The sequence below is a fragment of the Streptomyces sp. NPDC059166 genome (assembly GCF_042755185.1).
GTDB lineage: Bacteria > Actinomycetota > Actinomycetes > Streptomycetales > Streptomycetaceae > Streptomyces.
This window is the reverse complement of record NZ_JBHZCI010000028.1, coordinates 1-56589: the sequence shown is the minus strand read 5'-3', so window position 1 is coordinate 56589 and position 56589 is coordinate 1. Positions and strand designations below refer to the sequence as shown.

The following is a 56589-nucleotide window of genomic DNA, read 5'->3' as shown; positions in this document are numbered from 1 at the left end:
GAACTCCCCACTGAGAGAAGGAAACTGACGCGCTGCTCCTCGGACGGCCCACACCGTAGCCGGGGGTTCCGTGTTTATCCACACTCAGGACAAAGTTCGTTCGATTGCTGCCATACCTATTGGCGGGTCGCGAAAAGAGGTCTAGCTTCATGCGCTGTCGCAGTGACCACAGAGGTGCGATGACACGAGAAGTGACCGGAGAAGTGACGGAAGTGACCCAGAGGGGTGGGTGACCACATGCAGCGCACACCACATCACAGGTCCAGATCGCGCCGCGGGATCGCGGCGGCCATGGCGGTCGGGAGTCTGACCGCCTCCCTGCTCGCGGGCAAGGCTGCCACGGCGAGCCCTCATCCGGATCCCGGGCTGAAGGAGCGGGTGGCGACAACGTTGTCCCTGCCCTCACCTCCCGGTGGGGCCGACGTCAAGGTGCTGGTGTTCCACGCTTCGGCGGGCGAGGAGCCGCCGACCGTGGACGCGGGCATCGCCGCCATCGAGAAGATCGGGCTGAGCGGCCCCGCCGCCGGCCGGTTCAAGACGGTGGCCACCGACGACGCGAGTGTCTTCACCAAGGGCAGGCAGCTCGGCAAGTACAACGCGGTGGTCTTCCTGACCGGCGGCGGCGATGTCCTCGACCCGGAGCAGGAGGCGGGCCTGGAGGCCTACATGGAGGCCGGGGGCGGCTTTCTCGGCATCCACGACGCGGCGCGCACCGAACCGTACTCGGACTGGTTCACCGGCCTGGTAGGCGCCCGGCCGGCCTCGGGAAGCCCCACCTCGGTGCAGCGCGCCACGGTGGAGGTCGGCGACCGCCTCCACCCCGCGACGAAGAACCTCCCGCTGGAGTGGAAGCGGCCGGACAAGTGGCTGAACTGGAAGGACAACCCGTCCGGCGACGTGCACACCGTCGCCAGGGTCCGCGAGATCACCTACTCCCCCGGCGAGAGCGCCAACGGCTGGGACCACCCGGTCTCCTGGTGCCGTGACTACGACGGCGGACGCTCCTTCTACACCGCGATGGGCGGGACGGCCGAGAGCTTCGCGGAGACGGACTTCCGGGACCACCTGCGCGGAGCGCTGGCCTGGACGAGCCGGATCTCGCAGGCGGACTGCAAGGCCACGATCGACTCCAACTACACGGCCGAACGCCTCACCCAGCCCAACCAGCCCGGGCAGAACGACCAGATCGGCGAACCCCACGGGCTGGTCACCGCGAAGGACGGACGGGTCTTCTACATCGGCCGCGGCGGCGCGGACAGCAGTGTCCCGGTGGTGACCGACTGGAAGGACCCGGACGTCGGCAAGGGCGAGGGCGAGATCCACGTCTACGACCCGGCCACCAAGAAGGTCACCCTGGCCGGGGAGCTCAGCGTCTTCGGCAACAAGGGCGGCGGCGACGAGCTGGTCAAGGTGGAGGAGGGCCTCCTCGGCATCGAGCTGGACCCGGACTTCGCCACCAACGGCTGGGTGTACCTGCACTACACACCGCACGCGAAGATCGACCGCGACAAGCAGATGGCGGTGCGGCAGGTCTCCCGCTTCACGTTCGACCGGTCCACGAACAAGCTGGACATGGCGTCCGAGAAGGTCCTGCTGAGCTGGCCGGTCCAGATCCACAGCTGCTGCCACGCGGGCGGCGGCATGGCGTGGGACTCGAAGGAGAACCTGTACATCGCGACGGGTGACAACAACTCCTCCGGATTCAGCGACGGTTACTCGGGCAACAACCCGGAGCCGAACTACAAGGGCGTCTCCTTCGCCGATGCCCGGCGTACCGCGGGCAACACCAACAACCTCAACGGCAAGATCCTCAGGATCCACCCGGAGGACGACGGCACGTACACCCTGCCGGAGGGCAACCTCTTCACCGGCAAGGAGCCGGACGAGGGCGGCGGGAAGACCCGCGGCGAGATCTATGTGATGGGGGTGCGCAACCCCGCGCGCATCTCGGTCGACAAGTCGACGGACACCCTCTACGCGGGCTGGGTCGGCCCCGACGCCGGTGAGCCCAGCACGACCTGGGGTCCCGCGAAGTACGACACCTTCGCGGCGATCACCAAGGCCGGAAACCACGGCTGGCCCTACTGCATGGGCAACAAGCAGCCCTACCGGGACCGCAACCTGCCCGACCCGTCGAAGCCTCTCGGCTGGTACGACTGCGACGCCCCCCGCAACGAGTCGCCCAACAACGACGGTCTGGTGAAGCTTCCGCCGGTCACGTCGAACACCATCTGGTACTCCCCCCAGGGCGGCGGCGTCGACTACCCGCGTGACGCCGACGGCATCCCGAGCTACGAGGTGAAGGACCAGAAGGAGCTCCTGCCCTGGCTGAAGGGCGGCGGCCAGGCCACGATGAACGGCCCGGTCTACCGCTACGACGCGGCGAGCACGAGCGAGGCCAAGTGGCCGGCGTACTGGGACGGGAAGTGGTTCGTCGGGGACTTCTACGACGACACCCAGCCCCGTCACGCAGTGCTGACGGATCCGAGGACGGTCGGCAAGGGCGGCCTGCCCACCCACGCCGAGTCGCTGAAGAAGATCATCCCGGTCGGCGCCGACGGCATCCGCAACCTCATGGACTGGAAGTTCGCCCCGGACGGTTCGCTCTACGTCCTGGACTACGGACGCGGCTTCTTCACCTCCGACTCCAAGTCCGCGCTGTGGCGCGTGACCTACAAGGGCGGCGGGCCGACCCCGGCAGCCGCGGACCTGGCCAGGAAGGCGGCAGCGCAGTGAGACGTCCCTCCCCCCTCACCCGAGGACGGCACGGGCCCGCCCGGTGGTGGCTCGCCCTGCTCGGTTCGTTCCTGATGGTCCTCGGACTGACCTCGACCGCGGCGTACGGCCGCGAGGCGGGCCGCACCGCGGCAGCCGCCGACCAGGTCCTCAACTGGACCGCGGGCGATCCCATCGACCACTACCTGACGGCGCCGAAGACGGCTGTGGCCGGCGCGGCGACCATCGTGTTCGAGAACAGCGCCGCCACCGGCAACACCTCGGGCATGCCGCACACCCTGACCTTCAGCGTGTCCGACCCGGAGTTCAACAGCGATGTCGCGGTGAACATCCTGGCCAATCCGAGTGACAGCGAAGGCGGCAAGCACAGCGTCGAGGTCACGCTCACGCCCGGCCGGTACTTCTACCACTGCACGATTCCCGGCCACGGCTCGATGCAGGGCGTCCTGACGGTCACCGAGGACGGAGGCGGCGGCGAGGACACCACCGCTCCGGAGACGTCGGCGACGGTGGACGGCGACAAGAACGCCGACGGCGCGTACGTCGGCCAGGCGACCGTCACCGTGGCGGCCACCGACGAGGGTTCGGGTGTCGGCACCGTCGAGTACGCGCTCGGTGCCGACGGTGAATGGCAGCCCTACACCGCGCCGGTCGTGGTGGACCAGGTGGGAGAGCACACCGTCCGCTACCGCGCCACCGACAAGGCGGGCAACGCCGCTGCCGAGAAGTCCGTCGACTTCACGGTGGCCGCGCCGGACACGGACGACACGACGGCGCCCGAGACATCGGCGACCGTGTCGGGCGAGAAGGACGACGCCGGCGCGTACCTGGGCATGGCCACGGTCACCGTGACCGCCTCCGACACCGGATCCGGCGTCAACACCATCGAGTACGCGATCGGGCCGGACGGCGCCTGGCAGGCGTACACCGCCCCGGTGATGGTGCACGAGGTGGGAGAGCACACCGTCCGCTACCGCGCCACCGACAAGGCGGGCAACGCCGCCGCCGAGAAGTCCGTCGGCTTCACGGTGGCCGAGCCCCAGGCGCAGGACACCACACCGCCGGAGACGTCGGTCGTGGTCACCGGGGACAAGAACTCCGACGGTGCCTTCATCACCAGCGCGAAGGCCGAGGTGACCGCGACGGACGCGGACTCGGGCGTGGAGAAGGCCGAGTACTCCCTCGACGGCGGCCCGTACCTCGCGTACACCACCCCGGTCATCGTCGACCGCGTCGGCCGTCACACCTTCGCCCACCGGGCGACGGACAAGGCGGGCAACACCTCGGAGGCGAAGCAGTCCTCGTTCACCGTCGCCGAGAGCGGCGGCGTCCCGGCGCCGAACTGCCCGGAGTACGACGAGCGGCGCACCGTCATCGTGGGCACGGTCGACACGGGTGTTCCCAACCGCCTCACCGGCAACCGCTGCACCATCAACGAACTGATCGAGGACGAGAAGGACTGGTCCTCGCACGCCCTGTTCCTCAAGCACGTCGACAAGGTCCTGGACAAGCTGCTCTCCGACGGGGTCATCGACACCCGGGAGCACAGGAAGATCTACCGGGCCGCCAAGCAGTCGGGCATCGGGACGCCCGGTCAGGACGAGGGCTACCGCAAGCTCTTCGACGGAACCGCCGCGTCGCTGGCCAGGTGGGAACAGGTCGGCGGGGGCGCGTTCGGGCTGAACGCGGAGGAGGGGTCGATCACCAGCTCCACCACCGTGGACGGCATGGGAATGCTGTGGTTCCCGGCCCGGCAGTACGGGGACTTCTCGCTCAAGCTCCAGTGGCGGGACGACGCCCCGGGGACGGGCAACGCCAACGGCGGGGTCTTCGTCCGCTTCCCCGGCGTCCACGACCACCCGGAGGAGTCCAGCCCGGAGTGGGTCGCCATCAAGTACGGCCATGAGATCCAGGTCAACGACCGGCCCGACGGCGACATGTACAAGACCGGTTCCGTGTACGGCTTCGACCGGGTCGGCCTGGGCGGCGCCGGGGTCACCCCGAAGGGCACCTGGAACGACTACGAGATCCGGGTGGTGGACCAGCACTACGAGATCTACCGCAACGGTGTCCTGCTCAACGAGTTCGACAACACCGGTGGCCAGCTGTTCGAGCCCCCGCGGGACGACGACCCCGGTACGGACGGCCGGCGGTACGCCTCCGGGTACATCGGACTCCAGGTCCACAGCACCACGGACGTGATCTCCTACCGGGACATCCGCATCAAGGAGCTGTAGGGTCCGGCTCCGCCCGGGGGCCTTCGTCCGGATCATGCCGGCCCCCGTGAGCCCGGCAGGGTCCGGACGAACAACCCTATGAGGCCGTGGCCGCGTGCTCGGGCACGCGGTCGCGGCCTCCGGGGTGCCGGTGGCGCCACACCCAGAAGACCGTGCAGGACACCAGCGCCCAGGCCGCCAGCACGAGGTACGGGAACACGTACTGATGGCCCTGGTAGTAGACCGCGGTGTGCTGGGCGTTGACCGAGGCACCGGGAGGCAGCCAGCGCCCGATGTGTCCGAGGAGCGAGGGCAGCAGCGGCCAGGACACCGCGCCGCCCGAGGACGGGTTGCCGAGCAGCACCATGACGCCCCAGGTGGGGATCATCGCCCAGCGGCCCATCAGGGTGTTGAACATCGTGAAGACCATGCCCGAGGTGAACATGGTGAACGCGAGGATCATCCACGACTGCGCGAAGGGCAGGTCCAGCGCCCCGAGCCCCCAGTCCACGACGGCCGCGATGGCGAAGCCGCCGAGCAGGGCGTACGCGACGGTGAAGAGGATCCGTTCCAGCGGGAGCAGGGCGCGGGCGTGCACGCTGAGCTGGATCGCCCCGAGGAAGCCCATGATGACGGCGGCGAGCGAGATGTAGAAGAGCGCGAGGCCTCGCGGGTCCCCCTTCCCGAGGGGTTTGACGTCCTTGACGGCGAGGGGGATGTCCAGGGCACGCGCCACCTTCACCCCTGTCTCGGCGAGAAGTTGGGCGACGGAGGCTCCGGAGGCTCCGGCGACCTGCATGGCCACGCCCTCCCCCGCGCTCCGCAGGATCACGAAGACCCGCTGTTCCTCCAGGGCTTCCCGGGCGGCCGCGCCGTCCGGGTACCGGTGGAGTTCGAGCGACGCGCCGAGCGCCCCTTCCATGCCTTTGACGAAGGGGGCGGCCTGGGAGGTCCTGGGTCCTTCGACCACCGCGGCCGGGATCCTGTGCGGGGTCGGGTCGGCCATGGCGTAGGTGTACGAGCCGGCGAAGAGGCCGGCCGCCGCGGAGACGATCAGGACCAGGACGACCGCGGGAAGGTACGGCGACTTCTTGAAGGCCTCCCACGACTCCCTCCGGGTCGGCGGCCTTCCGTGTGCCCCGTGCTCGCCGCCGGCCCCCGGAGTCACGCCGGATCGCCGTCGTCGTGCCGGGCACGGCTGGGCTGGACGCGCTTGGGCTCGCCCGGCATCTTGGGGTACTCCGGCGGGTAGGGCAGGTCGCCCAGCTTGTGCTCGTGCTCGTCCCTGCGCGCGAGTTCGAGCAGTTGGTCGAGCCGGAAGGCATGGTCGTCCATGTCGGCGTGCAGGTCGCCCACCTCGGCGTACCGCACGGGCATCGTCCGCAGGTCGAAGTCGCGGGGCTCGGCGTCGTCGATCTCCTCCCAGCGCAGCGGGGCGGAGACCGGGGCGTGCGGGAACGGACGTACCGAGTAGGCGGAGGCGATGGTGCGGTCGCGGGCGGTCTGGTTGTAGTCGACGAAGATCCTCTCGCCGCGCTCCTCCTTCCACCAGGCGGTGGTGACCCGGTCCGGCATCCGGCGCTCCAGCTCCCGTCCCACCGCGATGGCGCACCGTCTGACCTGGGTGAACGTCCACTCCGGAGCGATCGGCACGAAGACGTGGATTCCGCGGCCGCCCGAGGTCTTGGGCCAGCCCCGCAGTCCGTTGTCGTCCAGCACCGCGCGCAGCTCGTGGGCTGCGCGGACCGCGTCGGCGTAGTCGGTGCCCGGCTGCGGGTCGAGGTCGATGCGCAGTTCGTCGGGGTGGTCGGTGTCCGCTCTGCGTACCGGCCAGGGGTGGAAGGTCAGGGTGCCCAGGTTGGCGGCCCACAGGACGGCGCCGATCTCGGTGGGGCACATCTCGTCGGCGTGGCGGCCGCTGGGGAACTCGATCCGCGCGGTGGGAGTCCAGTCGGGAAGGTTCTTGGGGGCCCGCTTCTGGTAGAAGAAGTCGCCCTCGACGCCGTCCACGAAGCGCTGAAGGGTGGTGGGCCGCTCGCGCAGTGCCCGCAGGATCCCGGGCCCGACGGCCTGGAAGTAGTCGGCCACGTCCTTCTTGGTGTAGCCCTTCTCCGGGAAGTACACCTTGCCCGGGTTGGACAGACGTACGGCCCGTCCGTCCGCGTCCAGCTCCACCGCTGTTCCTGCTGCCATGTCCGACACCGTAGGCTGGGCCCACATATGCCGCATATCGGAAGCGGCGGTCCGTGCGGTGGGTGAGAATCGGGCCATGGACCTGCCGGTGATGCCTCCCGTGAAGCCGATGCTCACCAAGTCCGTGAAGCGGATTCCGCCGGGCATGCAGTACGAGGCGAAGTGGGACGGCTTCCGGGCGATCGTGCACCGGGACGGTGACGAGGTGGTGATCGGCAGCCGGACCGGCAAGCCGCTCACCAGGTACTTCCCCGAGGTGGTCACCGCCGTCCTGGAGAATCTGCCGTCCCGGTGCGTGATCGACGGTGAGATCGTCCTCCCGCACGAGGGCCGGCTCGACTTCGACCGGCTGAGCCAGCGCATCCATCCGGCGGACTCCCGGGTGCGGATGCTCGCCGAGCGGACCCCGGCGAGTCTCGTCGCCTTCGACGTACTCGCGCTGGACGGCACCTCCCTGCTCGACGCCGCGCAGACCGAGCGGCGCCGGATCCTGGAGGGTGCCCTGGCCGCTGCCTCGGCGCCCGTGCACCTGGCCCCCGCGACCACCGACGCGGCCCTCGCGCGGGACTGGTTCGAGCGGTACGAGGGCGCGGGGCTCGACGGGGTGGTCGCCAAGCCGCTCGATCTGCCCTACCGGCCGGACACGCGGGCCATGTACAAGATCAAGCACGAGCGGACCGCGGACTGCGTGGTGGCCGGCTACCGCTTCCACAAGAGCGGCCCGGTCGTCGGTTCGCTGCTCCTCGGGCTGTACGACGGCGAGGGCTCGCTGCAGCACGTAGGGGTCTGCGCGGCCTTCCCCATGAAGCGTCGCGCCGAACTGGTGGAGGAGCTGGATCCGCTGCGTACCGACCCCGCCGGTCACCCCTGGGCCGCCTGGGCGGACGCGACGGCACACGAGGGTGCCCGGCTGCCCGGAGCGCCGAGCCGCTGGTCCGGCAAGAAGGACCTGTCGTGGGTGGCGCTCGCTCCCGAGCGGGTGTGCGAGGTGGCGTACGACCACATGGAGGGTGACCGTTTCCGCCACACGACCCAGTTCCGCAGGTGGCGGCCGGACCGCACCCCTGACGGCTGCACCTACGCGCAGCTGGAGGAAGTGGTGCGGTACGACCTGTCCGAGGTGCTGGGCACCGGCTGATCCGTCACGCGGAGGGGGTCGGGAGGGGACACGGGCCGTCGGAGGCGACTTCGCCCGTGGTGGCGGCCGGGTCGGGCTCCTGCGACGGAGTGGGACAGGCCGGGTCCGAGGTGCTGGGTTCCGGATCGGGAGTGGCGGTCGGGTCGGGCGACTCCGTCGGATCGGGTGTGGTGGGGTCGGAAGTGGCAGTCGGGTCGGGCGTGACGTCGTCGGTGGGTTCGGGGCTCGGCCCCGGGCCGGTGGGGTCGGGGCTCTCCCCGGGATCAGGGGTGGTGGTCGGGGACGGCGTGGCGGGTGAGGTGGAGGGCCGGGGTGTGCCGGTGGGCTGCGGGCCGACGACCAGGCCGCCGCCCTGGCCCGGAACGCCGGGGCTGCCGGGCCCGCCCACCGGGGTCTTCGGCGCGTGCGGGCCTCCCGCGCCCGGGCTCCTGGGGATCACGCCCTTGCCGTCGGCCACCGGATGGACGCCCTTCCGGTAGAACTCAAGCCAGGAGAGGACCGTACGCAGATAGGTGTCCGAGTGGTTGTAGCTGAGGACCGCCCTGTCCAGGTCCGCCTTCACCGACAGGTCGCGGGTGCCCGCGCAGAGGTAGTGGCCGGCGGCGAGGGCGGCGTCCGCGATGTTGTCCGGGTCGCTGCGCCCGTCGCCGTTGCCGTCCCGGCCCCAGCGTGCCCAGGTCGACGGGATGAACTGCATGGGGCCCACGGCACGGTCGTACGTGGTGTCGCCGTCGTACACCCCGCCGTCGGTGTCGGGGATGTTCGCGAAGCCCGCACCGTCGAGGACCGGTCCCAGGATGGGGGAGAGCGTGGTCCCGGATGCGTCGACCCGTCCCCCGCTCGCGTGGCCGGACTCGACCTTCCCGATGGCCGCGAGTAACTGCCAGGGGAGGCGGCAGCCGGGGTCGCTGCGGCCGAGGGAGCCCTCGGCCCTGCGGTAGGCGGCCAGGACGGTGGTGGGGATTCCGGCCTCGGCCCACGACTGCGCCACCGCCGGACCCGGTCCGCTCCCCCGGGCCGCCCTGCGCGGGGGCTGTGGGGACTCCAGGGGCGGCAGCTCGGTGTGATAGCTGTCGTCGTTGGGTACCTCGGTCCACACGACGTCCTCGGAGGCCACGTTCTTCGGGTCGTCCGCGACCACTCCCGGGATCCCGGGGCCCTGGGACGCGGTGAGCGCGGCCATCGCCGCGACCGCGGTGGCCGTCCCGGTGAGCCCGCGGCGCGTTTTCCCGTTGAACCTCATGTGTCCTGCCTCTCCTCGGTCATCGCGCGAACGTATCGATGGCCGCGATCCGCCAGGTGTCGCCGCGGCGAACGGCGTCCACGGCGAACATGGCCGCCGCGTACGTCGTCTCCTCCTTCTTGCCGGTGCGGGTGTTGCTCTGGTCCGCGAAGACCAGCACGCGTGCCCGGTCGCCCTCGATGAGTTCGACACCGCTCTCGGTGACGGTGGTGGTGAGCACGAGCTTCTGTTGCGGCGCCTGTGCCCTGACCTCGGCGAGCATGTCCTGGTGCTGCCGGACGGCCTTGCCGGTCAGATATCTGCCGACAGCCAGGTCCGACTTCCCGGGCGAGGCGTAGGTGTAGGAGAAGACCGCTTCCACCGCCTCGGTGACCTGACCCTTGACCTCGCTGGTCCGGCCGATGTCGGTCAGGGCGGTGTTCTGCCGGGTGGGATCGTCACGCAGTTCGGTGGCGGAGGCGAACGACCACGCGGCGAAGGCGCCGAGGAGGACGGTGGCCGCGCAGAGCACGGCGGGGAGAGGGATCCGCAGGTGCGGCAGCCGGCCTCGGAGTCCTCCGCCCCGGACCGGGCCTTCCTGCTCCGCGGCGTCCCCCTCGCGCGGGGGCCGGGGGGACTCGGCGGCCGCGGGACCGGCCGCGGGATCCGGCGGCAGAGCGTCCTTGGTGGTCCGCTCGTCTGCCACCGGTTCCCGGGCCGTGACCGCCCGCGGGGTGGCCGGGGGCGCGGCGGCGAGCCGGCGCCGGCGGTTGACGAGGTGGCGGGTGGTCGACATGTCGGTGGTCCTTTCGGGCGGGAGTTCGGGGTCAGCCGGCGGTGTTGCCGACGGGCGCCTGTCCGAGGGCGCTGAGCTTCCATCCCTCGGAGGTCCGGGTGAGCTGCCCCAGCATCCGGCTCTCCTTCGCCGTGGGCTTGCCCTCGGGCGCCGTCACGGTGACCCTGAGCGCCACCATCACCCCCGCCCTGCCCGCCCTGTCGTCGAGCTCCGTCACGGCGCCGGAGAGGATCTTCGCCGTGCTGACGGTCCTGGCGGATTCGATCTGCTTCACGAACGCGGCCCGGCCGTCGACGAGTTGCCTGTGCAGGTCTCCGGTGGTGGAGTCCTCCCAGCTGTCGAGTCCCTCCTCGACCCGCGCGTGGTCGAGGGTGTTCATGTTCTGTACGGCCTGCTCTCCCGCGGCCAGCGCCTCGTCGCGGGCCTGCGCGAAGGCAGCCGCGTCGTCGTGGGCCGCGTCGTACCACGACCACCCGCTCCATCCCGCCGCACCCGCCGCCACGACCGTCAGCGCGATCGCCGCCGCCACCAGCGGATTCCCCGTCGTCCGTACCCGTGCCATCGGTGCCTCTCCCCTTACCTGGAGGTGATGTCGACGATGATCCAGCGGCCGCCGCGCAGCTCCGCCGTCACCGAGAGCTGCGCCCCCGCGGTGGTGGGGACCTTTCCCTCGCGCTCGTACACCTGGTCGAGGAAGACGAGGAGATGGGCGCCGCGGTCGTCGAGCCGGGTGACCCCGGCGCGTACCGCCTGCGAGGTGAGCGTGAGCTTCTGGTCGGCCGACTGCTTCTCGACCTGGCCGTAGAGGGCGGCGTACTGCCGGAGCGCTTCGCCCCCGAGCAGCCGCTTCGCCGATTCCTTGGTGGCGGCGGTGGACCGTGGACCGTAGGAGAAGACCTTGCTCAGGGCGCTGCTCACGTCGCCGGCGACACGAGCGGTCTCCGCGGTGTCGGTGAGCGCGCGGTTCGAGGTGGCGGGGGTGTCACGCAACTGCCGTGCCTGGACGAGGAGTACGGCGCCGGTGGCGAGCATGGCCACGGCCAGTAACGCCGCCGCGCCGCGCCGCCGCGCCGCACCGCGGCCGGTGCCGGGCCCAGCTCCCGAACCCCCTTCCGCCTCCTCGGTCCCCGCGTCCGGGGGCACGTCCTCGATCGTGGTGCCTCCGGTCCGCCTCATCCGCCGCTCCCGACCGGTATCGCGTCCAGTGCCTTGACCTTCCAGCCGTCCCCGGTCCGGGCGAGCGTCGCCTCGAAGCGCTTGCGCTCGGTTCCGCCCTTGCCGGTGCGCGGGGTGACCGCGACGTCCACGGTGGCGATCAGCGCCGCCGTGCCCGCCCGATCGTCGAGTGCCGTGAGGGCGGCGTCGGTGACCTTGCCGCGCGCGGTCGCACCGGATCCGGTGAGTTCCGCCGCGTCCTTCTCGCGCGTCCGCTCCAGCCGGTCGTGCAGCGGGCCGGTGGACACGGACAGCCATGCGTCGAGGCCCTTTCCGACGGTGGTGGCGCTCCGGCCGTCCATGCTGTTCAACCGGGCGAGGTGGCTCCTCCCGTCGGCGATCGCGGCGTCGCGCGCACCGGCGTACGACAGTCCTTCGTCGGTACGGGCCTGCGCGTAGGACAGGATGCCGAACGCGCAGACCAGCGCCGCCGCGAGGAGGGCGGTCCAGCCGCCGAACCTCCTGGTGCGGGCGTTCACTCGCCGCCTCCCAGGCCCAGCAGACCGGCCATGCCGTCGGGGGTACGGCGGGCGTCCGCCCCGCTCGCGCCCGGTACGGCGGCCTTGCCTCCGGTGAGCAGCGCCCCGGGCTCGGCCGGTTCCGGCACACCGCCGCCCCCGGGGGCGTTGGCGCTGCCGCGGACGTTGATCCCGCTGCCGGGCGGGGAGGCGCAGCGCGCCCCGGTGTTGACGGCCGGGGCGGCCGAGAGATCCTTGCCGGGCCGGTAGGTGGTCGCGCCGTATCCCTCGGTGCAGGGCAGCGGCTCGAAGAAGGTGACGGCCATTCCGAAGCGGGCCCTGCCGTCCTCGTCGATGATGCTCGCTCCGGCGGCCGCGACCGCGGGTACCTTCACCAGGAGCTCCTCCAGGCCGCGTTGGCGGGTGACGGCGATCTCGGAGGTGGTGAGGAGGTTGGCGACGACGACTCCGAAGCCCGGTTCGACGTCCCGCAGGAGCCCGCTGATCTGGGCGGTCGCCGCGGGAGCGGCAGCGATCAGCCGCCGCAGGTCGGTGTCGGATCCCTTGAGTTCGGCGGCCAGCCGCTCGGCCCCGGACGCGAACCCCTTGAGCGCCCGGCCCTGTTCGGCCTGGGTGCGCAGGACCGTCTCGCCGTCCGCCATCAGCCTGGTCGTGGTGGGCAGGGCCTCGTCGGCGGCCTCCACGAACTCGGCTCCGGTGTCGAGCAGGACCTGGAGGTCGTCGCCACGCCCCTCGAACGCCGCGCCGAACTCCTCGACGACGGTGCGCAGGGCCTCGGTGTCGACGGAGGCGGTGAGGTCGTTGACGCTGGTGAGGACGTCGGTGACGGGTGCGGGGATGGTCGTGTCTGCCTGGTCGATGACGGAGCCGTTCCCGAGGAACGGGCCGTCGTCGCGGGTGGGCCGCAGGTCGACGTACTGCTCACCGACGGCGGAGAGGCCGGCGACGACGGCGTGCAGGCTGTCGGGGATGGGGGGTGCGTCGTTCTCGATGCGCAGTTCGGCCTCGACGCCGTCGTCGGTGAGCTCGATCGGACCGACGCGACCGACGGAGACACCGCGGTAGGTGACGTCGGAATGGGTGAACAGACCGCCGGTCTGCGGTAGTTGCACCTTGACGGTGTAGTAGCCGCGCAGTCCGACGTAGTGGCCGAGGTCGGCGTACCGGATGCCCAGGTAGCCGAGCACGAGCACCGCGACGACCAGGAAGGCGATGTTCTTGAGCCGGGTGGCGGGGGTGATCATCAGCGGGTGCCCTCCGTGCCGGACGCGGTGACCGGGGGAAGCGGCAGGGGCAGCGCCGAGCCGGACCTCCGGGTGCCGGCCGCCCCGGAGGTCTCCGGGGTGAGTGCGGGGATGATCTGCGTACCGGGCACGGCGGTCACGTCCAGGTAGACGTTGAGGTAGTCGCCCTTCACCCCGCGGAGCACCTCGTCGGTGAACGGATAGGTGAGCAGCACCTGCAGGGAGTCGGGCAGGTCCTTCCCGGAGTCGGCGAGTGCGGTGAGGGTGGGGGCGAGCGCCTTGAGGTCGGCGATCATGTCGGCCTTGCTCCTGTTGACCGTGTCGACGGCGACGGTGGAGAGCGTGTCGAGCGAGCGCAGCATGGTGAGCAGTGATCCGCGCTGCTTCTCCAGGACCTTCAGGCCGGGGCTGAGTCCGGTGAGCACGGTTCCCACGTCCTGCTTCCGGGTGGCGAGGGTGGCGGCGAGGCGGTTGACGCCGTCGAGCGCGTCGGTGATGTCCTCCTTGTGGGTGTCCAGGTCGGTGACCAGCGTGTCGACCCGGCTCAGCATCGAGCGGATCTGGGGTTCCCGTCCCGCCAGTGCCTTGTCGAGCTCGGTGGTGATGGTCTTCAGCTGGGCGACGCCGCCGCCGTTGAGGAGCATGGACAGCGCGCCGAAGACCTCCTCGACCTCGGGGTTGCGGTTGGTGCGGACGAGCGGGATGCGGTCGCCGTCGGAGAGCGAGCCCTGCGCGGTGCCGTCGGCGGGCGGTGAGAGCTGGACGTACTTCTCGCCGAGGAGGCTGGACTGTTCGAGGTGGGCGTAGGCGTTGGCCGGCATCCTGACCTTCCCGTTGACCCGCATCGTCACCCTGGCGGTCCAGCTGCCGGGGGTGAGGGAGATCTTGGTGACCCGGCCCACGGCGACGTCGTTGACCTTGACGGACGACTGGGGCGCGAGGCTGAGGACGTCCGCGAACTCGGCGGTGATCTCGTACGGGTGGTCACCGAGGTCGGCGCCGCCGGGCAGCGGGATCCGGTCGATGTCGGGCATCGACGGCAGGCCGGTGGCCGTGGCGACGACCGCGAGGCAGAAGCCGGCGGCGGCCAGGGCGCCGAGGCTCGTGACCACGCGGGTGCCGGTGGTGCTCAGGGCGGGGCTCATCGGTCCGCCTCCTTCTCACGGCCGGTCTTCCCCGGGGCGTCCGCGGGGGTGCCGTAGACGGTGCCGACGGCGGGCAGCGGCAGGACGGGCAGCGTCTTCCGCCGGGTGGCGTCCACCGGGGCCAACCCGCCCAGGCCGGCGGGCGCCCCGGGGTCGAGGACGGGTCCGCCCATGGACAGTTCGTTGAGGTTCGTACGCCCGTCGAGGGTCCGGTTCGCCGGGTCGTAGGCGTTGAGCACGTTGCCCGCCGCGAGCGGGAGCGTGTCGAGCGACTCGGCGAGCGAGGCCCGCTGGTCGACCAGGGTCTGGGTGAGCGGCACCAGGAGGTCCACGTTCTTCTTGAGCGAACCGCGGTTCTTCCGGATGAAGGTCTTGACCTGACCGAGCGCGGTGCCCAGTTCCCTCAGGGCGGCGCTGAGGTTCTCCTTGTCGTCGGCGAGGAAGCCGGTGACGGAGTTCAGCTGCTGCTCCGCGGCCCGTACGTCACCGTCCTTCTCCTTCAGCATGGTGGTGAAGGTCTGCAGGTAGGACAGCGTGCCGAAGAGGTTCTCGCTGCTCTTGTCGAGCGTCTTCGTCGCCTTGCCGAACTGTTCGACGGACTCCCCGATCGCCTTTCCGTTGCCCTTGAGGTTCCTGGACCCGGTCTCCAGGAGTTCGGAGAGGGCACCGTCGGCGTTGGCCCCGTCGGGACCCAGTGCGGTGGAGAGTTCCGTGATGGACTCGTAGAGCTGGTCCACCTCGACGGGGGTGGCGTTGTCCGCCGCGGGCAGTACGGCGCCGTCCTCCAGCCGGACTCCCCCGGTGTAGGCGGGGGCGAGCTGCACGTACCGGTCGGCGACGAGGCTGGGAGCGACGACGGCGGCGTGCGCGTCGGCGGGGACGTCGACGCCCTCGTCGAGGCGCAGGGTGACACGGACCTGCTCGCCCTTCGGTTCCACCGACTCGACGGTGCCCACCCGCACCCCGAGCACCCGCAGGTCCGATCCGGGGTACACACCGGTCACCCGGTCGAAGTAGGCGGTGATCGTGGTGGTGCCCTCCTGGTCCATGGCCGCCACTCCGGAGCCGACGGCCACGGCCACGACGGCGAGCCCGGCTCCGATGCCGATGATGCGGGTCCGTCTCATGTCAGCGGCCCCCTTGCTTGGGCGGCATGCAGTCGTTCGCCGGGGGCGTGCCCTTCGGCAGGTAGTCCTTGGGGACGACCCCGCAGACGTAGTTGTCGAACCAGCGTCCGTTGCCGAGGGTGTTGCCGACGAGCCGGTTGTAGGTGCCGGCCGTCGAGAGCACCTTGTCGAGGCTCTTGCGGTTCTTCACCAGGACCGTGGTGACCCGGCCGAGCGAGTCGAGGGTGGGTTTCAGCTGCTTGTCGTTGTCCGTGACGAGGCCGGTGAGCTGGGTTCCGAGGTCACGGGTGCCGGTCAGCAGCAGGTGGATGGAGTCGCGCCGCGCCTGGATCTCCCCGAGGAGCAGGTTGCCGTCCTCCAGGAGGGTCTCGAAGCTGCTCTTCTTCGAGGCGAGCGTCCTGGTCAGCTGTCTGCTGCCCTTGAGGAGGGTGGCGAGTTGCGCGTCGCGCTCGGAGACCGTCTTCGACAGTGCGGAGAGGCCTTCCGCCGCGGTGCGTACATCGGGTGGTGAGTCCTTGAAGGTGGCGGAGATGGTCTCGAAGCTCCGGGCGAGCTGCGCGGTGTCCAGCTCACCGATCGTCTCGCCGAGTCCGTCGAACGCCTGGGTGACGTCGTACGGTGAGGTGGTACGGCCCGACCCGATACGGGAGTCCGGGTCCTGCGGGGCGTCACCGAGCGGGTCCACGGCGAGGTACTTGTCGCCCAGGAGGGTCTTGACGGCGATTCCGACGGTGGAGGAGTTCCCGATCCATGCGTCCTCCACCTCGAAGTCGACCTTCACCTTGGCGCCGTCGAGCGAGACGCCGGTGACCTCTCCGACCTTCACACCGGCTATCCGGACCTCGTCGCCGGCGTCGAGGCCGGCGGACTCGGTGAAGTCGGCGCTGTAGGCGGTGCCGCCGCCGATGAACGGCAGGGCGTCCGCCCGGTAGGCGGCGAGGCCGATGAGTGCCAGGACGACGAGCCCGGCGGCTCCGACGGCGACGGGGTTCCGTTCGCGTGCGGGCTTGATCCTCATCCGGTGCACCTCGATCCGCCGATCGTGATGCCGGTGGGCGGGGCGCTTCCGTCCTCGGTCGTCACGCCGGCCACCTTCGCCTCGCAGAGATAGAGGTTCAGCCAGGACCCGTACGAGGTGAGGCGGGTGATCGCCTCCATCTTGGCGGGCGTCTTCCTCAGGAAGCTCTCGATCGTCGGCGCGTTCCTGTCGAGCTGCCCGCTGAGTCTGCCGAGCTGCGCGATGTCCTTCTTCAGGGGAGCCCTGCCGTCCTCCAGCAGGTCCGCGGTGACGGTGGTGAGCGCCCCCATCGCGGTGACCGCGTCGCCGAGCGGCTTGCGGTCGCCGGAGAAGCCCTTGACGAGCTTCTCCAGGGTGACGACGAGCTCGTCGAATCCCGCCTCGCGGTCGTTGACGGTCTTGAGGACCGTGTTGAGGTTCTTGATCACCTCGCCTATCACCTTGTCCTTGGCCGCGACGGTGCCGGTCAGCGATCCGACGTGGGAGAGGATGCTGTCGACCGTGCCGCCCTCGCCCTGGAGGACCTGCACGATGGAGCCGGCGAGCTGGTTGACGTCCGGCGGGGAGAGTCCTTCGAACAGGGGCTGGAAGCCGTTGAAGAGCTGGGTGAGGTCGAGCGCGGGGGTGGTGCGCGAGAGCGGGATCGTGGCCCCCGGCCGGAACTCCGTCCCCACCGGCCCGGCACCCTGGTCCAGGTCGATGTAGCGCTGGCCCACCATGTTGAGGTACTTGATCGAGGCGGTCACCGATGCGGGCAGCTCACGGCCCTTGCGCACGGCGAAGCCGACCTCCGCCTCCCGCCTGTCGGCGACCCCGATGGACTCGACCTGCCCGACCTCGACCCCGGCGATGCGGACGCTGTCGCCGACGACCAGTCCGGTGACGTCGGTGAACCGCGCCTTGTACGAGGTGGTGTCACCGACACCCGTGTCGGCGATCGACAGGGCGAGGACGGTGGTGGCCAGGGACGTCACCACGACGAAGACGAGGGACTTGACCACGGGTCCCGCGAGGGAGCGGCGCTTCACCTGAGCTTCACCTCCGCTCCGCGGAACGCCGGACCGATGAGCACGCTGCTCCAGTCGGGCAGGGACTGGGGCCGGACGTCGAGCGACGGGGCGACGAGTTCGTTGACGAGCAGGCTCTCCTGCGGAGAGTTGGGCATGCCGAGTGCGGCGTCGGGTGCCGGCCCTGCGGCCTCGCCCCCCGCACCGGAGTCCGGTGCGGCGGCGGGGGCCTTGCGCGCGTCCGCGGTCGGGACGGTCCCGCCGGTGTAGGGAACCGAGTAGCAGCGGGGGCCACCGGTGGCGCCGTAGACCGGGGTGTCCCGGCCCGCCACGTACTTGCCCTTGGACTCCACCGCCTTGACGGTGACGTGGAGCCCAGGTTCGTCGGTGCCCTTGCCCAGCGCCTTGTCCATGGCGGGCACGAACGCGGCCATGGTGCGCAGGGTGCAGGGGAAGGCGTCGCTGTACTCGGCGAGGAGTTCGAGGGTCGGCCGGCCGGCGGCGGAGAGACGGATCAGGTTGTCCTTGTTCCTCCGGAGGAAGGCGGTGACGTCGTTCGCGGAGGCGGTGGTGGATCCGTACAGTCCGGCGAGTTCCGCCTCCTGCCCGGCGATCGTGCCGCTGGTGGTGGTGAAGTCGGTGAGTGCGTCCAGGACATCGGGCGCGGCATCGGCGTACAGGTGGCTCACCTTGACGAGCTCCTTGATGTCCTCGTTGAGTGTGGGCAGTTGGGGGTTGAACTCCTTCAGATGCGCGTCGAGGGTGACCAGGGTGTCGCCGAGCTTGTCACCGCGTCCTTCGAGCGCCTGGGAGACGGCGCCCAGGGTGGCGGCGAGTTTCTCCGGCTTGACGGCGGTCAGCATCGGCAGGACGTTGTCGAGGACCTCCTCCAGCTCGACGGCGTTGCTGGAGCGGTCCTGCGGGATCACCGCCCCGGCCTTCAGGGGCTCCGCCGAGGGCACTTCCGGCGGTACGAGGGCGACGAACCGCTCCCCGAAGAGGGTGGTGGGCAGCATCTGCGCGGTGACGTCGGCCGGGATCCGCTCCAGACGGTCCGGCTCGATGGCGAGGGTGAGCCGGGCCCCGTCGCCGTCGGCCTCGATGTGGCGCACCTCGCCGATGACGACTCCGCGCAGCTTGACCTCGGCGTTGTCGTGCATCTCGTTGCCGACGCTTCCGGTGCGCACGGTCACGACGGCGTCGTCGGTGAAGTCCTTCTCGTACACCGAGACCGACACCCATACGAGTACGACGGGCACGAGCACGAAGGCCGCACCGGCGAGTCTGCGGCGTACCGTCCGCGCGGTGGAGTCGGTCATCAGCCGGCCACCTTCACCGTGGTCGTGGCGCCCCAGATGGCGAGGGAGAGGAAGAAGTCGGTGACGCTGATCAGCACGATGGCGTTGCGTACCGACCGCCCCACCGCGACCCCCACGCCGGCCGGGCCGCCGGTGGCGTGGAAGCCGTGGTAGCAGTGGGCGAGGATCACCAGCACGCTGAAGATCAGCACCTTGAACACCGACAGCAGGACGTCGTCCGGGGAGAGGAAGAGATTGAAGTAGTGGTCGTAGGTGCCGGCCGACTGCCCGTTGAACAGGACCGTGACGTAACGGGAGGCGAGGTAGGAGGAGAGCAGCCCGATCGCGTAGAGCGGGATGATGGCGACGACCCCGGCGATGATCCGCGTGGTCACGAGGTAGGGCATGGAGCGCACGCCCATCGCCTCGAGGGCGTCCACCTCCTCGTTGATCCGCATGGCGCCGAGCTGGGCGGTGAAGCCGGCGCCGACGGTCGCCGAGAGGGCGAGTCCGGCGACGAGCGGGGCGATCTCCCGGGTGTTGAAGTAGGCGGAGATGAATCCGGTGAGCGCGGAGGTGCCGATCTGGTCGAGGGCGGCGTACCCCTGGAGACCGACCACCGTGCCCGTGGCGAGGGTCATGGCGATCATCACGCCGATGGTTCCGCCGATGACACCGAGGCCGCCGCTGCCGAAGGCGACCTCGGCCAGGAGCCGTTGGACCTCCTTGAGGTAGCGGTGCAGGGTCCTCGGGATCCAGATCAGAGCGCGTACGTAGAAGGTGAGCTGTTCGCCGGAGCGGTCCAGCCAGCCGAGCATCGACATCGCTCAGCCCCCCTTCGGGGGGACGATCTGGAGGTAGATCGCCGTGAGGATCATGTTCACCGCGAAGAGGAGCAGGAAGGTGATGACGACGGACTGGTTGACCGCGTCACCCACCCCCTTCGGGCCGCCCCGGGGGTTCAGCCCTCGGTAGGCGGCGACGATTCCGGCGATGAAACCGAAGATCAGTGCCTTGAGTTCGCCGACGTAGAGGTCGGGCAGCTGGGCGAGGGCGGAGAAGCTCGCGAGGTAGGCGCCGGGTGTGCCGCCCTGCATGATCACGTTGAAGAAGTAGCCGCCGAGGGTGCCCACGACGGACACCAGGCCGTTGAGCAGGACGGCGACGGACATGGTGGCCAGCACGCGCGGGACGACGAGGCGCTGGACGGGCGAGACGCCCATGACCTCCATCGCGTCGAGCTCCTCGCGGATCTTGCGGGAGCCGAGGTCCGCGCAGATCGCGGAGCCCGCGGCTCCCGCGATCAGCAGCGCCACGATGAGCGGGCTGGCCTGCTGGATGACGGCGAGGACGCTGGCGCCGCCGGTGAAGGACTGGGCGCCGAGCTGCTGGGTGAGCGAGCCGACCTGGAGGGCGATGACGGCGCCGAAGGGGACCGAGACGAGGGCGGCGGGCAGGATGGTGACACTGGCGACGAACCAGAACTGCTCGATGAACTCCCGCACCTGGAAGGGCCTGCGGAAGACGGCCCGGGAGACTTCGAGGGCGAGCGCGAACAGCTGACCGGTCCGGCGCAGTGGGGCGGAGAGCCGTGCGGGCGGTCTCGGACCCGCCGTCTCCTGGGGAGTCTCCTCCTGGGCGGGCTCCCCCGGCGGGCGTACGGGCAGCGGTGCCGTCATCGGCGCCCACCGTCCAAGGCCGGCGTGTAGCTGTCCAGGATGGCCGTGCGGGCGGCCTCGGGCAGCCGGTCCATCATCGACATGACCCGCTCGCGACGGCGAATCGCCGCCTGCCGTACGGGCATCCCGGGCGACGGCTCCAGCTGCGGGACGACGGTGCGGGGCCCGGTGGCGTATCCGTGGCCGTTCGTCCGCTCGGCCGCGAGGGTGGCCGCGTCCTTCTCCTCGGACATCCCGATGGGGCCCTCACGGCGCCCGGCGAGGAACTGCGAGACGACGGGCATGTCGCTGGTGAGGAGGACCTCACGGGGGCCGAAGGTGACGAGGTTGCGGCAGAACAGCATGCCCATGTTGTCCGGGACCGTGGCCGCGATGTCGAGATTGTGGGTGACGATGAGCATCGTCGCGTCGATCTGCGCGTTGAGATCGATGAGGAGCTGAGAGAGGTAGGCGGTGCGCACCGGGTCGAGCCCTGAGTCGGGCTCGTCGCAGAGGATGATCTGCGGGTCCAGGACGAGGGCGCGGGCGAGGCCGGCCCGCTTGCGCATACCGCCGGATATCTCGCCCGGCAGCTTTCCCTCGGCGCCGAGCAGACCGACGACGTCGATGCGCTCCATGACGATCCGCCGGATCTCCGACTCGTTCTTGCGGGTGTGTTCGCGCAGCGGGAAGGCGATGTTGTCGAAGAGCGACATCGAGCCGAAGAGCGCCCCGTCCTGGAACATGAGACCGAACAGCTTCCGGGTCTCCATGATTTCCCTCTCGGGGCTGTTCACCATGTCGACGCCGTTGATCAGGACACGGCCCTTCTCCGGCTTCAGCAGCCCGATGACGGATTTCAGGAACACGGTCTTACCCGTACCGGAAGGGCCGAGCATGACGCTCACCTCACCGGCCGGAAGCGTGAGACTGACGTCCTGCCAGATGTTCTGCTTGCCGAAGGATTTCGTCAGGCCTTCGACGACTACTTCGATTCCCATCGGCCCTCCCTCGAAGTGGTGGTGAACGACGTCATCTGTCTGCGCTCCGGCTCCGGTACGTGCAACGGCGGCTTGTCACACATGCGCCGGCGGGCGCACGTTATGTCCGTCGAAACCGCCAGGACAAGCCGTTGAGCAGCGGAAATCGTCGGATGTCGATCTCGGCGTGGATCACTTGTCACCGATTGACAAAGTCGCTCGGCGGTTTTGTCGGAAACTGCGCAAGCTCTCCGGGAGTACCGGAATCCGATGGTCCGCAAGGGTTGCACCCCTGGGCCCCGGCCTTCTCCGACGGAAGGCCCACGGGTGGAGGGAATCCCTCCGGGAATCTCCGCCCAAGGATGATCGGCAATGACTCCCCGAGGGTCGGACAAGCAGGTACGGACGTTTTTCCGAGCGGCTCAAGCGGGACGCTACGGGCCGGTAACCTGAGTCCGCAATAGCACTTCGCGAACTTTCTCCGAGGTAATCGCACAACCCCGTTTTCTTGTACTCCGATGAGCAATCGGCTCGCGAAACCTGTTCAGAAGTGAGGGCTTCCGGGTGGCAACGGACGGCTCGGGAACGCCGCCCGGGAACACCGAAGCCCGCCCCGACCAGGGCGCACTCGGTCGGGACGGGCTCTTTGCGGGATCGAGGCCGGGGTGCGTCAGGTGACAAGGACGGGAGGTGCCGCCGGCTCCTCCTCAGCGGCTACTTCACCGCGGAGTGCCAGCTCTCGGCGAGCTCCTTGCCGGCGTCGGGCACGGACAGACCGGGGGCCGTGAGACCGGCGGTGTAGGTCCTGGCGTCGTTCAGGACGAGGTTGTTCGAGCCAGCGGCCGCGGGCAGGCCGACCTTGAGGTCGATGGCCCAGCTCAGGATCCCGCCGAGACCGCAGCCGCCGGCCTTCGGTGCGGAGAACTGGCTGTCCCCCTGGGCGGCGCCGGACAGGGCGATCTGGATCATCGATCCCTCGTCCGGGTTCTCCGTGCCGTCACCGTTGAACCTGAAGGCGTTGAAGCTCGGAGCGCTGAGGTTGCCGGGGCGCAGCAGCACGGGGTTGGCGCTGCTCCCGATGTAGCAGTTGGAGCCGAGCAGGGGGTTCTCCAGCCGGATCCGGACGGGGAGCTTGACGATCGGTCCGGAGGATATGCCCGCGACCAGGTTGAACTCGGTCGGGGTACCGGCCGACTCCACCGTGGCGGTCACCTTGTTCAGGGTGGCGTTGGTGATCTGTCCGCAGACGGCGGAGACCACGGGCACGTTGCTGGGGCACATGATGCCGAGGAGGCCACCGGGAATGGTGGTCTTGCCGCTGATGATGGACCCGGCCGCCGGCGGCACGACCGTGTACGTGCCCTCCGCCGGATGCTGGACGACTCCGAACTGCAGGTTCGTCGCACCGGTCGTCGCCGAGACGTTGCCCAGCTTGATCGTCCCGTTGGGCGAGGTGGACGTCACACACAGCGGCACGTCGACGTCTCCGTCGGTCGCGAGCATGGCGGGGGCGTCCACCGGACAGCGGTCGAAGGGGGCCCAGGAGCCGTTCAGCTGGGCGGCGGCCGTGGCCGCGCCCGCCGGGCTGGCGGTCAGGGGCATGACCAGCGCGGCGGAGGCGGTGACGGCGCCGGCGGCCTTGATCCAGGTCTTCGGGGCAGGTCTCATCGTTCCCTCAATTCGTCAGCGGCTCGGAGCGGGGCTTGGTTCGGTCCGTCGGGGTCTCTCGGGGGCCCGGCGGATCAGCGGATCGCCACGGGCACGTCGATCGGCTCGTACGCGTCCGTGCAGACGGAGTTCTCGGTGCCCGGCACGTGCTGCGCGGCTGCGCAGGGGGCTCCCTGCACCTGTTTGACGTATCCCGGCACACCCGATAGCGACGCGGTGAAGAGGCTGTCGAGGTCCTCGCCGGCACCGCACCCGCTGAAGGAGGGAAGCGTCACCGAGCCCTCGAGGACCCCGCCCGTCACCAGGGTGTAGCCCGTCGTCACACCGTCCTTCGCGGTCATCCTGCCCACCAGGGTCAGCGGGAAGGGCTTGCTGGTACGGCAGTTGTCACCGACGTCCAGGGGAACGCCGTTCACCTCGACGTCGCGGAGACGCAGCATGAGTTCGAGGTTGATGGTGGTCGTGCCCGTGTTCGAGAAGTCGGTCCAGTCGACCACCAGGTGCGACGACACGTTGTAGTCCGGAGTGCCGTCGGCGTCCACCCCGGCAGGGATCTGCGTCATCTCCAGGGTCGCGGTGGTCGGCATGAAACCGAAGGTCAGGAAGGTACTCGACACGGGCGGCAGCTGAGGCTTCCCCTCGTAGTCGAGCAGGGCGGTCGAATCCTGGTAGATGTGCGTGAACCCCGGCTCGGAGAGGTCGACACGGGTCGGCCCCTGCTCGATCTGCGTACAGGCGAGGGGAATCCTGGACGCCCCCTTCAGCTTCGTGACGTTGGCGTAGCCGGTCACATAGGCGTTCAGGTTGAGGTCGTTGCCCACGTCGCCGACGCACGGAGGGGCGTCGGGGCGGTCGGTCCGCTCGGCCCTGGTGCCGACCTCGGGCACGGACCCGTCGCGGGCCGGCCTCTTCCCGGACGACGGGGACGCGGGCGGTGCGGACGCGCCTTCCCCGTCGCCGTCGCCGTCGCCGATCTCCAGCTTCGCCAGCCCGGTCTCCTGATCCGGGTCGAGGGTGCAGCCCAGGGAGAGGCCCGGCGGTTCGGCCGGCATGCCGTCGGCGGTCTTCAGGGCGAGTTCCACCGAGAGGGCGCCGGCGTCGAAGGCCAGGTCCCCGGATGCCCCGGGCTTCACATAGGGCACCGTGCCCGTGGTGGTCAGCGGCAGACCGCCCTCGGCGGGAACGGGCACGGACCCGGAGGTCGTACCCACCCACTCGGCCCGGGCTCTCCTGCCCTCCTGGGACACGTCGATGCCGAGCCTCGTCTCCGCGCTCACGCTCGCCACCGGGGAACCGGTGGATGCGGGGATCGCGCCCTCGGGCAGCGTCGCCTCCAGAACCACGTCCTCGGGCTGTATCGCCTGCCCCGGTCGAGCCGACGCGGGCAGCTTCGCGGTGACACCGACCTTCACCGGCAGACCGCCCTCCGGCGGACCGCCCTCCGGCAGGTCGCCTTTCGGCGGGCCGCCTTCCGGCAGGTCGCACGTGTAGGCGAGCTCCAGGTCGACCTCCTGCAGACCGGACGAGGCCTGCGCACCGGGGATCATCCCTCCGAGCAGCACGGCGGTGGCCACTGCGGCACCGCGCGCCGTGCGCCTGCGTGCTCCTGACATACGGCTGCCTCCCACTGACGACGTCCCCTTCGGACGGGCCGGGACGGGCCCGGCACGGGGACACGGGCCCGTGACCCGCGTCTGCTGCTCGCGGTGCGAGGGATCGCGCGGCGGGCGGCCCCACCGCGCGATCCCGGTTCACCCCGGCCGGCGTGTGGCCGGATCAGGGGGTGTAGACGATGGTCGGCTTGGTGGTGCCGCCGATCGGCGTGACGGCGTTGTAGTTGGCGGTGTAGGTCGGGTTGTTGCCCACGGCCGCGATACCCGCGCATCCCGAGGTGACGGTGGCGACGGTCAGCTTGTAGGTGGCGTTGTTGCTGACCGCCAGCACCCCGGTGGAGTTGGTGTACTTGGCGGCGACGTTGCCGGTCACGGTGAAGGTGCAGGTGAGGACCTTCAGCGTGGCCTTCACCCCGGAGATGTACCCGTTGGTGACGCCGGCGCTGTAGGTGTTGGCGTTCAGCTTCCACGCGGTGGAGGTGTCGGCCGTCGGGGTCACCGGGCCGAAGGGGCTGGTGCAACCGCTCCAGGTCAGCGGCGCGATGGTGCCGACCTGCACGTTCGTCGTGCCGGAGGCGCTGGCCAGGTTGCCGGACGCCGCGGAGGACGTACACGTCATCGGGACGCCGTTGAGGACGAGGGTGACGGTGCCGGCGGTGGCCGAGAAGGTCTCGGGCGAGCTGGGACCGACCGTCCATGTCGGCGCTGCCACGCCCGCGGTGGCGGTGGTGGCTCCGAGGGTGACGGCGGCCGCGGCGGCACCGGCCGTGAGTGCGATCTTTCTGAGGGTGTTGCGCACAGTGAGTTCCTCCGATTCGGCAGTGCGGGCGCACTGTTGCGGGGACAGCACCCGAATTCCTGCAAAGACGCAGGGAGTGCCGCGGTGAATCGTGTTCCGTGGGGGTCCGTGCTGCGCATTCAGCCACGTTCGTTCTGTGACAGGGCGTGACGTTACTTGCGGGAAACTTGGAGCACAATCCTGTACGCCAGGATTGGTCCGGCAAGTTTTTTTCCTCGTCCGCGCGTCACTAATTCGGCTCGTTCACTTGTCACTTGGTGCGCAATTACCCGCGGGAATTCCGAGCGGCGCGGGGCCCACCCGCGACCGGGGGACGGCCCGATGGCACGCGGAGCACCGGGCGGCCTCACCCGGCGGCGGACACCGGCGGTCCGGGAGGCGAACGACGGGTACGGCCTTCCCACCAGCGGGACTCCAGGCCGAAAACATTGTCCGGAAGTGAGCACTTACCGCCTCACCTGCACAGGAACGCCACAACGGAGCCATGTTGTGGACCTCCCGCGGTTCGATCTTGTCCAGACGGTGTGAACCCCGCCCGGCTTGGTCTATCTTCGGCGCCGTTGTTGGTATACACCTGCCGGCCCGTGGGAGCGCTTTCCCGTCACCCGCTCCACCGGTGCGGGGCCCAGGAAAGCAAGGGGACGGTCATGCCGAGACTCATCCAGCCGCTGGACACCGGAGACCCGCTGGGGCCCCTGCCTCAGGAGTTCGCCGCGATCATGCGCCCCGAACTGCCGAGTCTGATCAAAGAGATCGGCATGGAAGTGACCCGCGCCTATCCGGAATACGCGCGACTGCTGAACGGGCCCAACGGCACCTCCATCCGCATGGGTGTCGAGCAGAGCCTCTCCTCCTTCGTCGACCTGGTCGCCGAACCCTCGTCACCCACCGTCCTGCGCGACGACATGTGCCGGAGATTCGGCCGCTTCGAGGCCTACGAGGGCCGCTCGATGGACGCACTGCAGGGCGCCTACCGGCTCGGGGCGCGGGTCGCGTTACGGCGCGCGAAGAAGGTCGGCCGTAGCTACAACTTCTCCCCCGCGCTCATGCTCAGCTTCGCGGACGCGCTCTTCGCCTACGTGGACGAACTGGAGGCGCTGTCCCGTGAGGGCTACCTGGAGGTGCAGGCCCAGTCCGACCAGCGGAGCGAGGCGGTACGCCGGCGGCTGCTGCACCTGATCCTCGCGGGCAGGCCCGTACCACGCAGCGCCATCGCCGAGTTGTGCGAGCAGACCGGATGGGTACTGCCCGAGCAGGTCACCCTGGTGGCCGTGCGGGCGTCGGCCGGGCTGGACCGGATCAGCGCCGACACCGACGTGCTGATCGACCCCTCCGACCCCCAGCCGCACCTGCTGATCCCGGGCCCTGTCGACGACGCGCGTAGACAGATGCTCGGGCGGGTCCTTCCCTCCGGTGGGGCCGCGATCGGACTGACCGTGCCCACGGCTCTCGCCGCCGACTCGATCCGCTGGGCCCGGCGGGTCCTCGAACTGGCCGACACGGGTGTCGTCGACGACGCCCCCCTGCTGCTGTGCGAGGACCACCTCACCACGCTGTGGCTGCTGTCCGACCCGCCCCTGCTCGATCAGCTCGCCACCCGTGAGCTCGCACCGGTGTCCGGCATCAGCTCGACCCGGCGGGCGCGGCTGATCGAGACGCTGCGGATCTGGCTCGACACCCGGGGCACGGCGGCCCAGATGGGCGAGTTGCTGGATGTGCACCCCCAGACGGTCCGCTACCGGATGCGCAGCCTGGAGTCGATCTTCGGGGACCAGCTGACCGAACCCGAGAGCCGCTTCGCCACGGAAGCCGTCCTCCGGGCGCTGAAGTTACGCGGCCGCAGTCCGCACCCGCTCCCCTGACGCACCATCACACACCCGCGGCCGAGTCAACTTACCCCCGGGTAAGGGGAAATAGACGGTCAGTCCCAAACGGTTGCGACACGGAGACGTTCTCGGGGAGAAAACAGGACCTGCGTCCCGTTACATAAGGAGGCGCGACGGCACACCGCCCGCCCCAGAGCACCACCTCCTGGCCGACCATCCGAGAGGGAACCCCCCATGACCGCCCCGCACGTCCTCGTCCCTGTGCCGATCCCCGACCGGGTCGCGGCGCTGATCGGCGCCTGCACCCCGGAACACATCCTGCAGGCGGAGCTCGACGCCGACTGCGCGGCCCGGGAGGTGCTCAGGTTCCGGGGGCCGAGGCTGGACGCCGAGGACCAGGCCGACCGCGAGCAGGCCCTGTCCGAGCTCGCCCGGGCCAACAAGGTGCTGTCCGCACACCACCCGCACTTCGTGGTGCGCCCGTACGGATCGTGGTGACGCCGCCTGCTTGCTAAGCGGCCGTCGCCGCCTTACCTTACCCAGAAGTAAGTTTACTCTGGAGTAAGGATTTGGCGTGGCCGACAACAGCAGCGGCAACCTCACCGACGAACTGTCCGGGCTCGACTTCGCCGCGGTCTCCCCTGAGGAGTTCGCGCGGATCGTCAAGGGCCTCTCCGCCAAGCAGCTCGGCGAGGTCATGCAGGGTGACCTGCGCACCAGGGTGCTGAGCGAGGTGTTCGGCCGCATGCGGCAGCAGTTCCGCCCCGAGGCGGCCGGGCCGCTGAAGGCGCTGATCCGCTGGAAGATCACCGGTGAGACCGACGAGGTGTACGAGACCGCCATAGCCGACGGCGCCTGCACGGTGAGCGCGGGCCGCTCCGAGGCGGAGCCCCGTACCACTCTGGTGATGGCCGACGCGGAGTTCCTCAAGCTGGTGTCCGGCAACGGCAACCCCGTGACGATGTTCATGATGCGCAAGCTGAAGGTCGCCGGGGACGTCGGCCTTGCCTCGGGGCTGACCCGCTACTTCGACATCCCGAAGGCCTGAGCCCATGAGCTACTTCTCCCTCGCCCTGACCGAGGAGCAGCGGGACCTGCGGGACTGGGTCCACGGCTTCGCCGCCGATGTGGTCCGCCCGGCCGCGGCCGAGTGGGACGCCCGCGAGGAGACTCCGTGGCCCGTCATCCAGGAGGCGGCCAGGATCGGCCTCTACGGTTTCGAATCGCTCGCCGACATGTACGGGGACCCCAGCGGGCTCTCCCTGCAGATCGCCAACGAGGAGCTGTTCTGGGGGGACGCCGGCATCGGGATGGCGCTCTTCGGTACCTCCCTCGCGGTCGCCGGGATCTTCGCCTCCGGCACCCCCGACCAGCTGGCCGAGTGGGTTCCGCAGTGCTACGGCGACGAGGACGACCCCAAGGTCGCGGCCTTCTGCGTGTCCGAGCCGCAGGCCGGCTCCGACGTCTCCGCGATGACCACCCGGGCGCGCTACGACGAGGCCAGGGACGAATGGGTGCTCTCCGGCCAGAAGGCGTGGATCACCAACGGCGGGATCGCCGAGGTACACGTGGTGGTCGCCTCGGTGGAGCCCTCGCTCGGCGCCCGTGGTCAGGCCGCCTTCATCGTGCCCCCGGGCACGAAGGGGCTGGAGGCCGGCCGCACCGTCAAGAAGCTGGGTCTGCGCGCCTCGCACACCGCGGATCTCTTCCTCGACGACGTACGGGTACCTGGGAGCTGCCTGCTCGGCGGCAAGGAGAAGCTGGACGCCCGGCTGGCCCGTGCCCGCGAGGGCGGCACCGCCAAGGGCCAGGCGGCCATGGCGACCTTCGAGGTGAGCCGCCCGACGGTCGGCGCGCAGGCGCTGGGCATCGCACGGGCGGCGTACGAGTACGCCCTGGAGTACGCGGGTCAGCGCGAGGCGTTCGGACGCCCCGTCATCGAGAACCAGTCGATCGCCTTCGCCCTCGCCGACATCCGCACCGAGATCGAAGCCGTCCGGCTGCTGATCTGGCAGGCGGCGTGGATGGCACGCAACGACCGCACCTTCGACGCCGGCCAGGGCTCCATGTCCAAGCTCCGCGCCGGCGAACTCGCCGTGACGGCGACGGAGAAGGCCGTTCAGATCCTCGGCGGCGCCGGGTACAGCAGGGAGCACCCGGTGGAGCGGATGTACCGGGACGCCAAGATCTACACGATCTTCGAGGGCACCAGCGAGATCCAGCGCCTGGTCATCGCCCGCGCCATCTCGGGTCGCCAGATCCGCTGACGCCCCGGAGGGCGGAGGCCGGTGCGGCGGACCGCCGCACCGGCCTCCTGTCAGCCGCCCACCGGTGTGAAGCGCACCGCCACCGAGGCCGGCCCGCGCGTGAAGACGCCTTCCTCGACCGGGGTGAAGCCCTCGGCGAACCGCACGTCCGGCATCGCGTCCAGCAACTGGCCGACCCCCGTCTCGACCTCCGCCCTGGCCAGCAGCGCACCCACGCAGAAGTGCCGCCCCAGCGCGAACGCCAGGTGGTCCGCGGCCGCGGAGAAGGCGGTGGTGCTGGTCAGATCGTCTCGGAAGATGTCGAAGCGGTCCGGGTCCGCGTAGCGGGCCTCGTCCCTGTTGGCCGACCCGATCAGACAGGTGACCGTGGCTCCGGCGGGGACGGTGCCGCCGGAGAGCTTCACCTCGTCCGCGGTCTGGCGCATGATCATGTGGACCGGCGGGGTGTGGCGAAGGGTCTCCGCGAAGGCCCGGTCGATCAGCGACCGGTCCTGCCGCACGGCCTCCAGCTGATCCGGATGGGCCAGCAGATTGGCGAAGACCGAGGCGATGGCCTTGTCCGTGGTCTCCCCTCCGGCGGCGAGCAGCAGACTGCAGAACGCCTTGATGTCCTCGTCGCTCATCCGCACCCCGTCGACCTCCGCGGCGCAGAGCGCGGAGAGCAGGTCGTCGCCCGGCTCCTCCCTGCGGCGGCGGATCACGGGGATCATGTACTCGGCGAACTCCTGGCGGGTGCGCTCACCGGCGGCAGTGACCGCCGGGTCGCCGGCCAGGTTACCGAGGAAGGCGATGACATCCGTGTACCAGCCGTGGAACCGCCGGTGGTCCGCACGGTCCAGGCCGAGCATGTCCGCGATGACCAGGACCGGGAAGCGGGTGGCGAAGGCCTCCACGAGGTCGGCCTCCCCGGTGTGCCGGAAGGCGTCGATGAGCTCGCGGGCGTTGCGCTCGATGACCGGCAGGAACTTCTCCTGGAGGTCGGCACCCCGGAAGGCGGGGGCGACCAGAGCCCTGCGTACGGCATGCTCCCTGCCGCTGAGCTGGAGGATCGTCCTGCCGTGGACGGGCTCCAGCTGCCAGTCGTAGTTCTGCGTGGTGAACTCCTGGGCCCGGTCCTTGAAGACGCGCTCGACGTCCTCGTACCGGGAGACGAGGTAGCTCCCCGTCGCCTCGTGGTGGATGAGCGGGGCGCTCTCGCGCATGATCCGGTAGGCCCCGTAGGGATCGGCGGCGAAGGCGGGCGAGAGAATGTCGGGCGGTGACGACGCCTGGGACACGTTGACTCCTGTGGGGCAGAGATCAGGTGGCTTCACGGCAGTGAACGGACAGTGCCCTCAAGGCTATTGACCGACTGCCGCATACCGAACCCCCTGGGAGTATCCCTTGATCGCCGAGACCGACGCCCGCCGCCCCTCCGTCCTCTTCGTGACGGATCTCGCCTACGAGGCCCGCGGCAGGCGCTACTGCGACGAGGACATCTTCCTGACGTCCCGGCTCCGCGAGGACTTCGACATCGCTCTCTGTCACCCGGGGGACGCGGCGGCGCTGCTGGACGGCTTCGACGCGGTCGTCGTGCGCAACAGCGGGCCGGTCCTGCATCACCAGGAGGCGTACGACGCGTTCCGGGCCCGCGCACGCGCGGCCGGCACCCGGGTCTACAACTCGCTCGACGGCCGTGGGGACATGGCCGGCAAGCAGTATCTGGTCGACCTGAGCAGGGCGGGCTTCCCGGTCATCCCGACCGTGGACCGTGCGGCGGACCTCGGCCTGCTCCCCAGGTCCGCCGGATACGTCGTCAAGCCCAAGCTGGGCGCGGACTCGGTGGGGCTGCGGTACACCGAGGAGCCGGAGCTTCCGGACGGTGCGGACGGCACGCTGCTCGTGCAGCCCAGGATCGACTTCCGCTACGAGGTGTCCTTCTACTTCGTCGGGCACGACTTCCGGTACGCCCTGCACGCACCGCACCCGGACCGGCGCTGGGTGCTGGAACCGTACGCGGCGACCGACGAAGACCTGGCCTTCGCGCGTCGCTTCGTCGAGTGGAACACCCTCTCCCACGGCATCCAGCGGGTGGACGCCTGCCGGACTCCCGAGGGCGGGCTGCTCCTCGTCGAACTGGAGGACCTCAACCCCTACCTGTCGCTCGACCGGGTCCCCGAGGATGTCAGGGACGCGTTCGTGGCCCGGATGGCCGCGTCACTGCGGGACCTGGTGGCCTGACACGTCCGGCCCCTCACCGCATGCAGCGCCGCGGGGCCGGTGTGAGGGTGCAAGGGTGACCACTGCCAGCGAGACATCCCCCGCCCCGCAGAGTGCCACCGCGCCACCGGTCCTCGACCCACGGCGGCGCAACATCGTCTTCGCGACGATCGTGCTGGGGATCCTGCTGGCCGCTCTCGACCAGACGATCGTGGGAACGGCGCTCCCCACGATCGTCTCGGACCTCGGCGGGGCCGAGCACATGTCGTGGGTGGTGACCGCCTATCTGCTCGCGGAGACCGTGGCGACGGTGCTGGTCGGGAAGTTCGGTGACCTCTTCGGCAGGAAGCTGATCTTCCAGATCTCCGCGATCGTCTTCATCACGGGTTCGTTCCTCTGCGGCCTCGCCTCGAACATGCTGCTTCTCATCATCTGGCGCGGTGTGCAGGGCATCGGCGCGGGCGGCCTGATGGTGACGTCCATGGCACTGATCGCCGATGTAATCCCCCTGCGCGACCGGGGCAAGTACCAGGGGGCGATCGGTGCGGTCTTCGGCGTCGCGACGGTCGTCGGCCCGCTGCTGGGAGGGCTGTTCACCGACCATCTGACCTGGCGCTGGGCCTTCTACGTCAATGTGCCCATCGCGATCGTGGTGGTCATCGCCGCCGCCCGGAACATCCCCTCCGTGCGGGCGGCGGGGCGCCCGGTCATCGACTACCTGGGCATCGCCCTGGTGGCGGCCGGTGCGAGCGCGCTGATCCTCGCCACGAGCTGGGGCGGCAACGAGTACGCATGGGGCTCACCGGTCATCCTCGGGCTGTTCGCCGGAGGGCTCGTCGCACTCGCGCTGTTCTGCGTGGTGGAGACCCGGGCCAGGGAGCCGATGCTGCCGATGCGGCTCTTCCGCAACCCGGTGTTCGCGGTCTGCTCCGTCCTGAGCTTCATCGTCGGCTTCGCCATGCTCGGCGCGATGATCTACCTGCCCACCTATCTCCAGTACGTCGACGGGGACTCGGCCACGCTCTCCGGCGTGCGCACGCTGCCCCTGGTGATCGGCCTGCTGGCCGCGTCCGTCTTCAGCGGCAACGTGGTCAGCAAGACCGGGCAGTACCGCTACTTCCCCGTCGTCGGCTCACTCGTGATGGCGGCCGGTCTCTTCCTGCTGTCCCGGATGGGCCCCGACAGCGGGGTGTGGCTGGAGTCGCTGTACATGCTGGTGCTGGGGATCGGCATCGGCCTGTCGATGCAGGTGCTCACGATCGCCGTGCAGAACACGGTCGACTACGCGGACCTGGGTACCGCGACCTCCGGGGTGACGTTCTTCCGTACGCTCGGCAGTTCCTTCGGGACGGCGGTCTTCGGCACCATCTACGCCAACGCGCTGCGGCCGAATCTGCGCCAGGGGGTCGAGGAGGCCGCGCGGGCGGGCGGCGATCCGGCGACCCTGCCGCAGGTGGTCCAGAGCCCGCAGGCGGTGCACGCCCTCCCGTCGGAGCAGACGGCACCCATCGCGCAGGCGTACGCCGACACCCTGCACACCGTCTTCCTCTGGACCGTGCCGGTGGCGCTGCTGGGCTTCGTCGTGGCCCTGTTCCTGAAGCAGGTGAAGCTGCGCGACAGCGCCCGGGCGAGCTCGACCGACATGGGTGAGGGATTCGCCCAGCCGAAGACCGGGGACGCGGCGGAGGTCCTCGAATCGGCCGTCGCCAGAATCCTGCACCGGACCGGTCCCGACACCGCCCGCCGGATCGTGGCGGAGTCCGACACCCGGCTGGACATGGCGGGGGCCTGGGCCGTGATGCAGGTGGACCTCTTCACCCGGATGGTCGGCCACGCGGGGCTCGGACTGATCGCGGCGCGGCACCGGATCCCGCCGGAGGTCCTGGTTCCGGTCTTCGACCGGATGATCGAGGAGGGCTTCCTCACCGGTGACGGGAGGCTCTTCACCCATACGGCTGCGGGGAGTCGCGAGGCCGCGACCATCTCCGCCGCCTGGGGGCGCTGGCTCAACGAGAGGCTCGCCGAGGACGGCGCCCGGCCCGACGACCGGGAGCTGCGGGCCGCGGTCGACCGGATCGCGAAACGGCTGCTCGCCGAGGACCTCGAACATCAGCTCGCCCCGCCCGAGCGTTCGGCGGCAGCGGTCTGATCCCGCTCCCCTACGCGGTGGACTCGGCCGTCTCGTAGACCCAGGCGCCCTCGTGGCGCACGAAGCGGCTCTTCTCGTACAGCGAACCGGGGCCGTCCCCGTCGGTCCAGTGGGCGCGGAAGGTGACCGTCCCCGTGGTGTGGAAGGCCGTGCCCTCGGTGGTGGCCAGGATCTCCAGCCGGTCCCAGCGCGTCAGCGGGTCGAGGTCGAGGACCGCGGGACGGGTGGCCGGGTGCCAGGTGCGCAGCAGGTAGCCGGCGTCGCGGACCGCGAAGGCCGTGTACCGGGAGCGCATCAGCGCCTCGCACGTCGGGGCGGCGGCTCCCGTGTGATACCTGGCGCAGCACTCTCCGTAAGCGGCCGGCAGACCGCACGGGCACGGTGTCCGCGGGGTGATCCGGGGGTTCGCCGTCCGTGGGGCGGAGGGGCGGCCGGGGCGTGAGGTGCGTCGTGACATGCCCTCATTGTGACCTGCGGCGAGAGCACCCCGCCGCGGGCACTCCCCACGTGCGGGATCCGGTGCGCGTCCGTGCCGCCTGCGGACGACGCCCGTGCGGCCGGGGCCCGGTCTCCGACGGAGGACTGCCTGGAGACGCCGGGTGACCGGGTCAGGTGTCAGGTGTCAGGTGAGCAGGAAGTCCGCCTGGCCGGCCTTGGCGCCCTGGATGAACGCGGCGATCTCACCGTTGGAGTAGATCAGGGCGGGGCCGTCCGGGTCCGCCGACTGGCGGACGGCCACCCTGCCGTCGGCCAGCTTCATGGCCTCGATGCAGTTGCCGCCGTTACCACCGCTCCACGGCTTGTACCAGCCTTCGGTGCCGAGGTCGGCGGCCGGCATGCCGTTGTATATGTGGTTCATGACAGCTCCTTGCGGAAGTCCCGGAGGATCTCCTTCGTGCGTTGTGCAGTCGCGGCCTGGGCCGCCATGCGGTCCATGACCTCGAGGTAGGAAGCGACCTCGGGGCGCGCGTCGAAGTAGACCGCGCCGGTCAGGTACTCGCTGTAGACCATGTCGGGGAGTTCGGGCACCGCGAAACGGAAGAGGACGAACGGTCCGTACGTACCGGGGTGGTGCCCCGTCGCGAACTCGGCGATCTGCAGGGTCACGTTGGGCAGATCGGTGGCTTCGAGCAGGCGGTCGATCTGGGCGCGCATCGTGCCGGGACCGCCGACGGGACGGCGCAGCACCGTCTCGTCCATCACCACCCACAGCTTCGGTGCCTCGTCCTTGATGAGCAGCGCCTGCCGTTCCATCCGCAGCGCCACGTGGCGCTCGATGTCTGCGGGCCTGGTCTGTCCCACGGCACCGGTGAGCATGACGGAGCGGGCGTAGTCCTCGGTCTGCAGCAGGCCGGGGACGAAGTGCGGTTCGTAGGTGCGCAGCAGGCTCGCGGCGCCCTCCAGGCTGACGTACATGCTGAACCAGTCGGGCAGCACGTCGTGGAAACGCTGCCACCAGCCGGGCTTGTTGGCCTCTTCGGCCAGCTGGACGAAGGCCTCGGTCTCGTCGTCGGAGATCCCGTAGGCCTTGAGGAGCACCTGGACGTAGGGGATCTTCAGCGCGACCTCGGCCGTCTCCATCCTGCGTATGGTCCCGGCGGCGACGTGGAGCACCTTCGCCGCCTGGTCGCGACTCAGGCCGACGCGCTCCCGCAGATCCTGCAGACGCTTGCCGAGAACGACCTGACCCACGGTCGGGGCGGACCGCGGTTCGCTCACTTCAGACCTCCCGATGCGCTGTGTTCCAGAAGTGTGCCATGCGCCCGGCTCAAGGGACACAGTCACTCTGGAATTTTCAGAGTGCCCCTTGCCAAGTGTTCTTGTCAGGGGGAGAGTTGGAGACCGAACCAAGTTCGCGCGATCGTGCCCGCACTCCCAGGAGCGGTGCGAGGCGTGACGCAGCCCCCACTGTGAGGAATCGGTCGTGGCACCTGGCAGTGCGCTCATCCCCCGGCTCGCGGATCTCTGTACGGGGACGGAAGCGCTCCGTGACTGCTTCGCGCTTCCCGCGCACCCCGAGTCCGTGGCGGGTGCCAGGCGCCTCACCCGGGCCCGGCTGGCACAGTGGCGGCTGACCGGTGACACCCACGACGCGGCGGTGCTGATCGTCTCCGAACTGGTCACCAACGCGGTGGTGCACACGATGAGCACCCGGGTCGTGTGCGAACTGCGCTGCGATGCCGCCAGATTGCGCATAGCCGTCCAGGACCAGGGGCGCCAGCCCGGCGGCCCGCGGCTCACGTCGGACGCCGACGGGGAGCACGGGCGTGGGCTGCTGCTCGTGGACTCCATGAGCGCGGCATGGGGCTCGTACGACGCGGGGAACCACTCGGGGCGGATCGTCTGGGCGGAACTGGCGTACGGCCCGGAGCGGACATGCTGAGGAACGCGCTGTCCCACCTGCTCGGCGCGCGGCGGTGCCGCGCCGGGGAGGAGGAAGGGCTCCCCGGCCGGGTCCGGCTGGCGCTGCCGCCCGCGCTGTCGGCGAGCCTCGGCTGTGACGCGGTGGGGGTGCCGGCCCAGTACGGCTTCCGGCTGATGTCCCATCTGCCGCGTGCGGGCTGTGTGTTCGCCGACGCGGACCGGTGGTGGTGGATCGTCCCGTCGGGCTCCGACCTCGACCTGGACTGGCCGGAACAGGCTTCGTACGCCACCGACGCCTATGTGCCGGCGCTGCGCCCGCGGCTGATCCACACACCGGACAGCCGTACGCCCTACACACCGCCCATCCCGCTGTTCCTGATGGTGTGCCAGGTGACCGGTGTCGCGCCCTCCTGGGGTCCCCCGGGGCGGCCGAAGCCGGTGGCGGCGCCCTGATCGCGGGCCTCTCGTCCGGATCAGGCCGGGATCGCGCGCCCCGGTGCCGCCCCTCGCGGCGTCGTCGGTCCCCGACGCCCCTTCCCCCGGCTCTCGGCTCCGTCCGAGCGGGAGAGACCCCGTCCGGCTCCCCCCTCCGCCTTGCGATGCACGGCACCGGGCCCCGCTCCGGGTCGGGGCGCCGGGACCTTCACGGCTGGTCGAGATAGGCGAGTGACGGGTGGACCCGGAGGTAGCCGTCCACGAGTCGGCGTGCCACGGAGACGGAGTCCACCAGGGGGTGCAGGGCGAAGGCGCGGACCGCGGCCGCGCGGGAACCTGTCTCCGCCGCCTCGAGCACCGCCCGTTCCACGGCCTTGACGGCCGTGACCAGCCCGACCGCGTGGTAGGGCAGCGGGTCGACGGACACCGGGTGCGCGCCGTTGGCGTCGACCAGGCAGGGCACCTCGATGACGGCGTCCTCGTCGAGGACCGGGAGGGTTCCCCGGTTGCGTACGTCGAGGATCAGTGAGGTGCGTTCGTCGCGGGCCACGGCCCGCATGAGGGCCAGGGCGACCTGCTCGTACCCCCCGGACTCCAGGTCGCTCTCCTCGCGCTCCCCGGCTCCGGCCACGTCCCGGTTCTCGGACATGTACGTCGCCTCGCGTTCGGCGCGCGTCCGGTCCCAGGTGGCCAGGGCAGGAGCGGCGGGGTCCTTCATCCGGGCGTAGAAGCCCTGCTGCTGGTCGCGGAGGAACGCACCCCTGGTCCGCTCGGCCTGCTGGTAGGCGTGGACCGCCTCACGGTTGAAGTAGTAGTAGTGCAGGTACTCGTTGGGGACCGAGCCCAGGGAACGCAGCCACTCGGGGCCGAAGAGCCTGCCCTCCTCGAAGGATGCGAGCAGTTCCGGATCCGCGAGCAGACGGGGAAGGTGGTCCACTCCCCCGTGACGCAGACCCCGGACCCAGCCCAGGTGGTTCAGCCCGACGTAGTCGATCCAGGCCCGGTCGGGATCCACCCCCAGCACCCGGGCCATGCGGCGGCCCAGGCCCACCGGGGAGTCGCAGATCCCGATCACCCGGTCGCCGAGGTGCCGGGCCATGGCCTCGGTGACCAGTCCCGCGGGATTGGTGAAGTTGATGACCCACGCGTCGGGGGCCAGGCGGGCGATCCGCCGGGCGAGGTCCGTCGCCACGGGCACGGTGCGCAGGCCGTAGGCGATCCCGCCGGCTCCGACCGTCTCCTGGCCGAGGACACCTTCGTCGAGGGCGACGCGCTCGTCGGCGGCTCGGCCCTCCAGGCCGCCCACCCTGATCGCGGAGAAGACGAAGTCCGCGCCGCGCAGGGCATCGTCCAGATCGCCGGTGGCGATCACCTGGGGTGCGTCGCCGGTGCCCTCGGCCTGCTCGGCCAGCACCCGCGCCACGGCGGCGAGCCGGTCCGCGTCGGTGTCGTACAGGGTCACACGGGTGACGCGGCCTTCGGCGTGATCACGCAGCAGCGCCCCGTACACGAGCGGTACCCGGAATCCGCCGCCGCCAAGAATTGTCAGCTTCACGCTGCTCGATGGTACGGGTCGGGCGGCCCGGTGCCTCCGACCAGTCGGGCCGGGCCCCCGGCGCGGCGGGCGCCGCGGGCCGCTCGTCCGGATGGTGCCGGTTCGCTGGTTCCGGCCTGATCCGGGCGAGCGGCCCCTGGATCAGCTGCCGCTCCACCAGCGCTTGACGGCGTGCCAGATCCTGGCCGGGGCGCTTCGCTGGGCGGGGATGGCGGTGCTGGGGAGCGGGTGCGGCTCCCCGGGGCGTGCCGGTGCCGGGATGTGTGCCGCGGGCATCGGTCCTGAGGCCCGGTTGGCGGCCGAGGACACCTCCCAGTCGCTCTGCTGTCGGGACCGGGCCACCGCCGGAAGCGGCTCCGCGTCGATCTCCTGCTGCGAGGTGGGGGCGAAGACGGCGGGGAGGTCCACCAGATGCCGCGCCATGAAGTTGCCCTCGCGGGTCAGCTTGCTCTCGTCGACGCCCAGCTCCAGGTCGGGCAGCCGCATCAGCAGGGCGTCCACGCCCACGTCGGCGATGGCGCGGCCGATGTCCTGCCCGGGGCATTCGTGCGGTCCGCTGCTGAAGGCCATGTGGGCGCGGTTGCCCTCCATGTTGACGGTGAGGTCCGGTCGCACCGCGGGGTCGGTGTTGGCCGACGCGATCCCGACGATCAGCGCGTCACCGGCCTTGATCTGCTGCCCGCCGAGTTCCGTGTCCCCGACCGCCCAGCGGCCCAGCACGGAGGTGAAGGGCGGCTCGTCCCAGAGCGTCTGCTCGACCGCCTCGGGCACGGTCATGTGGCCCCCGCTGAGCCGGGCGCGGAACCGGGGGTCGGTGAGCACCATGCGCAGGACGTTGGCGATCAGGTTGGTGGTGGTCTCGTACGCGACGATCAGGACCACCCGGAGGTGCTCGCTGACCTCCTTGTCGGTGAGGCCGGCGGGGTGCTCGGTCAGCCAGCTCGCGAAGTCCTCGGCGGGCGCGACGCGGCGTCGCTGCACGAGGCGGTCCAGCACGCCGATGACGTAGGCGTTGCTCGCGACGGCGGTCTCCGAGCCCCGGGTCATGTCGCGGGCCGCCTGCACCAGCCGGTCGTCGTACTCCTCGGGCATCCCGAGGATCGCGCACATCACCATCATCGGCAGCCGTTCGGCGAACTGGCTGACGAGTTCGACCCGGCCTTCGCGGCAGAAGTCGTTCACGAGCCGGTTGCTGTACCGGTTGATGTGGCGGCGGACACCGCGGGTGTCGATGCGGGCCATGGAGTCGGTGACGGCTCCGCGCAGCCTCTCGTGCTCGGCGCCGTCGGCGAAGGAGCACACGGGCTGCCAGGTGAAGAGCGGCGCGAGCGGGTGGTCGGGGGCCACGGTGCCGTCCTGCAGTCCTCGCCAGCGCCGGGAGTCGCGGGAGAACTGAGAGGGGGTCCGGGTCATGTGGAGGTTCTCGCTGTGCCCCAGGACCAGCCAGGCGGGGACGTCCTCGTGCAGGAGGACGGGGGCGACGGTGCCGTGTTCGGCGCGCAGCTTCTCGTAGAGGCCCGCGGGGTCGGCCTCGGCCTCGGGGCCGTACAGCCTGCGCAGCCCGCCGGGTCCGATACCGGTGCCGTGGGCGGGGCACTGCGGGGGTGGCACCGGGCCGCTGAACGATCCGGGTTCGTGCTGGAAGGGGGTAGTCACTGTGGCTCCAGGAATAGGACGTTCCGAGAGGCGGGCGTGTGGGGAGGTGCCCGCTCGAAGGCAGGGTGGGCCGTCGTCAGGTGAGCGGCACGGCAAGGCTGTGCAGGTAACGCATCAGGGTCATCAGCACATCGCGGCTGGAGGTCCGCAGCCGGGCGTCGCAGTCGATCATCGGGACCTCGTCGGGCAGGTCCAGCGCACTGCGCAGGGCTTCCACGGGGTGGTGGGGCGCGTCGGGGAAGGTGTTGACGGCGACGACGAACGGCACACCGCGCTCCTCCAGCCTCCCGATGACGTCGAAACTGACCTGGAGCCGCCGGGTGTCGATCAGGACGACGGCCCCGAGCGCTCCTTCGAACAGGCCGTTCCACAGGAACCAGAAGCGTTCCTGGCCGGGTGTGCCGAACAGATAGAGGATCAGTTCCTCGCTGAGGCTGATCCTGCCGAAGTCCATGGCGACGGTGGTGGCGGTCTTGGTCTCCACACCCACGTTGTCGTCCACGCCGACACCGGCCTGGGTCATGGTCTCTTCGGTCGTCAGGGGCCGGATCTCGCTGACCGACCCGACCATGGTCGTCTTGCCGACCCCGAACCCGCCGACGACGACGACCTTCACCGCGGCCGTGGCCGTGCTGGGAAGGACGTCCTCGCGGCGAGGACCCGTGATCGTGTCAGAGCTTCTGAAGTCCATGCATCACCGCTTCGAGGAGGGACCGGTCCGGGAGCGCGGCGCGGACGACGGGCGCGCGCGATTCGATCAGTTCGGTCGACAGGAGTTCCGTGAGGAGCGAGGTGACCACGCTGAAGGGAAGGCTCAGGTACGCCGAGATCTCGGCGACCGACAGGGGCGACTTGCAGAGCCGCAGGATCGCGGCCTGTTCGGGCTGGACCATGGGCGACGGTTCGGCCTGCGCCACCACCATGGTGACGAGGTCGAGTGCCGCTCGTTCGCCGTCGGGAGCGCCGGTGATCACGTACAGCCGCTCCGGGTCGCTCAACGCCGGTTCGGTTGTGCGGCGTTCACGTCGGGGAGGGCTCATACGGTCTGCCCGTCGTGGCGGGGAGGACTCGTCAGGTGCGCGCCGATGCGCGCGACCATGTCGCGCATCCGCGCTCCCACGAGTCCGGCGTCGACGGTCTCGCCCGCGAGGACCGCCAGATAGGCGCCGGCGCCCGCGGCCATCAGGTAGAAGAACCCGCCCGTGACCTCGATGACGACGAGCTTCATCAGGCCGTCGCTGTAGGGGATCTCGGTGGCGACGGCGGCGGCCAGGCTCTGCAGGCCGGCGCACGCCGCGGCGAGACGGTCGGCGGCGTCGGGGTCACCGCCGTGACGGGCGATACGCAGTCCGTCGGCGGACAGGACCACGATCTGGTGGATGCTCGGAACGTCGTCGGCCAGTTCCTTGAGCATCCAGTCCATGTTGCCCCGTTGCTGGATCACTTCTCGTCTCCCTTGTCCCACGCGTCGTCAGAGTCCGTACCGTCGTGCTGCTCCTTGGGCACACCGTTGACGGCCTGGGTGAAGGCCTCCAGCCACAGGCCGGGCGGAGGCGTGGTGCCGCCGCCGTTCCCGTTGTGGCCGCCCCGCCCGGCGGGTTCCGCGGCCGGTGCCGACTGCTGCGGGAGATTGTGCGATCCGAGGGGTGCGCGCCCCCGGCTGCGCCGCTGTGGCAGTCCGCCCTCCGTCCACTCGGTGACGACGACCTCGTCGTCGCCCATGGAGGCCGCTGCCGCCGCCGGCCGTGCGGCGGCCGACGCGGCCGGTGCGGGCGCGGGTGCCGGGGAGGACGCGAGCGAGGGCACGGGGCCGGTCGCGGCGGGGCGCGACTTGTGTTTGCCGCGGGCCGGCACGACGTGCCGCATCTGCGACATGTCGAGGGAGCTCTGCGGCCGCGAGGTGGCGCCGATGCCGTGGGCGATGCCGGGCGCGGGACCCGTGGTGATCATGTCGCGAGGCACGATGAGGACGGCGCGGACCCCTCCGTACGCCGACTGCCGCAGCGACACCTGGAGCTGGTACATCCGGGCCAGCCGGCCGACCACGGCCATGCCGAGGCGCGGCGACTCCCCGAGGTCGTTCATGTTGATGCCGGCCTGGGCCTGGGCGAGCATGTTCTCGGCCCTCACCCGGGCCTCCTCGCTGAGGCTCACGCCCCCGTCCTCGATCTCGATGGCGATGCCGGTCTGCACCTCGACCGCGGTGACGTGGACCCGGGTCTGGGGCGGGGAGTAGCGCGTCGCGTTGTCGAGCAGTTCGGCGCAGGCGTGGATGAGCGGTTCGACCGCGGTGCCGACGATGGCGACCTTGGCGATCGAGTGCAGGTCGACGCGCTGGTACTCGAGGATCCGGGACATGGCGCCGCGCAGCACGCTGAACAGGGGTACGGCCTTGGGCCACTGGCGGCTGGGCCGGGCGCCGCCGAGCACGGCGATGGAGTCGGCGAGCCGGCCGATGAGCGCGGTGCCGTGGTCGATGCGGAGCAGGTCGTCGAAGACGTCGGGGTTGCGGCCGTGGTGGTCCTCCATCTCCCGGAGCTCACTGGCCTGACGGTGGACGATGGCCTGGACACGGCGGGCGACACTGACGAAGGCGCGCTGCGCGGAGTCGCGCATCGCCTCCTCGTTGTCGATGATGTCGAGGACCTGGAGGACCAGCGCGCGCTGCGCGGGGGGGAGGTTGCGGTACGACTCGTCCGCGTCGACGACGTCGCGCATCACCTCCTGCGGGGAGTTGCTGGCGCGCAGCCGGCGGATCGCGGCGGGCAGCAGCTCCTTGCTGAGCCGCTCGGTCTCCTGGTCGTACGAGGCGATGTGGTGTTCCAGCCGCGCGATGCGCTGCTCGTACGCGGCGCGCTGGACGCGCATCGCGCGGCGTCGGCGGTTCAGGACCACGGCGAGCGTGGCGACCACGACGGTGGCGATCGCTCCGCACCACACGACTGCCGCCCTCGTCGCCCCGGTCACCGGTACGGCGCCCGCGGTGGTGGCGCCGGCCATCAGCGCGACGGGCAGGAGAGCGGCGCGCGCGACGGGGACATCTCTGTTGGTCGGCGGTGATTCAACACGGACCATCTAAACCCTCTGGCGGTTGATTCGGGAGGTATACGCACATGCACGGTCAGGTGTGCACAAGTGCGCTGATTCATCTCAACTCGACTTCACTGCGCGTGAGCCTAACCAGATCAGAACAGTGCCTCGGCATATTCGCCCAACCGCCTGCGGGAGCCGGCCGGCGGTAATAAACTCGCCAGTTTTCGCACTCACCGCCCTCGCGCGTGCGCGGGGAGTGACGGGATACGTGAAACCGGGAAACCCTAGGCTTGTGTCCCGCAGAGCGGGACGAGGCGCGCGTCCGATCTCAGGCCAGCAGGTCCGCGTGCTGGCAAAACCCCGATCTGTGGGCACATTTGACCGAACCCGGTCCGCGAGTACGAAGATTCACGTTCCGCAGGGAGGGACAGGGGCACATGTGATCGAATCGGATCGAAAGGAGCAGAATCCTGAGCGACGGACGGGCGTGCGAGGCTTCAGCCCTGTCGCGCGGGGGCGCCGGACCGGCGCCCCGGCCGGTCCGGGACCCCGTCGCACCCTCTTCGCGACACCATCACGCTCCGTAAAACCCGGGACCAGAGGTGGGCCGGATACACCGATCCGGCACCGCACCCCGGACGGCGGGGGCGCGGCCTCTCAGAGGCGCCCGCCGAGCCTGCCCTCCAGTTGCACCAGCAGCTCCCCGAGCCGGCCGCTGAGCTCGCCGCGGGCCTCCCCGTCCAGACCGGAGAGCACCGACCGCTCGTAGGCGAGCTGTTCGGGCAGCAGGCGGTCGACGAGTTCGCGCCCCTCGTCGGTCAGGCCGACGTGGGCTACCCTGCGGTCCCTGGCGTCGCTGCGCCGGGCGATGAGGCCCGACTCCTGCAGCGCGCGCAGCCGCTTGGTGACGGCCGCACCGGACGAGAAGGTCTCGCGGGCCAGGTCCCCGGGGGTGAGCTCGCGCCCGGTGCGCCGCATCGCGCCGAGCAGATCGAATTCCGCGCGGGTCAGCCCGGCGGCCCGCAGGGGCGCGTCCTCGGCCTGCTGGAGGAGGGCCGCACAGCGGTTGATCCGGCCGATGAGTTCCATCGGCCCGGTGTCCAGCCCCGGGTGGACGGCCTGCCACTGCCGTACCACCGAGGCGACGATGTCGTCGGTCACGCCGCTCCGTTCACCGCGGGCAGGGTGATCAGCCCCTGCCGTCGTGCTGTCGCCGCGAGCGTACGGTGTCCCGCCTGCTCGGCCTCCACCAGCTCTTCCTCCGGCAGGGCGCGCTGCCACCACTCCCCCGAGGCCACGTCACCGGCGTCGCGCAGTTCCACCAGGGCAGCGGTCAGTTCGCGGCGTGCCGCGGCCAGCGCCGGCGCGCCGGCGGCCGGGTCGGCGATCACCCCGTCGGCCCGGCCCCTGGCCTCCCCGACGGCCGCGAGGGCCCGCTCGACGCGGCCGGAGGCCGGGCGGTTGGTGACCGCGATCACGGCGAGGAAGCCCACCGCGACCCCCACGAGGGTGTCCAGCGCACGGTCCGTGACGAGTTCGCCCGCGGGCTGGGTCCCGCCGAACTCCAGGATCAGGAGTGCCATCGGGGTGACGGCGACCGATCCGAGCCAGTAGTTCCGGGTGATCAGCGCCTCCGCGGCGAAGTTGAGGGTGAGGACGCACAGCACGAGTGCGAGTGACCCGATCCGGGTGAGCGGGAGTACGGCCGCGAAGACCAGGACCCCGAGCAGGTTCCCCACGGTGCGCTGCAATCCCCTGCTCCAGGAGAGGCTGAGGTTCGGCTGGTAGACGGAGGCCGCGGTGACGACGGCCCAGTACGGGTGACCGACGCCGAGCGCCGAGGACGCGTAGCCGGCGAGGGCGCAGCCCACGAGCGTGCGGATTCCGACCGGCAGCACCGGCGATCCGGGGCCGAGCGCGCGCAGCAGTCCGCGCCGCGCCTCCCGGCGTCCCCTGCGTATCCGCCGCCCGGCACGCTCGGCGTCGACACCGAAGAGCTGGTCGACGGTGCCGGGTGCCGGGGGCGGGGCGGGGACTGGCCCCCGGGCGCGGGTCCTCGCCGCCCATCCGCGCAGCACCTGGGGATGCGTCCGCCCGTCCGCGTCGTCGTGGCCGGCGGTGGCCAGGGCCCGCTCGGCGTGGACGACCAGCCTCTCCAGTGCGCGGCGGTCGGGGGTGGAACGGCCGGCTGCCAGCAGTGCCTGCCAGGCGGCCTGGATCGCCGCCGCCGCGGTGTGACGGGTGCGGGGCCCGGGAGCCTCCGCGTACGCGGAGGCCGCGTCGAGCGCGCGTGCGGTCGCGAGGCGCTCGGGCCCCTCCCTGCGCCACAGGGCCGGTCCGGCGGTCACCAGCCACGAGAACGCACCCGCCGCCAGCATCAGCGCCATGTGGCCGGGCACCTGCCCCAGCTCCTGCGGGGCGAAGAGGGCGGCCGAGGTGACGAACGCGAAGATGACATTGCCCGGGGGGCCGATGCGGCTCGCGTCGCAGAAGACCTTCTGCACGGCCGCGAGCAGCGCGCCGACCGCGATGAGGACGGGCGTCGAGTCGGTGAGCGATCCCACGACCAGGGAGACGGCGAGTCCCGCCGCCATCCCGAGGATCACCCGCAGCACGGTGTGCGCCCTGCGGGCGTACGGCAGGTTGTGGCCGTACAGGGCGCAGAGCGATCCCGCCATCGTGTACATCACGAGGTCCAGGCGGCCGAAGGAGTGGAGCAGCAGGTTCGGGACCCCCGAGGCCACGACGACGCTGAGCGCGGGCTTGTACCAGATCTCCGCAGGACTCCTCAGAGCCAGGACACCCCTGACGGTCAGGGCGCGCACGGCGGGCTTGCGGGGGCGTACGGCTGTATCACTCACGCAAATAGATTAACAGGTGTTACACACGTAAAATACTTTCGACGACGGGGCCCCGGACAGCCGCATGCCCGCCGCCTGCCGTACACCGCCCGCGCGCGCCGCACACCGCGCCGGGCCCGGTCGGCCGCGGGCCCGCCACCAGTCATCCCGCGGGGCCTCCCGGGGGCCCGGTCGGGCCTCCACGCCGGGCTTCCGCGCCCCCGGACGGAGGGCCGTCACCCGTCCGCGGGCCGCCCGCCGCCCGCGTCGGTCACGCGAAGCGCCTCGGCCGCGTCCGCGACCCTGCGCATCAGCCCGAAGAGCGCCTGCCGCTCCTCCTCGGACAGCGGGCCGAGGAAGACCTGGTTCATCCGCGCCGTACGAAGGGCGAGGGCCTTGTGGGTGCGGATCCCCTCCTCGGTGAGGCGGAGCAGCGAACGCCGCCCGTCCCGTGGGTCGCGCACCTTGTCCAGCAGTGCGCGCCGCAGCAGCCGGGTGACGACCTCCGCCACGGTCGACCGGTCGAGCCCGACGCGCTCCCCCACCGTCCGCTGGTCGAGGCCGGGTTCGGCGGTCAGCGCGTTGAGGACGGCGAACTGGGGCGAAGTGGTCTCCTCGGACACCATCGCGTTCCAGAGCAGGTGGTGCGCCTGCTGGAGGCGTCTGGCCAGGTGGCCGGGGTGGGTACTCAGATCGACCGCCTGCACGCGGCACCGTCCTCTCGTCGTCGGCCGCCGGCCCCGCACCGTAGGTGGGGATCCTGGAGATACGCAGTGTACTGAGGGTCTTGACCGAGGAAACGAGCCATGGATAGCTTCAGGGCCATCGAGATTTAGTCAGTGTACTGAGCATTTTCATCCATGCCCGGAGCCGTGACATGACCGCACATCGCCCTTCCCCGCATCCGCTGCCCGACGGGATGACCCAGGCGGAGATCGACGCCGAGGTGGCCCGGGTCCAGGCCGCGGCCGAACCCGGCGCGCACCACCCCCCACGTGACTACCCGCCCTACCGCAGCAGCCACTTCCGTCACCCGCACCGCCCGCTCGTCCCGGTGCGCGACCCCGAGGCGGTCGAACTCTCCGGGCCCGCCTTCGGCGTGACGGATGTGACCGCCCTCGACCGCGATCTGACCGCGCAGCACCTCGGCGAGCCGCTCGGTGAGCGCATCACCGTCTCCGGACGGGTGGTGGACAGGGCCGGCCGCCCGGTGCGGGGACAGCTCGTCGAGGTGTGGCAGGCCAACGCGTCGGGGCGCTACGCCCACCAGCTCGACCGGCATCCGGCGCCGCTGGACCCGAACTTCACCGGCTTCGGGCGCTGCCTGACCGACGACGACGGCGGCTACTCGTTCACCACCGTCAAGCCCGGCGCCTATCCCTGGCGCAACCACACCAACGCGTGGCGGCCCGCGCACATCCACTTCTCGCTGTTCGGCACGTCGTTCAGCCAGCGGCTCGTGACCCAGATGTACTTTCCCGGTGATCCGCTCCTGCCCTACGACCCGGTCATCCGCTCCGTCACCGACCAGGCCGCCCGCGACCGGCTGACGGCGGTGTACGACCACGGCCTGTCCGTGCCCGAGTGGTCGCTCGGCTACCGCTGGGACATAGTCCTGGACGGACCGTGCGCCACCTGGACCGAGGAAGAAGGCGACGCCTGATGTCACACGCCCCGACCCCCTCCCAGACCGTCGGCCCCTTCTACGGTTACGCGCTGCCCTTCCCAGGCGGCGGCGACGTGGCTCCGGCCGGGCACCCCGGGACCGTCACGGTCCACGGCTTCGTCCTCGACGGCCGCGGGGAACCGGTGCCCGACGCCATCGTGGAGACCTGGCAGCCGGCACCCGACGGCTCGCGCACCGGCCTGCCTGGGTCGCTGCGCCACGATCCCGCCACGGGGGTGGTGATCGGACGCAACGGCGTGGACTTCACCGGTTTCGGGCGGGCGCCGACGGACGCGGACGGACGGTGGGTGGTGCGAACGCTGCTGCCCGGCGGAGCCCCGTACCTCTCGGTGGCGGTCTTCGCCCGCGGTCTCGTCCACCACCTCTGCACCCGTGTCTACTTCCCCGATCTCCTGGCCGGGCCGGACGGCGGTGCCGCGACGGACGATCCGCTGCTGGGCTCGCTCGACGACGAGCGGCGCGCCACCCTGGTCGCGGCGCGCACGGATCCCCGTACCTACCGCTTCGACATCCGTCTCCAAGGCGAACGCGAGACGGTCTTCCTGGAGTTCGGCTGATGCACGAGAGCGACGCCGGGCTTCTCGCCCCGGGACGGGCGGGTTCGCCGGCCGAGTCCGCCACCGGTGACCACGCCTTCCTGCAGGCGCTCCTGGACGCCGAAGCGGCGCTCACCCGGGCCCGGTGCGCCGTGGGGGCGGCCCCGCCCCGGGCGGGCGAGGCGGTCACCGAGGCCGCGGACGCGGCACGCTTCGACGTACGGGAGATCGCGCTGCGCGCGCGGGCGGGCGGCAATCCGGTGATCCCGCTGGTCGCGGCGCTCGCCTCCGCGGTCGACGGGAGCGCGCGGCCCTTCGTCCACCAGGGCGCGACCAGTCAGGACATCCTCGACACCGCGGCGATGCTGGTGGCCCACCGCACCCTGGGCTTCGTCCTCGGCGACCTGGACCGGACGGCGGACGCGCTCGCCCGGCTCGCCGCCGAACACCGCGACACGTTGATGCCGGGCCGCACCCTCACCCAGCACGCCGTACCGACCCTCTTCGGCCTCAAGGCCGCGGGCTGGCGGTCCCTGGTCCTCGACGCGCGCGACCGGCTGGGCGCGGTGCGCGACTCCCTCCCGGCCCAGCTCGGCGGGGCGGCGGGCACCTTGGCCGCCTTCACGGCGGACTCCGGTGCGCCGGAAGGGCTCGCGCTCGTCGCCGAGTTCGCGCGGGAGACGGGGCTCGCGGAACCCGCGCTGCCCTGGCACACACTGCGCACCCCGGTCGCCGACCTGGCGGGTGCGCTCGCGTTCACCGCGGGGGCGCTCGGCAAGACGGCTGCCGATGTACTCGTCCTGTCCCGTACCGAGATCGCCGAGGTGGCGGAGGGATCCGGCGGCGGGTCATCCGCCATGCCGCACAAGGCCAACCCGGTCCGCGCCACCCTGATCGCGGCCGCGGCCCGCCGCGCGCCCGGGGCGGCGGCCACGCTCTTCGCCTCGCTCACCGCCGAGGACGAGCGGCCCGCCGGGGCCTGGCACGCCGAGTGGGAACCGCTGCGCGATCTGCTGCGACTCGTGGGCGGGGCGGCCCGGGACGCGGTGGAGCTCACGGAGGGCCTCAAGGTCTTCCCCTCGGCCATGGGCCGCCACCTGGGGCTGACCGGCGGGCTGATCGTCTCGGAGCGGCTGGCCGCCGTGGCCTCGGCGCGGGTGGGGCCTGCCCGCGCCGGGGAGATCGTCACGGAGGCGGCCCGCCGGGCCCGCGACACCGGCCGTCCGCTCGCGGATGTCCTCGCGGGAGAGCCCGCCTTCGACGGCCTCGACCTCACCGGACTGACCGACCCCGCCGCCTGGACCGGGTGCGCCGGGCCGCTCACCGACCGCGCTCTGGAGCGCCGATGACCACGACTCCCGGACACCTCCTCCACCACCGCGCCGAAGGACCGGCCACCGCTCCCCCGCTGCTGCTCGGACCGTCCCTCGGTACGTCCACCGCCGTCTGGGACGGTGTGGCCCCCGAACTCTCCGCCTCGCACCGGGTGGTGAGGTGGGACCTTCCAGGACATGGCGGTTCGCCCGCGGGACTCGTCGGCCCGGGGGCCTCGGTCGCCGATCTGGGCGGGCTGGTCCTGGCGCTGGCGGACTCGCTGTCCCTGGAACGGTTCTCGTACGCCGGGGTCTCGCTGGGTGGCGCCGTGGGCCTCTGGCTCGCGATCCACCACCCCGGACGTCTGGACCGCCTGGCGGTCGTCTGCTCCTCGGCCCACTTCGGCGACCCGGGTCCCTGGCGGGAGCGGGCCGCGCTGGTGCGCTCCGAAGGACTGGGCAAGGTCGCGGAGAGCGCGGCGGGCCGCTGGTTCACCCCGAGGTTCACCGAACCCGGGCTGCTCGACGACCTCCTGGGTACCGACCCCGACGCGTACGCCGCGTGCTGCGACGCGCTGGCCGACTGCGATCTGCGGTCCGGGCTCCGCGAGGTACGGGTGCCCACGCTGGTGGTGGCCGGCCGGGAGGATCCGGCGACGCCGCCCGCCCACGCGCGGGAGATCGCCGACGGCATCCCCGGCGCCGCTCTGACCGAGCTGCCGCACGCCTCGCACCTTGCTCCGGCGGAGCGCCCGGAGGCCGTACGCGACGCGCTGCGCGCCCACTTCACGCCTCGGGAACGCGAGAGCGGGACGGCGGTGCGCCGCGAGGTCCTGGGGGATGCGCACGTGGACCGGGCGCAGGCCGCGGCCGACGCGTTCACCGCGCCCTTCCAGGACTTCATCTCCCGCTACGCCTGGGGTGAGGTCTGGACGGACCCGACGCTCTCACGCCGTGAGCGCAGCCTGATCACGCTGACCGCCCTGGTCGCGCACGGGCACCACGGGGAGCTGGCGATGCACGTGCGCGCGGCCGTGCGCAACGGACTCGCCCCGCACGAGATCGGCGCGGCTCTGCTGCAGACCGGGGTCTACTGCGGGGTCCCGGCGGCGAACTCGGCGTTCGCGGTGGCCCAGCGGGTGCTCTCCGAGATGGCCGGGGAAGCGGACGGCCTCCGGCGGGACTGACCGGCCCGGCGACGGTCCGTGTGCAGCGCCCCCGAGCGTGGGGGCGCTGCGCACAGCCGTCGGTCCGCGCGCGCCCGTGCGGCCGGAACCAGCGAACTGATGCGGCGGCGTCGCCATGGGGTCGTCCGCGCCCGTGCGGTAGCGGCACGGCCGGTCCGCACGGTGCCGCCGGCGCTCCGTCAGCCGAGGCCGCGGGCGTCCTGCTTGAGCGCGGTGTCCACGGTCAGAGCGGTCGCCACGACCAGGCTCAGCAGCGGTTCGGGCAGCTGGTAGTGGATCTGGAGCACATAGTTGTCGGCCGTGGTGAACATGGTCTTCGCCAGGCCTTCCCAGGTCTTGGTGATCCGGGCTATCTCGGCGCCGTTGTGGTCGACTATGGCGAAGTTCCAGGCCCGCCAGTTCTCGGCCTTGATCGCCCCGACCTGGTGGCCGTCGGCCATCATCGCGAAGTTGATCTTCCCGATGGCGTTCTGCTGGACGATCTCGCCGACCGGCTGCCCGTCCGGGCGCTGCACGACGACCCGGGACTTGATGAACTTCGCCGGACGGGTCAGGAGCAGCTGCGGCTGGCCGTAGGCGTCCCGGATCTCCAGACGGTGCGTGAGGTACTGGTCGATGCTGGAGACGAACCTGAGCACCTTGCGCGCCGCGCTCTGCCCGACCTGGACCACCGAGCCGATGGTGTTGCCCTGCTGGTCGAAGACGCTGTACTCGTTGGTGAGCTCGATCAGCTTCGCCTTCTGGTTCACGACCAGGACCTGCTGATTGAAGAGCGAACCACCACTCGGAACACCCGGCTGAGGAACGCCCTGCTGGGGAACACCCTGCTGGGGAACGCCCTGCTGGGGCACTGCCTGCTGCTGGGCGAACTGCTGCGGAGCCTGCGCCGGCTGCTGGGGCGCGGCTTGCTGCGGCCCGGCGGCCTGGGGCTGGGCGGCGGCGTGCTGCTGAGCCGCCGCGGGGGCAGCCTGCTGGGCTGGGGCCTGTCCTTGCGCGGGATGCGTGTGCTCGGTCCACCGGGTGCCGTCCCAGTATCGGAGCAGCTGAGGGGCGCCGTGGGGATCCGGATGCCAGCCCGCAGGTACGTTCGATTGCGTCGTCACGCGGGCACACTATCCTGCCCGCCTGTGGGGCTGAACCCATTGAACTTTCACACACCATCTACGATGACGGCGATGACCGGAGCGAGCGGACGGACGGACCGGCGACGGGGTGGTGACGGCCTGCCCGTCGCCCTGGGCTGGGCGCTGCTGCTCACGGCTCTCTTCCTCTGCTGTGCCCCTCATTCGGCGGCGGCACCCGCGGAATCCGCTCCCGAGTCCGTCCGGGCCTTCACGCCGGTGCCCTCCGCGGTCGTGTCCGTGGTCGTCGCCGACGCTCCGGGCGAACGCGGGATCGGCAGTTCCTGCCACGGCACGACGGATCACTCGACGGCTGTCGTGCTGCCCGCGCATCCGGCACCCGCCGCTCCGCCCGGCCCTTGCTCCGCGCTCCGTGCCGCCCCGCTCACCGGCGGCGCGGCCGTCCGGGGGCCCTCCCACGACGGCGCGGCCGCCGTCGACCTCACTCTTCTGCGGGTCCGGCGGACCTGAGGGCTGCCTGGGACCGCCCGCCGCGTCGACCACGCGCGGTGTGGACGTCCCAGCCGTACCCTCTGCCGCCGCGTGACGCCCCCGGCCCACGCGATCCGCTGACCCCGAGGACCTGACCATGGCTTCCGCCAGGAACAAGAACCATGACAAGAACAGCCCCGCGAGCGCCCGTCGCGCCAAGCTCGAGGAGGCCCGCCGCAAGGAGCGGGCCCGTGAGCGCCGCAGCCGTGTCATCACCATCACCGCGGCCGTCGTCGTGCTCGTCGGTCTCGTCGCGGGGGGCGGATACCTGATGTCCGCCGCGGACGAGCAGGACGAGGCCGAGGAGCAGGCCCGGACGTCACCCGTGTCCGGCGAGAAGTCCTGGGACGACCTGACCCAGAACCACGTCGAGAAGCCCGTCGACTACCCGATGAACCCGCCGGTCGGCGGCGACCACAACCCGGTGTGGATGAACTGCGACGCCGACGTCTACACGGAGGCGATACCGAAGGAGAACGCCGTCCACTCCCTGGAGCACGGCGCCGTCTGGGTCACGTACAACGACAAGGCCTCCCAGGACGACATCAAGGCCCTGTCGGAACGCGTCGCGAAGACCCCCTACTCCCTGATGAGCCCGGTGGCCGACCAGAAGGACCCGCTGATGCTCAGCGCGTGGGGCAGGCAGCTCACCGTGAAGAGCGCCACCGACGCACGAGTCGCCCAGTTCTTCACCAAGTACGTCCAGGGCACGCAGACCCCCGAGCCCGGTGCCGCCTGCTCCGGCGGGATCACCAGGTGACCCCGGCCGCTCGCGCCTCCCGCCCGCTGGTGTGGGCGGGGGCCGCGGTGTCCGTCGTGGCTCTGGGGCTCGTCCTGCTGATGGTGGTACACCCCTCGGCCGCTTCCCCGTCCCGTTCCGGAGCCGTCCCGGCCGCGCCGGCCGAGAGCTCGTCGGACGTGGGCTTCGCGCGGGACATGTCCGTCCACCACCAGCAGGCGGTGGAGATGGCGTTCCTGGTCCGTGACCGCACGACCGACGAGGACGTCCGGCGGCTCGCGTACGACATCATCAACACCCAGGCGAACCAGCGGGGCATGATGCTGGGCTGGCTGGAGTCCTGGGACCGGCCGAAGAGTTCCGACCGTCCCAGGATGGAGTGGATGGGGCATCCGGTCACCGCGTCCGGCGGATCCCTGATGCCCGGGATGGCGACCGACGCCGAGTTGGACGAACTGCGGGCGGCGAAGGGCAGGGACGCGGAGGTCCTCTTCCTCCGGCTGATGACCGTGCACCACCGCGCCGGCGCGGAGATGGCGCGGGCGGCAGCCGGTTCGGCGGGCACCGACGAGATCCGGGGGCTCGCCGAGGGGATGGTGCGGGCCCAGGAGTCCGAGATCTCGCTGATGGAGGACATGCTCGAAGAGCGCGGCGCGTCGTCCTGAGCTCCGCGACGGTGCCGCGGGACCGGTGGGACACCGGACCCGCGGCACCGCGAGTTCACCCGGATCCCATGTCCGTCTCATGGGCACGACACCCGCGCACCACGCCGCCACCCGACGCTTCCTGACGAGTCACCGACCCGCTCCTTCCACGACAGGAAGCTCTGTGCGCATACACCGTTCCACACGTCTGGCGGCCGGCGCCGCGCTCGGCACCGCTCTCCTCACCCTCGTCCCGCTCTCCTCCGCCCACGCCCGGCCACTCCCCCTGCCGGGCGTGGGAGCGACGGCGGAGACCGCGCCGCTCCACGACGACGAGGCCGGCGGGAACGCGAACGCCGACGACCCCGCGATCTGGCGCGACGACGCTCACCCGGGGCGCAGCCTGGTCGTGGCCACCGCCAAGGAGGGCGGGCTGCGCGTCTACGGGCTGGACGCCTCCCTGGTCCAGTCGCTGCCCGCCCCTGCCCCGGCGACCGAGGACGACGCCCCGGGCAGGTTCAACAACGTGGACCTGGTGACCGGGCTGCGCACCCCGTCCGGCCGGGCCGACGTGGCGGTGGTCAGCGACCGCGGCAACGACCGTCTCCGGATCTACCGCATCGACCCCTCGCGGCCGGGAGGCCCGCTGAGGGACGTCACGGATCCGGCTGCCGCACCGGTCTTCTCCGAGGACCAGGCCGAGATCAACGAGCAGCGGACCGCCTACGGACTGGCGACCTGGCGGGACCGCGCCACCGGCCGCTCGTACGCCCTGGTCAGCCGCCGCAACACCACCGACCTGGCCCTGCTCGAACTCCGGCCGACGGCGGCGGGGACGGTCGGGTACCGCCTGGTGCGCACGCTCTCGCTCCCCTCCTCCTTCAGGCTGCCGGACGGCACCTCCTGGACCCCCTGCGGGGAGCCGGGAGAGCTCCCGCAGGTCGAGGGGATGGTCGTCGACCCTGCTGACGGCACGCTCTACGCGGGCCAGGAGGACGTGGGCATCTGGCGGCTGCCCGCCACGCTGAAGGGCCGTCCGGTCCTCATGGACAAGGTCAGGGAGTACGGCGTCCCCGGGACGTACGACCCCGGGACCGAGGAGTGCGTGCCCGGCACGGACCCCGGTTTCGGAGGCAGGCGGCTGGCCGCCGACGTCGAGGGGCTGACTCTCTTCGGCAGGCCGGGCAGCGGTCACCTCATGGCGTCCGGGCAGGGCGACGACAGTTTCGCGCTGTACGGGCGCGGGGCTTCCGGAGGCAACGCGTACGAGGGCGGCTTCCGCGTCACCGCGGTCTCGGCCGACCTGGACGGGAGCGAGGAGTGCGACGGCGCCGCGGCGCTCGACGAGCCCTTGGGCGCCCGATACCCGCACGGGCTGCTGGTGGTCCAGGACGGCCACGAGACCTCCGCGTCGGGGAGCGAGGAGGGGCGGGAGACGACGGGCTTCAAGTTCGTCGACCTGCGGGCGGTGACCAGGGCCGCGGGCGTGTGAGCGAGCCGGTCCTCCGGTACCCGGCCGGGTACCGGAGGCCATCGCATAGGCTCGTCGACGACATGAAGAGCTACCTCACGCCTCTGGGGTCCAAGGCCGACAAGGACACCGTGCGCCGCCACAACCTGAGCCTTGTGCTGCGTGCCGTGCGGGACGAGGGCGAGGCCGGTGAGGCGACCCGTGCGGGAGTCTCGGCGCGGGTCGGACTGACCCGCGCCGCGGTGTCCTCCCTGGTCGAGCAGCTGCTGGAGACCGGCTTCGTCACCGAGTCGGGCAAGACCTTCAGCGGGCAGGCGGGGCGGCCCGGAACCGCCCTCAAGGTGGCTCGCACCGGGGCCGCGGGGCTGGGCGTCGAGGTCAACATCGACTACGTGTCGGTATGCGTGGTGGACCTGGCCGGTACCGGCCGGGTCCGGCAGACGGAGCACCTGGACAACCGGGGCGCCCCGCCCGAGGAGGTGCTTGCCCGCGCGGCCGCCATCGCCGCGCGCACGCTGGACTCGGCGCGGGAGCAGGATCTGCACCCGGTCGGTACGGCGCTCGCGCTGCCGGGGCTCGTGTCGGGGGGCTCCGTGCGCCAGGCCCCGAACCTCGGGTGGAACCAGGTGGCCGCCGAGGATCTCTTCGCCGACGCCCTGGCCGGGCTGATCCCCGGCACCGCGGCCCTTCCGGTCCGCTCGGAGAACGAGGCGAACCTGGCGGCGCTCGCCGAGCTGTGGTTCGGCGGGCTCGGCGCCGTCCGCAGCTTCCTCTACCTGACGGGCGAGATCGGCGTGGGCGGCGCCCTGGTGCTCGACGGCGAACTGCTGCGCGGCGCGCACGGGTTCGCCGGGGAGATCGGTCACGTGGTGGTGGACCCCGCGGGCCCGGAGTGCCGCTGCGGTTCGCGGGGCTGTCTGGAACAGTACGCGGGCCAGTCGGCCCTGCTGCGCGCGGCCGGCGTGGACACCGAGGGGGCCGCCGGCGTGATGGAACTGGAGCGGCGGGCCGGTGCGGGTGATCCCGTGGCGCTGGCCGCGGTGGCCGAGGCGGGCCGGATGCTGGGGCAGGTGCTGTCCGGCGCGGTCAATCTGTTCGATCCCGACGCGGTGGTGCTCGGCGGCATCTACCGGGGCCTGATGCCGTGGCTCTCCCCGCCCGCCGACTCGGAGCTGACGGACCGCGTGGTGTCCGGGCTGTGGTCGCGCGGCGGCGGACGGCTGCGCGCGTCATCCGTCGCGGGTGACGCGGCACGCGGCGCCGCCGCGCTGGTGGTCCAGGACGTGCTGGCCGACCCGGTCGCGTACGCCGGGCCGGCGGCGCTCGGCGGCTGAGGACGCACCGGTCCCGATGGGCCGGCCGGTGACCAGGAGTGGGCCGTGGACCCGCTCCTGGCCGCTTCGGGCATCCCGGCGGTTAGCGGTCGCCCCGGGGTGTCCGGTGGTGTTCCGGGCACCCCGGTGGGTGGGTCAGCGGACGTTGAGGAGGTGTTCCATGGCGAGCTGGTCGAGGGCTTCGAAGGC

Annotated in this window: 53 protein-coding genes; 20 read left to right on the top strand and 33 right to left on the bottom strand. The window is 71.1% G+C overall.

Translation table 11 applies throughout. The features are described from left to right. Positions 1–291: 291 nt before the first annotated feature. Both ACFXOA_RS21415 and ACFXOA_RS21410 read left to right on the top strand, forming a co-directional pair. Complete coding sequence (locus tag ACFXOA_RS21415; RefSeq protein ID WP_385030694.1) at positions 292–2736, top strand: ThuA domain-containing protein; 2445 nt, start codon at positions 292–294, stop codon at positions 2734–2736. Next, positions 2733–4973: an OmpL47-type beta-barrel domain-containing protein gene (locus tag ACFXOA_RS21410; protein WP_385030691.1), complete on the top strand. Its 2241-nt coding sequence runs from the start codon at positions 2733–2735 to the stop codon at positions 4971–4973. Before ACFXOA_RS21415 ends, ACFXOA_RS21410 begins: the two co-directional genes overlap by 4 nt. A 76-nt stretch (positions 4974–5049) precedes the next feature. On the opposite strand, the gene ACFXOA_RS21405 is transcribed toward ACFXOA_RS21410, so the two are convergent. Beyond that, positions 5050–6120: an ABC transporter permease gene (locus ACFXOA_RS21405; protein ID WP_385030688.1), complete on the bottom strand. Its 1071-nt coding sequence runs from the start codon at positions 6118–6120 to the stop codon at positions 5050–5052. Further along, a complete protein-coding gene (gene ligD / locus ACFXOA_RS21400; RefSeq protein ID WP_385030824.1) occupies positions 6117–7127 on the bottom strand; it encodes a non-homologous end-joining DNA ligase in 1011 nt (336 codons plus the stop codon). The genes ACFXOA_RS21405 and ligD overlap by 4 nt, the downstream gene beginning before the upstream one ends. 94 nt (positions 7128–7221) lie before the next feature. On the opposite strand from ligD, the gene ACFXOA_RS21395 reads away from it, so the two are divergent. After that, positions 7222–8283 carry an ATP-dependent DNA ligase gene (locus ACFXOA_RS21395; protein ID WP_385030685.1) on the top strand — a complete coding sequence of 354 codons (1062 nt, stop codon included), beginning with the start codon at positions 7222–7224 and terminating at the stop codon, positions 8281–8283. 4 nt (positions 8284–8287) lie between these two features. Here the strand turns inward: ACFXOA_RS21395 and ACFXOA_RS21390 are convergent, their stop codons facing one another. The 17 genes from ACFXOA_RS21390 to ACFXOA_RS21310 form a co-directional block, all read right to left on the bottom strand. After that, positions 8288–9526 (bottom strand): lytic murein transglycosylase, encoded by a 1239-nt coding sequence (locus ACFXOA_RS21390; protein WP_385030682.1) that lies wholly within the window; start codon positions 9524–9526, stop codon positions 8288–8290. 19 nt (positions 9527–9545) lie between these two features. Then, a complete protein-coding gene (locus ACFXOA_RS21385; RefSeq protein ID WP_385030679.1) occupies positions 9546–10301 on the bottom strand; it encodes a hypothetical protein in 756 nt (251 codons plus the stop codon). Positions 10302–10332: 31 nt separating this feature from the next. After that, positions 10333–10863: a nuclear transport factor 2 family protein gene (locus ACFXOA_RS21380; protein ID WP_385030676.1), complete on the bottom strand. Its 531-nt coding sequence runs from the start codon at positions 10861–10863 to the stop codon at positions 10333–10335. 14 nt (positions 10864–10877) lie between these two features. Then, positions 10878–11477 (bottom strand): hypothetical protein, encoded by a 600-nt coding sequence (locus tag ACFXOA_RS21375; RefSeq protein ID WP_385030673.1) that lies wholly within the window; start codon positions 11475–11477, stop codon positions 10878–10880. Continuing rightward, positions 11474–11995, bottom strand: a complete 522-nt coding sequence (locus ACFXOA_RS21370) for a hypothetical protein (protein WP_385030670.1) — start codon at positions 11993–11995, stop codon at positions 11474–11476. Before ACFXOA_RS21370 ends, ACFXOA_RS21375 begins: the two co-directional genes overlap by 4 nt. After that, positions 11992–13239: an MCE family protein gene (locus tag ACFXOA_RS21365; protein ID WP_385030667.1), complete on the bottom strand. Its 1248-nt coding sequence runs from the start codon at positions 13237–13239 to the stop codon at positions 11992–11994. The genes ACFXOA_RS21370 and ACFXOA_RS21365 overlap by 4 nt, the downstream gene beginning before the upstream one ends. After that, complete coding sequence (locus ACFXOA_RS21360; protein WP_385030664.1) at positions 13239–14384, bottom strand: MCE family protein; 1146 nt, start codon at positions 14382–14384, stop codon at positions 13239–13241. Before ACFXOA_RS21360 ends, ACFXOA_RS21365 begins: the two co-directional genes overlap by 1 nt. Continuing rightward, on the bottom strand, positions 14381–15511 hold the full coding sequence (locus tag ACFXOA_RS21355) for an MCE family protein (RefSeq protein WP_385030661.1): 1131 nt from the start codon (positions 15509–15511) through the stop codon (positions 14381–14383). The genes ACFXOA_RS21360 and ACFXOA_RS21355 overlap by 4 nt, the downstream gene beginning before the upstream one ends. A 1-nt stretch (position 15512) precedes the next feature. Further along, entirely contained in the window at positions 15513–16529 is a 1017-nt protein-coding gene (locus tag ACFXOA_RS21350) for an MCE family protein (RefSeq protein WP_385030658.1), read from the bottom strand. Continuing rightward, on the bottom strand, positions 16526–17557 hold the full coding sequence (locus tag ACFXOA_RS21345) for an MCE family protein (RefSeq protein WP_385030656.1): 1032 nt from the start codon (positions 17555–17557) through the stop codon (positions 16526–16528). Before ACFXOA_RS21345 ends, ACFXOA_RS21350 begins: the two co-directional genes overlap by 4 nt. Beyond that, positions 17554–18855 carry an MCE family protein gene (locus tag ACFXOA_RS21340; protein ID WP_385030653.1) on the bottom strand — a complete coding sequence of 434 codons (1302 nt, stop codon included), beginning with the start codon at positions 18853–18855 and terminating at the stop codon, positions 17554–17556. The genes ACFXOA_RS21345 and ACFXOA_RS21340 overlap by 4 nt, the downstream gene beginning before the upstream one ends. After that, entirely contained in the window at positions 18855–19658 is an 804-nt protein-coding gene (locus ACFXOA_RS21335) for an MlaE family ABC transporter permease (RefSeq protein ID WP_385030650.1), read from the bottom strand. Before ACFXOA_RS21335 ends, ACFXOA_RS21340 begins: the two co-directional genes overlap by 1 nt. Before the next feature lie 3 nt (positions 19659–19661). Beyond that, on the bottom strand, positions 19662–20513 hold the full coding sequence (locus ACFXOA_RS21330; RefSeq protein ID WP_385030647.1) for an MlaE family ABC transporter permease: 852 nt from the start codon (positions 20511–20513) through the stop codon (positions 19662–19664). Beyond that, positions 20510–21493, bottom strand: a complete 984-nt coding sequence (locus ACFXOA_RS21325) for an ABC transporter ATP-binding protein (RefSeq protein WP_385030644.1) — start codon at positions 21491–21493, stop codon at positions 20510–20512. Before ACFXOA_RS21325 ends, ACFXOA_RS21330 begins: the two co-directional genes overlap by 4 nt. Positions 21494–22186: 693 nt before the next feature. Further along, a complete protein-coding gene (locus ACFXOA_RS21320; protein WP_385030642.1) occupies positions 22187–23140 on the bottom strand; it encodes a hypothetical protein in 954 nt (317 codons plus the stop codon). Positions 23141–23214: 74 nt separating this feature from the next. Beyond that, the gene (locus ACFXOA_RS21315; RefSeq protein WP_385030639.1) at positions 23215–24753 is read right to left on the bottom strand and encodes a DUF6801 domain-containing protein; all 1539 of its coding nucleotides are present in this window, start codon (positions 24751–24753) and stop codon (positions 23215–23217) included. A 163-nt stretch (positions 24754–24916) separates the two neighbouring features. Beyond that, positions 24917–25552 carry a hypothetical protein gene (locus tag ACFXOA_RS21310; RefSeq protein WP_385030636.1) on the bottom strand — a complete coding sequence of 212 codons (636 nt, stop codon included), beginning with the start codon at positions 25550–25552 and terminating at the stop codon, positions 24917–24919. Positions 25553–26199: 647 nt separating this feature from the next. On the opposite strand from ACFXOA_RS21310, the gene ACFXOA_RS21305 reads away from it, so the two are divergent. The 4 genes from ACFXOA_RS21305 to ACFXOA_RS21290 all read left to right on the top strand — a co-directional run bounded on the left by ACFXOA_RS21305 (position 26200) and on the right by ACFXOA_RS21290 (position 29645). Next, positions 26200–27414 (top strand): helix-turn-helix domain-containing protein, encoded by a 1215-nt coding sequence (locus ACFXOA_RS21305; RefSeq protein ID WP_385030633.1) that lies wholly within the window; start codon positions 26200–26202, stop codon positions 27412–27414. A gap of 198 nt (positions 27415–27612) precedes the next feature. Then, the gene (locus ACFXOA_RS21300; RefSeq protein ID WP_385030630.1) at positions 27613–27876 is read left to right on the top strand and encodes a hypothetical protein; all 264 of its coding nucleotides are present in this window, start codon (positions 27613–27615) and stop codon (positions 27874–27876) included. A 76-nt stretch (positions 27877–27952) separates the two neighbouring features. Next, positions 27953–28426, top strand: a complete 474-nt coding sequence (locus tag ACFXOA_RS21295) for an SCP2 sterol-binding domain-containing protein (protein ID WP_365528039.1) — start codon at positions 27953–27955, stop codon at positions 28424–28426. A gap of 4 nt (positions 28427–28430) precedes the next feature. After that, positions 28431–29645, top strand: coding sequence for an acyl-CoA dehydrogenase family protein (locus ACFXOA_RS21290; RefSeq protein WP_385030626.1), 1215 nt, complete (start codon positions 28431–28433; stop codon positions 29643–29645). 50 nt (positions 29646–29695) lie between these two features. Here the strand turns inward: ACFXOA_RS21290 and ACFXOA_RS21285 are convergent, their stop codons facing one another. Continuing rightward, positions 29696–30922 carry a cytochrome P450 gene (locus ACFXOA_RS21285; protein ID WP_385030623.1) on the bottom strand — a complete coding sequence of 409 codons (1227 nt, stop codon included), beginning with the start codon at positions 30920–30922 and terminating at the stop codon, positions 29696–29698. Positions 30923–31028: 106 nt separating this feature from the next. Between ACFXOA_RS21285 and ACFXOA_RS21280 the strand changes: the two genes are divergently transcribed. Both ACFXOA_RS21280 and ACFXOA_RS21275 read left to right on the top strand, forming a co-directional pair. Beyond that, positions 31029–31865 (top strand): hypothetical protein, encoded by an 837-nt coding sequence (locus ACFXOA_RS21280; RefSeq protein ID WP_385030620.1) that lies wholly within the window; start codon positions 31029–31031, stop codon positions 31863–31865. Positions 31866–31920: 55 nt separating this feature from the next. Further along, entirely contained in the window at positions 31921–33993 is a 2073-nt protein-coding gene (locus tag ACFXOA_RS21275) for an MDR family MFS transporter (protein ID WP_385030617.1), read from the top strand. Between the two features lie 10 nt (positions 33994–34003). On the opposite strand, the gene ACFXOA_RS21270 is transcribed toward ACFXOA_RS21275, so the two are convergent. The 3 genes from ACFXOA_RS21270 to ACFXOA_RS21260 form a co-directional block, all read right to left on the bottom strand. Further along, positions 34004–34450 (bottom strand): YchJ family protein, encoded by a 447-nt coding sequence (locus ACFXOA_RS21270; RefSeq protein ID WP_385030614.1) that lies wholly within the window; start codon positions 34448–34450, stop codon positions 34004–34006. Between the two features lie 165 nt (positions 34451–34615). After that, positions 34616–34852, bottom strand: a complete 237-nt coding sequence (locus tag ACFXOA_RS21265; protein ID WP_014049581.1) for a DUF397 domain-containing protein — start codon at positions 34850–34852, stop codon at positions 34616–34618. Then, the gene (locus tag ACFXOA_RS21260) at positions 34849–35712 is read right to left on the bottom strand and encodes a helix-turn-helix domain-containing protein (RefSeq protein WP_385030610.1); all 864 of its coding nucleotides are present in this window, start codon (positions 35710–35712) and stop codon (positions 34849–34851) included. The genes ACFXOA_RS21265 and ACFXOA_RS21260 overlap by 4 nt, the downstream gene beginning before the upstream one ends. Positions 35713–35917: 205 nt before the next feature. Between ACFXOA_RS21260 and ACFXOA_RS21255 the strand changes: the two genes are divergently transcribed. Then, positions 35918–36376, top strand: a complete 459-nt coding sequence (locus tag ACFXOA_RS21255) for an ATP-binding protein (RefSeq protein WP_385030607.1) — start codon at positions 35918–35920, stop codon at positions 36374–36376. Beyond that, on the top strand, positions 36370–36810 hold the full coding sequence (locus ACFXOA_RS21250; protein ID WP_385030604.1) for a hypothetical protein: 441 nt from the start codon (positions 36370–36372) through the stop codon (positions 36808–36810). The genes ACFXOA_RS21255 and ACFXOA_RS21250 overlap by 7 nt, the downstream gene beginning before the upstream one ends. 190 nt (positions 36811–37000) lie before the next feature. On the opposite strand, the gene ACFXOA_RS21245 is transcribed toward ACFXOA_RS21250, so the two are convergent. From ACFXOA_RS21245 to ACFXOA_RS21205, 9 genes are all read right to left on the bottom strand, one after another. Continuing rightward, on the bottom strand, positions 37001–38347 hold the full coding sequence (locus ACFXOA_RS21245) for a 6-phospho-beta-glucosidase (RefSeq protein WP_385030601.1): 1347 nt from the start codon (positions 38345–38347) through the stop codon (positions 37001–37003). A gap of 141 nt (positions 38348–38488) precedes the next feature. Next, a complete protein-coding gene (locus tag ACFXOA_RS21240; protein WP_385030598.1) occupies positions 38489–40003 on the bottom strand; it encodes a cytochrome P450 in 1515 nt (504 codons plus the stop codon). 76 nt (positions 40004–40079) lie between these two features. Next, positions 40080–40694, bottom strand: a complete 615-nt coding sequence (locus tag ACFXOA_RS21235) for an ATP/GTP-binding protein (RefSeq protein ID WP_385030595.1) — start codon at positions 40692–40694, stop codon at positions 40080–40082. Further along, positions 40675–41043 (bottom strand): DUF742 domain-containing protein, encoded by a 369-nt coding sequence (locus ACFXOA_RS21230; protein WP_385030593.1) that lies wholly within the window; start codon positions 41041–41043, stop codon positions 40675–40677. The genes ACFXOA_RS21235 and ACFXOA_RS21230 overlap by 20 nt, the downstream gene beginning before the upstream one ends. Beyond that, complete coding sequence (locus ACFXOA_RS21225) at positions 41040–41447, bottom strand: roadblock/LC7 domain-containing protein (RefSeq protein ID WP_385030590.1); 408 nt, start codon at positions 41445–41447, stop codon at positions 41040–41042. The genes ACFXOA_RS21230 and ACFXOA_RS21225 overlap by 4 nt, the downstream gene beginning before the upstream one ends. Further along, positions 41444–43078: a sensor histidine kinase gene (locus ACFXOA_RS21220; RefSeq protein ID WP_385030587.1), complete on the bottom strand. Its 1635-nt coding sequence runs from the start codon at positions 43076–43078 to the stop codon at positions 41444–41446. The genes ACFXOA_RS21225 and ACFXOA_RS21220 overlap by 4 nt, the downstream gene beginning before the upstream one ends. Positions 43079–43693: 615 nt before the next feature. Further along, positions 43694–44197 carry a MarR family winged helix-turn-helix transcriptional regulator gene (locus tag ACFXOA_RS21215; RefSeq protein WP_385030584.1) on the bottom strand — a complete coding sequence of 168 codons (504 nt, stop codon included), beginning with the start codon at positions 44195–44197 and terminating at the stop codon, positions 43694–43696. Then, positions 44194–45897 carry an FUSC family protein gene (locus ACFXOA_RS21210; protein WP_385030581.1) on the bottom strand — a complete coding sequence of 568 codons (1704 nt, stop codon included), beginning with the start codon at positions 45895–45897 and terminating at the stop codon, positions 44194–44196. The genes ACFXOA_RS21215 and ACFXOA_RS21210 overlap by 4 nt, the downstream gene beginning before the upstream one ends. Positions 45898–46112: 215 nt before the next feature. Continuing rightward, on the bottom strand, positions 46113–46583 hold the full coding sequence (locus ACFXOA_RS21205) for a MarR family winged helix-turn-helix transcriptional regulator (protein WP_385030577.1): 471 nt from the start codon (positions 46581–46583) through the stop codon (positions 46113–46115). A 170-nt stretch (positions 46584–46753) separates the two neighbouring features. Between ACFXOA_RS21205 and pcaH the strand changes: the two genes are divergently transcribed. Genes pcaH through pcaD form a run of 4 tightly spaced genes read left to right on the top strand, consistent with a single transcriptional unit; the run spans position 46754 to position 50599 of the window. Beyond that, the gene (gene pcaH, locus ACFXOA_RS21200) at positions 46754–47539 is read left to right on the top strand and encodes a protocatechuate 3,4-dioxygenase subunit beta (protein WP_385030574.1); all 786 of its coding nucleotides are present in this window, start codon (positions 46754–46756) and stop codon (positions 47537–47539) included. Continuing rightward, positions 47539–48120, top strand: a complete 582-nt coding sequence (gene pcaG / locus ACFXOA_RS21195; protein WP_385030571.1) for a protocatechuate 3,4-dioxygenase subunit alpha — start codon at positions 47539–47541, stop codon at positions 48118–48120. Before pcaH ends, pcaG begins: the two co-directional genes overlap by 1 nt. Continuing rightward, on the top strand, positions 48120–49448 hold the full coding sequence (pcaB, locus tag ACFXOA_RS21190) for a 3-carboxy-cis,cis-muconate cycloisomerase (RefSeq protein WP_385030568.1): 1329 nt from the start codon (positions 48120–48122) through the stop codon (positions 49446–49448). Before pcaG ends, pcaB begins: the two co-directional genes overlap by 1 nt. Then, positions 49445–50599, top strand: coding sequence for a 3-oxoadipate enol-lactonase (pcaD, locus tag ACFXOA_RS21185; protein WP_385030565.1), 1155 nt, complete (start codon positions 49445–49447; stop codon positions 50597–50599). Before pcaB ends, pcaD begins: the two co-directional genes overlap by 4 nt. Positions 50600–50778: 179 nt before the next feature. Here pcaD and ACFXOA_RS21180 read toward each other — a convergent pair whose 3' ends face one another. Continuing rightward, positions 50779–51702 (bottom strand): phospholipid scramblase-related protein, encoded by a 924-nt coding sequence (locus ACFXOA_RS21180; RefSeq protein WP_385030562.1) that lies wholly within the window; start codon positions 51700–51702, stop codon positions 50779–50781. A gap of 72 nt (positions 51703–51774) precedes the next feature. Between ACFXOA_RS21180 and ACFXOA_RS21175 the strand changes: the two genes are divergently transcribed. From ACFXOA_RS21175 to ACFXOA_RS21155, 5 genes are all read left to right on the top strand, one after another. Next, positions 51775–52191: a hypothetical protein gene (locus ACFXOA_RS21175; RefSeq protein ID WP_385030559.1), complete on the top strand. Its 417-nt coding sequence runs from the start codon at positions 51775–51777 to the stop codon at positions 52189–52191. 118 nt (positions 52192–52309) lie between these two features. Continuing rightward, positions 52310–52972: a DUF3105 domain-containing protein gene (locus ACFXOA_RS21170; RefSeq protein ID WP_385030556.1), complete on the top strand. Its 663-nt coding sequence runs from the start codon at positions 52310–52312 to the stop codon at positions 52970–52972. Further along, positions 52969–53616 carry a DUF305 domain-containing protein gene (locus ACFXOA_RS21165; protein ID WP_385030553.1) on the top strand — a complete coding sequence of 216 codons (648 nt, stop codon included), beginning with the start codon at positions 52969–52971 and terminating at the stop codon, positions 53614–53616. Before ACFXOA_RS21170 ends, ACFXOA_RS21165 begins: the two co-directional genes overlap by 4 nt. Before the next feature lie 163 nt (positions 53617–53779). After that, on the top strand, positions 53780–55087 hold the full coding sequence (locus tag ACFXOA_RS21160; protein WP_385030550.1) for a phytase: 1308 nt from the start codon (positions 53780–53782) through the stop codon (positions 55085–55087). A 62-nt stretch (positions 55088–55149) separates the two neighbouring features. Beyond that, the gene (locus ACFXOA_RS21155; protein WP_385030547.1) at positions 55150–56400 is read left to right on the top strand and encodes an ROK family protein; all 1251 of its coding nucleotides are present in this window, start codon (positions 55150–55152) and stop codon (positions 56398–56400) included. Positions 56401–56589 lie beyond the last annotated feature (189 nt).

Bases quoted from the DNA above. Each gene is read 5' to 3' on its own strand.
- ACFXOA_RS21415 (WP_385030694.1), top strand. From the start codon at position 292: ATGGCGGTCGGGAGTCTGACCGCCTCCCTGCTCGCGGGCAAGGCTGCC.
- ACFXOA_RS21265 (WP_014049581.1), bottom strand. From the start codon at position 34,852: ATGAACCACATATACAACGGCATGCCGGCCGCCGACCTCGGCACCGAA.
- ACFXOA_RS21385 (WP_385030679.1), bottom strand. From the start codon at position 10,301: ATGTCGACCACCCGCCACCTCGTCAACCGCCGGCGCCGGCTCGCCGCC.
- ACFXOA_RS21175 (WP_385030559.1), top strand. From the start codon at position 51,775: ATGACCGGAGCGAGCGGACGGACGGACCGGCGACGGGGTGGTGACGGC.
- ACFXOA_RS21330 (WP_385030647.1), bottom strand. From the start codon at position 20,513: ATGACGGCACCGCTGCCCGTACGCCCGCCGGGGGAGCCCGCCCAGGAG.
- pcaB (WP_385030568.1), top strand. From the start codon at position 48,120: ATGCACGAGAGCGACGCCGGGCTTCTCGCCCCGGGACGGGCGGGTTCG.
- ACFXOA_RS21390 (WP_385030682.1), bottom strand. From the start codon at position 9,526: ATGAGGTTCAACGGGAAAACGCGCCGCGGGCTCACCGGGACGGCCACC.
- ACFXOA_RS21235 (WP_385030595.1), bottom strand. From the start codon at position 40,694: ATGGACTTCAGAAGCTCTGACACGATCACGGGTCCTCGCCGCGAGGAC.
- ACFXOA_RS21395 (WP_385030685.1), top strand. From the start codon at position 7,222: ATGGACCTGCCGGTGATGCCTCCCGTGAAGCCGATGCTCACCAAGTCC.
- ACFXOA_RS21350 (WP_385030658.1), bottom strand. From the start codon at position 16,529: ATGAGGATCAAGCCCGCACGCGAACGGAACCCCGTCGCCGTCGGAGCC.
- ACFXOA_RS21360 (WP_385030664.1), bottom strand. From the start codon at position 14,384: ATGAGCCCCGCCCTGAGCACCACCGGCACCCGCGTGGTCACGAGCCTC.
- ACFXOA_RS21320 (WP_385030642.1), bottom strand. From the start codon at position 23,140: ATGAGACCTGCCCCGAAGACCTGGATCAAGGCCGCCGGCGCCGTCACC.
- pcaG (WP_385030571.1), top strand. From the start codon at position 47,539: ATGTCACACGCCCCGACCCCCTCCCAGACCGTCGGCCCCTTCTACGGT.
- ACFXOA_RS21315 (WP_385030639.1), bottom strand. From the start codon at position 24,753: ATGTCAGGAGCACGCAGGCGCACGGCGCGCGGTGCCGCAGTGGCCACC.
- ACFXOA_RS21250 (WP_385030604.1), top strand. From the start codon at position 36,370: ATGCTGAGGAACGCGCTGTCCCACCTGCTCGGCGCGCGGCGGTGCCGC.
- ACFXOA_RS21230 (WP_385030593.1), bottom strand. From the start codon at position 41,043: ATGAGCCCTCCCCGACGTGAACGCCGCACAACCGAACCGGCGTTGAGC.
- ACFXOA_RS21335 (WP_385030650.1), bottom strand. From the start codon at position 19,658: ATGTCGATGCTCGGCTGGCTGGACCGCTCCGGCGAACAGCTCACCTTC.
- ACFXOA_RS21220 (WP_385030587.1), bottom strand. From the start codon at position 43,078: ATGGTCCGTGTTGAATCACCGCCGACCAACAGAGATGTCCCCGTCGCG.
- pcaH (WP_385030574.1), top strand. From the start codon at position 46,754: ATGACCGCACATCGCCCTTCCCCGCATCCGCTGCCCGACGGGATGACC.
- ACFXOA_RS21300 (WP_385030630.1), top strand. From the start codon at position 27,613: ATGACCGCCCCGCACGTCCTCGTCCCTGTGCCGATCCCCGACCGGGTC.
- ACFXOA_RS21340 (WP_385030653.1), bottom strand. From the start codon at position 18,855: ATGACCGACTCCACCGCGCGGACGGTACGCCGCAGACTCGCCGGTGCG.
- ACFXOA_RS21380 (WP_385030676.1), bottom strand. From the start codon at position 10,863: ATGGCACGGGTACGGACGACGGGGAATCCGCTGGTGGCGGCGGCGATC.
- ACFXOA_RS21305 (WP_385030633.1), top strand. From the start codon at position 26,200: ATGCCGAGACTCATCCAGCCGCTGGACACCGGAGACCCGCTGGGGCCC.
- ACFXOA_RS21325 (WP_385030644.1), bottom strand. From the start codon at position 21,493: ATGGGAATCGAAGTAGTCGTCGAAGGCCTGACGAAATCCTTCGGCAAG.
- ACFXOA_RS21290 (WP_385030626.1), top strand. From the start codon at position 28,431: ATGAGCTACTTCTCCCTCGCCCTGACCGAGGAGCAGCGGGACCTGCGG.
- ACFXOA_RS21170 (WP_385030556.1), top strand. From the start codon at position 52,310: ATGGCTTCCGCCAGGAACAAGAACCATGACAAGAACAGCCCCGCGAGC.
- ACFXOA_RS21365 (WP_385030667.1), bottom strand. From the start codon at position 13,239: ATGATCACCCCCGCCACCCGGCTCAAGAACATCGCCTTCCTGGTCGTC.
- ACFXOA_RS21155 (WP_385030547.1), top strand. From the start codon at position 55,150: ATGAAGAGCTACCTCACGCCTCTGGGGTCCAAGGCCGACAAGGACACC.
- ACFXOA_RS21355 (WP_385030661.1), bottom strand. From the start codon at position 15,511: ATGAGACGGACCCGCATCATCGGCATCGGAGCCGGGCTCGCCGTCGTG.
- ACFXOA_RS21375 (WP_385030673.1), bottom strand. From the start codon at position 11,477: ATGAGGCGGACCGGAGGCACCACGATCGAGGACGTGCCCCCGGACGCG.
- pcaD (WP_385030565.1), top strand. From the start codon at position 49,445: ATGACCACGACTCCCGGACACCTCCTCCACCACCGCGCCGAAGGACCG.
- ACFXOA_RS21270 (WP_385030614.1), bottom strand. From the start codon at position 34,450: ATGTCACGACGCACCTCACGCCCCGGCCGCCCCTCCGCCCCACGGACG.